We start from the raw sequence: 57,671 nt of genomic DNA, 5'->3' as shown, positions 1-57,671 counted from the left end.
TATGAAATACGTAATTTGCGGCGGCAGCGGCTTTATCGGAAGAGTGCTTACAGAATACTGGCTGCAGGCCGGACATCAAATCATCATTGTCGGACGCAAGCTGCCCAAAACCCAAATGATACATCCGGGACTCAGTTACCTTACCTGGGACAGCCTTTCAAAGAATCCGGGTTCTGCTGAAGGTGCAGATGCACTAGTCAATCTGGCCGGAGCTTCGCTCAGCCAGCGCTGGAGTCCAAGCGGAAAGAAAGTTATTATGGAGTCCCGTCTTGAAACCGTTGCCGCAGCCGCCAAGCTGCTGAATTCGCTGCAGCATAAGCCCCCGGTAGTGATCCAGTCTTCCGCTGTTGCCATTTACGGAACATCGCTGGCCGATACTTTTGACGAAGCCTCACCGGCCCATGTAATGGACTTTCCGTCTGAGGTTGTCAAGACCTGGGAAGCAGCAGCGGATGAAGCTTATACAGGGGTTAGACTGGTGAAACTGCGGACCGGGGTTGTGCTCGGCAACGAGAGCGGAGCATTTCCCAAAATGAAGCTGCCCTATGCTCTGGGCTTCGGGGGCAGAATGGGCAGCGGTAAGCAGTGGCTGTCCTGGATTCACCTTGCCGATATGTCCCGGCTGATCGATTTCTGCATCCAGACTCCCGGAATAGAAGGCCCTGTCAACGCGACTGCCCCGAATCCCGTTACAAATGAGGCTTTCGGCAAAATGATCGGCAAAGTATATCATCGTCCGCATTGGTTCCCGCTTCCCGCGTTTCTATTAAAAGCAGCTGTAGGTGAACTGTCGGAAATTTTGCTGGAAGGCCAGCGCGTGCTCCCTGCCAAAGCCATTCAGCATGGTTTCACGTTTACTTATCCGACCTTGCAGCCGGCTCTGGAACAGTTGAGATCAGAATAGATTATAGATCTGCTATCGGCCCGTTTCTCCAAGGTTAGAGCGAATGAAACGTATAAGACCCTTTTACAATGGTAAAAACAGATCCTTCGTTCAGCGGGTACTCCTTATAAGGAATCATGGCTTCTCCCTGATAAAGGGTGCCGTTCCTGGAGTCCAGATCCTTCAGGATGTACCCCTCAGCACTCTTGGAGATTTCAGCATGCACTCTCGATGCGCCTTCTGATTTCTCTACATACTGGGCTACCTCCGGCGAACGGCCGATAATGAAGCTGGCGCGGTTCAGTTCAATGATTTCTGCCGGTCCGCTTTCATCCTCACCGCATCTTTCCAGATAAGGAGAAGCAGATAGCGGCTTTACCTCCGGCCTCATCTCTGAATGATTTTCCCGGGAGAGTAGTGCCGTCGCGGCTACAGCCACCGGCGGCTTAATCCTGCTACGCTCCTCCATCTCCACTTCAGTTCTTTGTATGCCCGCAGGAACACCAGCATTTGCAGCTGTAAACAGCTGCGGACTAGCTCTGACAGGAGCTTCAGTACGGACTGGAGTTACCGGATTTCTGCCAAAATCCCATTCCAGTTCCCGCTTGGACCTCCAGCTTTTGTCCGCAGCATCTTCTTCGCCCTCTTCCTCCTCCTCTGGTTTGCTCCCTCCGAGCACAAGCCTTTCACTCCAGACCAACCAGCAAAATCCACCCAATACTAACGTTGCTATTGCGCAAACTGCCAACCATAACGGCTTGGGACTATTTAAATAGAGGAACTTCCATAACAACGCGTCGGCCAAAACACCGCCGAGTACAACATAGGTTCTGTTAGCAGAGGACTGGGAAGAAAGACGATGCTCACTGCCCGCTTTATCCGGCTTTGTCTCCTCCTCCTCGTCCTTCCGCTTAAGTTTTGGCAAGTCATTGTTCCATGGAGGCTCATACTGCTGGGTATTGTCTGCAGGTTGTGCATTCTCGGTTACCCCATATACCGAACGCCTTGGCAGAGCGGACAGTTTACCTGCTTCACGTGCACTTGCCTTCTCCTGAATATGTCTCTCTGCACCCGGCGGCACTGCTGCCTGAGATATTTGGATTTCTGGCGGCAGCTCTGTATTATTCAAAGGTCTAATGACAGGTTCCGCAGCGGTCAGCAGCTCCGAGAGCAAATCCCTTAAGCCTGCCGGAGTAAAATCCTCTCCTCCACAATATTGCAGCAGTCTCTGCACACCGCTTCCGGCAAGCTCTGTTACCGAAGCCATCATCACCATAATCAAAGACCTCAGACATTCTCCCGGCTTCGTGGTTGCTGCAAGCTGCTGCAAAGGAATGCAGGTCAAGTAGACTCTTCCTCCGTTCAGCGGACCTTCTACAAAAATGTAATCCTCATGCAGCGCATATTGCTCCGCCCGCAGCATGTACAGCCGGCCTTCCTCCATTCCCTGGGCAATTTGCAGCAGCAGCCCGAAGAAATCGTTCATGCTGAGCCTGTCGCTTTTCAGCAAATGACTGAGCATTTTGCGGCGGGACAGGGAATATTCCAAGGTCACCTGCAAATCAATTTCTCTGAGCAGTAGCCGCAGGTGATACGGAATGCCGCTGTTCATCAGCATCCGGGCCTGAACCATATTAAGCTCGCCCGCAGACAATCCATCCGGCTTGCCGAGCAGCATAGAGATACCGTCCTGCTGCACAAAATCGCGGCTCAATCCGAACATCAAGCTTCACCTCCAATCTATAAGTAGAGATATGTACAAATGAACCCCGGAACTACAGCCAGCATAAAGGGAAACCTGAGCATTTCCTTGCCGTTCCCAGCCTTTAATATTTTCGGATTACGCAGCAGCAGAAATCCGGCAGTCCTGCTGACAATACCGCGAATCCGCCTTCCTGCCTCCCGTCTGCACAAGACAATCATCCAGCCGATTACAGCACCGAATAGGATAGAATACATCATGACCTGCAGCATGAACAGCACACCCGTCCATGCACCTATTCCTGCAAAAAGCTTAACGTCTCCAGCGCCGACAGCGCCCATAACATACAGGATCAGCAGCAATGTAAATCCAACCCCCGCACCGCAGGCAGCGAACAGCAATCCGTGCCAGCCGTTCATTATGCCTTGCACAAGGAGGCCTGTCGTCAGTGCAGAGACTGAAATCCAGTTCGGTATTCTCATCCACCGGATATCGGTTATTAACGCCGCCGTTAGAAACGGCAGACAACCCCAAAATGCCCATTCCGTCATACATAACATCCTTCTTCCGCCATGTTCATTTCACAACCGTAAATGCCGCCTCTAGGAATGTACCGTCATCCAGACGGACTACAAAAGGCCAGGAACCCGGTGTTGTATTCACGCCGATTTTCCATTCCCATTCGATATACCCGCCTTCATCAGCTTGCTTCCAGCCCAGATATTTGGCCGTACTCTGGCCGCTTTTATAAAATATCGACAAGTTTGCCGAAGCATTTGGCGGAACTTTAACCCGGATCTTGCCCTGATGATTTGCCACCCCCGGATTCGGCTTCGCCAGGACTACAATGGAATGCTGCTCTTCTCCGGCACCGCCGTCTCCCTCTGTCCCTGTTTCTCCGGTATCGCCAATCCACAGCCGCTCCACCGCACTTGCCTCCAATACAATGCTCCGGTTCAGAAAGGGGACCTTCATCGGCAGCTCGTAGCTGACGACCAGACCAAAATAAGGACGTGCGCCTCTCTTCAGCTCCGGAATAATGGCATTGGAGACATGAATCCGTTCATAATCCAGCCAGTCAGATGAGAGATAAGGCTTCATTATTGGCTTCAGCGCAAGATCCAGCACCGACTGCGACGCCTCAGCCTGAAGCTCCTGAAGCGGGCCTTCACCCCGCTGTATCGCAGCGTTGACCCACTCGTTCAAGGGTTCAGGAAGGTCTGCGGCGAAGCTTTCACCCCATTGCTCAAGCGACAGGCGCGGGATACTCCAAGTCCCGGATGATAACGGGGATGTGCCTCCTGCTACGCCAGCATTGATTGGCGCAGCTGTGTCAGCTTCCCTTCCTATGCTTCCACCAGTGCTTCCTGCTGCAGCCGGCTGACCTGCTGTTCCGCTATCTGCTCCTTGTTCTTCCCCCCACTTCTGCGCAGCCAGTGCCGCCGGATACATGTGGGCCGATATCACCTTGACCGTATCCGAAGCTGTGCTCTGCAAGGCTGTAGAGTACAAGGTCATCTGCACGATAAAAATCAGGAACAGGACAAACAGCAGAAACATGGGGAGAACCATAGCCGCCTCAACAACCATGCTGCCTTCATCCCGCTGTCTGGTTAGGCTCTGCCATTGCTTCATTCTGCAACCTCCCGCTAATATGAAAAATCAGCCTTTACCCCTCTGTAATACAATCTGCCCTGAACATCCCCGGGAAGACCGGCGCTGTAGTCCACCAGCTTCACTACGCCTGGCAAAAACCAAAGCGGCATCGCCATCTTAATCTCCGCCGAGGCATAGGTGAATTTCTCGGCCGGATTAATTCCGGTGTTCAGCCGGATCAAGGCGAGCATGCGGGAGAGCTGCACATCGCCCCCTCCATGCAGGAGCATGAACAACCGCAAATAATCACGGTAGGACAGCTTTGCAGGCATGTATTTGGACAACGGGATTTCCCCTGCCCTGCATAGCAGCAGCATATCCTGAACAGCCTGCTCGATTCCGTACAGCAGCGCTGCAGCTAGAATCGCCAGCGGATTGCCGAGACGCGAACTTTCAATAAAGCCCTCCATGGTGCGGATGGCCAGCCGCAGCGCAAAGATTTCACCGTACGCTGCCGCCACATTACCCGCTGGGTTATGGAAGCCGTAGAGAATATATTCAAGCTCCTGGGTATGGGGATCAAGCTGGTCCGCAAGCGGCGCTGCGGCGGCACCTGCGGAGCCGGAAGCTACCGGAGTCAACTTTGAAAGATCGAAATGCGGAAAATACATTGCAGAATATTCTGTTCGGAACAGCCGGTCTCTGGCACCCTCCATAATGCTGCCCATTGCGGCATAAATATCGTCTGTCTTTGCCATCGAAGAACTTCCAGCTGCATAAGGATCCGATGTGTTCTGCGCATTCGAGGCTTCCTGGTCCGATCCACTGTTCAGCTGAATGTTGTCCTGAAAATATTGGCTCAGCGTCTGATAACGTTCCCTCGCTGCTCCGGCGCTGTCGCCAAGCTGACGAATCTGATCCAACAGCTTCATCGCATCGTTCAGCTTGGCTTTTGCCTGCCGTTCGATTTGCTTGCGCTCTCTGTCCGAAGTTCGGTGGGCTTCAATCTTCCCGGCTTCAGCAGCAATGATATCTCCATGTTCACCATAGTGCTGGAGGTAACTGGTGACGGCCTGTAAAGCGTTCAAAACTGCCATATTCATGCTGCCAAAATCCGCATCCAGCCCCGTGGCTCCATTCAATGCGCCCGGCAATCCGGAAGCTGCCTGCTCCGCTGTCTGAGAGGCAGTTTCCTGAACATTTAAGTCATGCTCCATGGCGCTGATCTCTGCCGGTGCGAGAATAAGCGAATCCTCCTGCTCCCGCATTTTTTTTAGCGGCTCTGCGCTCAGTTCACCGGCACTTCCCGGTATTTCCCAATTCCGCGCACTATCTTCGGCACTCCCCGCCCCGTTAGTTCTGGACTGTTCAAGTATGTACCTCATCTCTTCATTCAGCTCCCTGACTCTTTGCAGCGCATACCCGGCATCAGCGATAAGCCGGGTATGCTCCGTACGAAAAAGAGTCAGTGCTGACGGAATCCTCGGAAGAAACTCCGTAGTTTGTCTTAAATACTCGCTGATCTGACTGCTGTATCTGGAATATTCATCCTCTTCACGGTAAAAATCCGCATAGTATTTGCCGACATAGTCGTCATACATCGCTGCAATGTCAGCCGCAGAAGTGATCTCCCCCAGAAAACGGTACTCAATATGGTCTCCCGGCGGATTCATAATCAGTTCTTGAAGGGATCTTACGCTTTCCGCAGCCTGCTTTCGCCGCTCCATCATAAGATCCAGTGCAGCCTCGCGTTCATCATACAAGGGCTGCAGCTTGCTGAATAATTTGGTTGAGCGTGAAGCCTCACCCATAGCCGCCGAGAGCGGCTTAAACTTTCCGGCCAGCTCCAGGGCAAAATCGACCGGTGCTTTATACTTCATCTCCTCAGCAATCTGCCTTTGAAAAACATCGTAGCTTCCAAGAGGGCGACTCCAATTCAAGACCGAAGAATCCAGTCCTAAGGGCAATAAATTAAAAGCATCTCCCCGCCCGCTCTCGTATAGATTGTCGTTCAGCACCCCGGACAGCAGCTGATTGCCGTCACTGCCGCCAAAGGCGAACAGGCCATAGCTCTCGCGCAGCTGAATATCATAAGAAGACATTACCGAACGGACTGCGGCTCTCGCCAAACGTTCCTGCTGCACATTAACGGCGGCAATCCGTGCATAATCTATCAGCACAGCGGTGAACAGGAACACGAAGGCCAGTATCATAATCAGGAAAATAGAAACCGATCCCTCTGTTCCTTTCTTTCGCCACGAATTGAACGCTTTTCTTGGACTGCAGGCAGTACCTTTTCTACTCCTCATCTGTGCCCCCTCCCTTAGCCTCTTTTGGGTTCTGAAGTTCACAAACCGGATTAGCGCAGCTTCTTCAGCATCTGGGACGCATCTTTCTTTTCCATGCTTGTTCCGGTATTGCCACTCTCCGTGCCTCCTTTGAACTTCGCACCATAATAACGCATCAGATCTACTGTTCGGATAAACTCAACAGGCTCAGAAACAACGGACTGGGCTTTCACTTGAGGGTTGGCCTCGTCCTCCAGCATCTCATCCAGCACAGGCAGATTCAGCATTTGCTTCAATTCCGCACTGATCTTCCGGCCGGTTAAACTGTAGGCATAATTCATCTGGCCACTCAAATTTGCCGGAACTATGCCGGAAGATTGCTGAAGCTTAATTACAGGCAAGGTGCCAGTACCCTCGGCAGCATTCGGCAGTGTAACAGAAGCCCCGCCGTTCCCGGCACTAAGCCCGAATAAAGAAGCTAGCAGTCCATCCTCGCCGATCCGCCAATACAGGGAGTCATACTCGCCAATAACAAATGATCCTTCCGTCTCTTTATGGCTATTGTCCCAATTGTAGGCCGCACGTTCAGTAGCAGCGGAAGCGACCTGCAGCAGCATCGACTTCTGGTAACTGTACAGGCAGAAGAATAGCAGCAGCATCGTAATACACATGATGATAGGCAGCAAAAGTGAAGCTTCGATAGTAAAGCTGCCTTCGTCATCCTCCAGCTTCATGATTCGAATACTTCCTGGCTCTTGCTTCCTGCAGTGCTGATCAAGTCTTCTACCACTTTGACAATCTCCTTGCGGAACACCAAAACTACAGCAATCAGTACAGCGATAATCAGGATCATCTCCAGCGTGCCCAGCCCTTCCTCGTCCTTCCACAAGTTCTTAGCGCCTTCTGTTATGAATGTCATCATTCGTCTCATCCTCCTACATTTTCATCATCATAAATGCCGGTGTGCCCACCAGAATGATTACAATTAAAAAGATAACCACCATCGGGAACACCAGCTTCGAAGAAGCCTGCTCCCCCCGCGTCCGGCTGATCGCCTTCCGCTTCTCCCAGAGCATCCGCGAAAGATCGCGCAGGGACAAGACAAAGTCGGCTCCGCCTCTGCGGTAATTCAGCAGCACCGTGGTTGTAAATAGCGATACCTCCTGTACCGCGCAGCGTTTGCTGAAATTCTCAAACGCCTGCTGAAAGGAGTAGCCGCTCTCCCACTCCCCAGTCATAATCGACAGCTCTTTATAGAGCGGATGGCTGTAATCTCCCTTCCGGCTCTCCACGCAGCGGATAATCGCCCGCTGCACATTCTCCCCGGCGCCGACCAGCAGGACAATACTGTTCAGCAGCTCGGGCAGCTCCAGCATAATATTCTGCTCCCGCAGCCTTACCTTCTTGTGCAGATCACTGACCAGTGCAACGGGCAGAATAACTGCCAGACCAGCCCCCAGGAGAATTCCCGCCTTCTCGCCGCTGAACAGTGTCAGCGCGCTTCCACCGATAAGCAGCAGCCAGCTGTAGCTGAACATTTCTCCCATAAAGAGCAGCGTCCGTTCTGCGCTGTAACGCATGCCGTAACTGCGCTGCAAGGATCGCTGAATACGGAACATCACCGAAGGAATATGACTGCCAATTCCCCACTGCTCAATCAGCAGCAGGAAGGGCTCGCCCAATCCGCGCAGCCGCAGTCCATCCATAGGCAGACCGCGAAGCCCGGCATAACGGCTGCCGCATTTCAGGCGGAGGAATATCCATCCCAGCCCTAACATCAGAACGACCGAACCGCACAGCCAAATCATTCTTTCACCTCCTTTACAGCGGGATATCCATAATTTTGGAGGTCCAGAGATAACACAGAAACAGCCCGCCCAGCGCCAGTGTGGAAATTGCAATTCCGGCACCTGTATACATTGGCTCCATATAATCTCCGGCGGTCAGGCTCATGAACAGCACCATGGCAAGCGGGGAGGCCAGCAGCGCCTTCGCCTCGAATTTCTTCTGGGCGATGCTGACGGCAATGTCCTGCTGGATATCCAGCTTCTCCCCGATGATTGTGGAGGTGCGGCGCACAATCTCCACAAGGTCGCCCCCTGTCCGCTTGCAGACAGAGAATACATCAGCGAACCGTTCCACATCCTCCATGCCTGCCCGTCTGCTGAAATCCTGCAGCGCTTCTTCCACAGGCTGGCCATACTCCATCCGGGCACATATAATATTCAGCTCAAAGATCATATCGCTGCCCCCTTCCGGGTCAAGCATCCGCAGATCCTGCACGGCCTCGCGAAACGCATTCTCTACGGAACGTCCGGCGGACAGCGAAGAAGAGAGCGAAAATAAGGTCTGCTTGAATTGCAGGTTAAGCGCAGACCGGCGGCGTTGCCGCAGGTAATCACGCAACAGCCGCGGTGCATAAGCTCCCCCCGGCACAAGCAGCAAAGACAGCAACAGGTTATGGTAGAACAGGTACCCGATGCCGAACAGCAGGAGCCCGCCTGCCAGCATAGCCAGCATTCTAGACAAAGGCGTCAATACATAGACGGTATAATCCGGCAGCTGCGGATTGCCCCCGGCCTCAGCCTCCGCAGACGTCCCTCCCTTTTCTGCGGAGGACCCCCTCCGCTTGCCCGGCGAAGAGACCGGCTTCTTCCCCAAATGAATCAGAAGACCACCTCCTTCTCAGTTCCCCTACTGTATTGCGATAACGGATAACTTTGTACCCCGGCCATCTTCAGCTTGCTGGAATGCATTAGAGGATTCCCGCAAGGAACCAGGCCTCCCTCCACTCTGCCCTCACGTTCCCCCGTTTCTTGAAACGCATATAACGGATTCAGCGCCACCTCCCCATCCCGCAGCCCGATGACCTCGGAGATTTCCATCACCCGCCGCGAGCGGTCCCGCAGCCTGGAGAGATGGACAAAGATATCAATCGCAGAGCCGATTTGCTGGCGGACCACTGATACCGGCAAATCAGCTGCACTGAGCACCATCGTCTCCAGACGGCTGACCATATCCTGTGCACTGTTGGAATGCCCTGTCGATAAGCTCCCAGAGTGGCCCGTGTTCATCGCCTGCAGCATATCCAGACACTCGGCCCCCCGCACCTCGCCGACCACGATACGGTTCGGGCGCATCCGCAGGGAGGAGCGGATCAGGTCGCGGATCGTGATCTCCCCGCGGCCTTCTGTGTTGGCGTTGCGGGTCTCCAGCGAGACCAGATTCGGCACGGTGACAATCTGCAGCTCGGCGGAGTCTTCAATCGTGATCACCCGCTCCTGCGGCGGAATAAATTGAGACAAAGCATTCAGAAAGGTGGTTTTGCCGGAGCCTGTTCCGCCGCTTATAAAGATGTTGTATCCGGCAGCGACCAGAATCTGCAGCAGCTCCGCCGCTTCTCCGCTCAGCGCCCCACGATGCACCAGCTCGCTCATCGACATCGGCGTTTCCGGAAATTTGCGGATCGTCATCGCCGGCCCCTTCAAGGCCACTGGCGGCAGTACGATATTGACGCGGGAACCATCCTTCAGCCGCGCATCCACAATCGGGGTGGAATCGTTAACCACCCGGTTCACACCGGAAACTACGGTCTGGATAATATCCTCCAGTCTGCTCCTGGATTCGAAAGCCAGCGGCAGGCGGCGTATCTGCCCTTCCTCTTCAATAAATATCTCCTCATGACTGTTGATCATAATCTCGGTGATTTTCGGGTTATCCACCAGCGGCTGCAGCACATCCAGCCCCCGGAAGGAATCGAACAGCTTTTTGACCAGTTCATGCTTTTCCTGGGCAGTTAAATAACGCAGGCTGTCCATCTCCAGAATGGTTCGTTCAATATAGCTGTTAAGCTCACGGTTTCCGACAGCCGAAGTGACATCAAGCCCTGCGCGTATGTCGCCGCGCAGCTTCCTGAACATGGCTTCATTCATGTAAGCCCCCGGTGAATACCCGCGGCAGCGCCGGCTCAATGATATCAGTGCAGAGCTGCTGCACCCCAGCCGTAAACTGCGGAGAATTCAAGCAGAGCTCCACATGATGCTGCAGTGCCCAGGAAGGGATAAAAGGAAGCACACCATCTATTCTGATTTCTTCCCGCCCTGGCCAGCCCGCGGCTGAATCCCCGGCAAAATTCATCACAAACCTGCTCTTGCCCGGCACCTCCGGCGGCAGACCGGAATGCGGATCTCCGCAATGCTCCAGCCACCTGAGCGTCTTATACATACTTGCCTCGTCACTGTTCAGCGCCCATAGCAGAATGCCGCACCGCTGCAGCACTGCCTGGGCCCGCTCTTCCTCAATGCTGCCTGTATCTACAATCACAACATCATAGCCAGCATCGCCGGCCAGAAGCTCCAATAAATCCAGCGTATCCTGCCGGGTCATCTGCAGCATTTCCTTGAAATTACCGATCGGTCTGAAGGCGTCACAGCGGAGGCTGTCATGCCTTACGGCGTATCTCCCGAGTTCAGGCTTGCCTGCATTCCCCTTGCTTCCTTCGCTGCCGCTTGCTTTAAGCTCATACAGCAGAAGTTCCAGCCCGGAAGCGTTGCCCTGGGGCATCCGCAGGAACAACCCGCTGCTGTCCACACTTTCCAGGTTTAGATAGAAAACAGACAGCCCGATCCCGCCAAGCTGCTTGGCCATATTGAGCGCAATCGTTGTTTTGCCGCTGCTGCCGCTGGCTGAAACTACCCCGAGCAGCAGCGTCTCCTCCTTGGCAGCCGAAGCTGTCCTCATGCGTTTCACATCGCCTATCCGGAGGATGGACTCCAGAAGTGAGGGCAGCGACTGATATTTCTCAATCACCATACCCCCGGCCAGACTCCCCGCATTACTGCTGGAATACTTCCCGGCCTCGCTTAGAACACCCCAAGGAACAGTATTTCTGCCTTCCACCAGCCAGGCCTCAACGAAAATGGGATCGCCTACAACGGCGTCCGGCAGCTCATCTCCCTTCATGAATTCCATAAATGTATCCAGCCGGCTGAAAGCTGTGATCCGCAGCATCTCCCCGTACTCACTGTGATGCAGGTAATGCAGCAACGGCTCAATGTATTGACTCTCACGAACTGCCAGTACGATCCTCGCCGCCATGAAACCACTCTCCTTCCTGTAATGCTTACCTTTCAAAAAAGACAACAAAAAAGACAGCAAAAAAAGCACCGCCAATAACCGTGGTATACGGTCATTGAACGGTGCTTCCGTTACTATCCTTTAATTTACAGCTATAGTAGCATATATGCAGTAGAGCGGCAATATCTTTTTTACGAATACCTCTTCTATACTCCAATTCCTGAGCCCGCACCATATCCTGAGTTGGATATTTACCGGATCATTCCACTCCCCTATACTATTATTCAGTCAGCTTTCAGCACGGCCAGATTACAACTAAAGGAGATCATTCAACATGAAATTAGTGCCCAGTTTACTCGCAGCCCTCGTCTTATCCGGATCCATCAGCTTGTCAGCAGCCGCAGCAACCAAACCTATCACTGTACTCGTTGACCAGCAGAAGCTTAATTTGACCACCGCCGCCCCGATTCAGGAGGGCAATTCCGTGCTCATCCCTATGCGGCCCATTTTTGAAAAGCTCGGCATGAAGCTGGTCTGGGATGCCAAGAGTAACACGATCACAGCCACCAAGGAAGGTCTCAGCATCAAGCTGCAGACCGGAAGCAAAAAAGCAACTATAAACGGAACCGTTAAACAGCTGGCCTCCGCACCCAAAACAATTGACAAAGTCACTTATGTTCCCCTGCGCTTTGTAAGCGAAGCCACCGGAAACAGTGTGGAGTGGAAAGCAGCTTCCAGAACTGTTGCAATTACAAGCAAGGAGAACACCGCTGATGTCAAGGGAATCTCCGCATTATTTGATAAATATGTGACGTATTCCAATACAGAGAACTATGACGGGTTCATGAGCCTTATTGATCCGGAATCCCCACTGGCAGGGATCGGCCCAGGAATCAAAGAGCAGTACGAGATCTTTGATGCCAAGACTACCGTCCTCCAGATGGAAATTATTGATTCCAAAGGGAATGAAGCAACCGTACACACGATTGAAACCTCCGAGAAAGTAAGCGGTCCCTTCATGCTGGATAGCCAAGCGGAGTATGTATACTCCCTCACCAGAAAAGCCGGCGGTTCTGCTTGGCAAATCAGCGGTATCCAAATCGCTGCGCTACAGTACATTCTTCCGGCAGATGTGCTGGAGTCTAAGGTCACTGTACCCAAAACGGATGAAGATCAAATTAAAGCTGTTGTTCAGGCCAATGTGGATTACTCCAACAAAGAGGATCTGGATGGTGCTTTATCCACCATTGACGAAACTTCCCCTGCATACGAGCAAAGCAAAGAACTTTATATGCAAATGTTTAAAGCCTATGATTTAGCCATTACGCTTGACTCTTCTAAAATTATTGATTATACCGGGGACACTGCTGCGGTATACACAGTGCAGACGTCCAAGAAAGTAAAAGGTCCGGAGTTTCAGGACAGCCGGGCCGTATCGGTCAATATACTGAAAAAAACGGCAGACGGCAAATGGAAACTTACGCAAACCTATATCCTCACAACGACAGCTCTTAATCAATAAATCCTCTATTTCCAAACCGAATAGGGGTTTAAGCCAGCCCAAAAAGCAGCAAGGTGACATAGCCACCTGCTGCTTTTTTGGGTTATGCACATCGGCTGTGCACCTTACAGAAATCTCTTGCGGATTTCCGGTGTGGGAAGCAGACATTCCTCATCACGCCCAAACCAGCGGTACCGGTTCCTTGCCACAAGCCTGTACAGGGCATCTCTCAGAGGCCGCGGCACAAGTATGAAGATATATGCGGCAGGCCACGGAAAACGCAAACCACGGGCGATCCGCAGCACTGCAGCCGACTCTGTATAGCAGGTCCCGTTCTCCACCAGCACGACCGTATTCAGCTGGTCTGATCCAAGCCCGCCTGCACTCAGCATTCCGCCCGCTGTCTCACTCTGCAAGGGGGCGAACAGAAATCTGGACTTGGGATCGCGCGGAATAATAAACCGCACCAGCCCCTGACAAAGATGGCATACGCCGTCGATCAGCACAATAGACTTACCGCCCGTCTTGTATTGCTCTTCCTCCATCTTGCCGCACCCCCTCTTCATAGTATCTCCCCGGAAATAAACAAAAACGCGGGATAGCTCCCGCGCCTCATCATCCGTCCATTTAATTATTCAGCAATAGCCTTGTCGATCCACTCGTCGCCGAGCATTTGCCCTTCGAAATCAGCAGTGAAGGATTCCATACATTTGCAGATGAAATCTTTGCGGCAAACCGGACATGGTGTCTTAAGCAGGCGGCTGATGTTCGTCATTTTCCATTCCGGAAACCGATGATAGAACGCGCGGCACTCCGTTCCGTCAGCAAGCTTGATAATGAACTCGTACAATCCTTCCTTATCATTGCTGCTGGCTTTGGTCACATTCGTAATATGCGGTCTGTAAGACATCTTCATCACCCATTATTTATATTTTTGGTACTTAGTAGCACACGTGCATAACAGATACTTAGACATATTAAAGAATTTTAGGGGTGATGTCAACCAAAGCCGCCCTTTAGACCGCTATTCCCGGCTGTTTCCTGCCTCACCGTCTCTATTTAGCCATTATTTCCAGAAATCCTTCTAAATACCGGCTGCTCGTTACAACACATTCAGTTCAACTTCGATGTTGCCCCGCGTTGCCTTGGAATACGGACAGAACGCATGAGCCTTCTCCGCCAAATCCTCCGCCTGCGCACGGTCGATGCCAGGCAGCTTCACATCCATTCTTACAGCCAGTCTGAAGCCGCCGTCGCTGTCATCCTTACCGATGGATACATTGGCGGTGACCTCCACATCCTGCAGCTTAACGCCTTCTTTACGGGCGATATTGGCCAACGCACTTTCATAGCAGGCACCGTAGCCTGCCGCGAACAGCTGCTCAGGATTTGTGCCGGAACCCCCGGGGCCGCCAAGCTCCTTTGGCATTTTCAAATCATGTTCAAGTACACCATCCGAGGACTTCACAGAACCTTCCCGTCCACCGTGAACCGTTGCTGTAGCCGTATATAATGCTTTCATCTGTATCTGCTCCTTTATCAAAATGTATTTGTACCGTCGCATACCCTACATTTAAACAACAGAGATATTTTGAAACGAATATACAATGTTGTCACAATTCTGACGGGTTGCTTCTTACGATAAATAGTGTAAAATTAAATTGTGATAAATTAAAATTCGGGAGGCGTTATTCATGAGTATTTATGATTTCGAGGCCAACACGCTGCGCGGGGAAGAAGAATCCCTGTCCAAGTACAAAGGTAAGGTGCTGCTTGTCGTGAACACAGCCAGCAAATGCGGATTCACCCCACAATATAAGGGTCTCCAGGAAGTGTACGATAAATTCAAGGACCGTGGTTTTGAGGTGCTTGGTTTTCCGAGCAACCAGTTTGCCGGACAGGAACCGGGTGAAAGCGAAGACATCGCCGAATTCTGCGAAATCAATTACGGAGTAAGCTTCCCGATGTACGAGAAGGTTGACGTGAAGGGCGACGAAGCGCATCCGTTATTCAAATACCTGTCCAAGGAAGCACCGGGCGTCCTGGGCTCAAAGAGCGTCAAGTGGAATTTCACCAAGTTCCTGGTCGATCAGGAAGGCCGTGTCCTAAAGCGGTTCGCACCGCAAACTACTCCGGACCAGATCGAAGCCGATATTGCCAAACTGCTGGACTAATCCTCCCCTATAATATGAAAAGATACTCTTCACAAAAGCCCGCGGCTCCTGTGAAGAGTATCTTTGTGTTCGCAATACCACAATGATTATGCTAATTGTCATTTCCTTCCTCCCTAATTATGGTATACAGAGAATATAGCACTCGAGGTTTGAAACGCATCACCGTTTAATTCCCCGGAAAGCAGGTTGGCTATGAAGCAGGATGTTTTGAAGCGGGTTTTCGATTATATCGAAGATCATCTGAATGAGGAGATCAGCCTCGACAACCTCGCCCGGACGGGATATGTTTCTTTGATGCAGCTGTACCGGGAATTCTATTGCGTATCCGGCCATTCCATTAAAGACTATATCCGCAAAAGAAGGATCAGCAACGCATGCGCCCAGATCAAGAACTCCGGGTTATCCATTACCGAAATTGCGCTGGGCAACGGTTTTGACTCCCTGCCTTCCTTCTCCAAGGTCTTTAAAAAAATAGTCGGACTTACACCAATGGAATACAAACGGAGCAGCGTGTTCTATACCTTCCTCCCCGGGCAGTTCCCCCTCCACTTGGCGGAGACAGCCATTAAGATCCAGTCCGGGCAACCGCTGCATGGCCTGACCGCCGTTTACCTCGCCGCAGGAGACACAGACATCGAACAGCAAGCCATCAACGCACTGAAACAAGCGGTCTTCACAACCAAGCGTACGGGCATGAGTTTTAGACTCTTCGGATTAACCCCTGTGCAGGTTGGGCGGTCCAGACAATCGTACAACATATTCATAGATACCCGGAATCATGACTACTGGATTTCCGCCCTGGGGGAGGCCGGTTATCACTCCATAGAGCCAGCTACGTTTTGCGGCGGTGAGTTTGCCGTCTTATCCGTACCTTTTACCGGAAGCATCAACCAGGCCTGGGACTACCTTTACAGCCATTGGCTGGCTAAAAGCGTGTTCACCCTGGCAGGTGATCATTGCCGTGAGGAATTTATCATTCAAAAGACAGGGACCATCAAAGAGCTTCGTCTATCTCTGCCCATTATCCGCAAGCAAAGCAGCTACATCATTGAAGTAACCCCATTTGCGCAGCAGCACTATATCGTCGCCCATGCCGTGGGTAGTCATGCGGAGGATGAAGCTTCGGCCAAGCTTTTATCGCAGATCAATCAACGCGGATTCCTTCCATCGGCGTTTTATGTGGAGATTACCAGCAATGGATACTTGTGCGGTGTCGAGCAGACAGAAACGGGCGAATTATCAGCCGAAGACGGTCTGAGTCTTGTTACCCTAAAAGCAGGGCTTTATGCAGTGTTAACCGCAGACAGTTACGGGGATTTCACCGGACTTGCGGATATTATGACCCGCTGGCTGGAGGAAAACTGCTGCTATAGGCGGGCCGGCAGCCCTTTTGCCCTCTATACCGTAAATGAAACCTATGAAGAGGTCTCCATGAAGGTGTGTATTGCTATTGCCGGACATTCTGTTATAAACGGACAATCCATCGCTTCAGATCCCATTTATAATGAAGACGAAGAACAAATGAACTAGGAGGAATCATACATGACAGAGCCGTTACGACGGAGCAGCTATGATGGAACTACCGAGGGATACGCCCCTAAATTCAAACCGCGGGTAATCGAACTGATCCGCCAGCAGCTGGAAAAAGAAGCCCCTCAGCGCACCGACTCCATTGGCGGAGAAAAGCCTTATGTGCTAGATTTACCGGAGCTTCAAGTCATTGGCTGGCAGAACCTCAATCAAGCAGGCGAGCCTTATGCCGATATTTGGGGACATGTCTTCGGGGAATTCGATATCGACAGCAAATTTGATTCCATTCCGTCAAAAGTCCAGAGCAGCGGCTGTTACCTGGGCATCTTCGAAGGCCGCGATTCGGTTCCCAAGCTGTGGGAGCAATCCGCCTGGGATACCGGCTATTTTTTAGGCGTTGAGGTAGGAGATCCCGGTACAGTTCCGGAAGGACTTGTGCATAAGGATTACCCCGCATCCAAATATGCCATTTTTATCGCCAAGGGTGTGCCGGCAGCTGCGTTTCAAAACACATGGGATTATATCCATCAGGAATGGCTGCCATCAGGTGAATTCAAGTTCAACGAAGACGGTGTTTTCTTCATCAACTATACAGAGAAGTCAGGACCTGATGACGAAAGATTCGAGGCCCATCTGTGCGTACCTGTGGTGGAAAAATAGCGGCGATCTCACTTGTCTATAAAACAAAAGAAACCTGAAATCCCTTGAGCAACAAGGAATTTCAGGTTTTTTCATGGTATGCGTTAAGTTTAATGGAAGATCTTCGTAAGCCTGATGCAAGAAAGGTTTTATAGATTTATCCGCCTCGTCTGTATGTCATGCGTTGTCATTTATTAATTACTTGGAAGCTTGGTATTTGGTCAGGAATTCTTTAACCTTAGCCGGATCGGCCTTCAGCTCATTCCCGGTATCGACCAGCGGGCTTACTGTGGAGACCGCTTTGAGCTTGTTATTTTTGTAAAAGGCCAGAATTTCGTCCTGATTGATGGAGTAGAGTATAGCTTTGCGGAGATCTGCACTGCTCGCTACATCACGGTTCTTAGTGTTGAACAACAGGTAGCTCACGCCATTGCTCGGGATGCTCTTAAGCTGCAGCTTGCTGTCGCCTTCGACTACTTCATATTTGGTCTCCGGCACACCGTAATACACATAAATTTCGCCGCTGCGCAGGGCAGACAATGTGCTGTCAGCATCTGCAATAAAGCGTACATTTACCTGGTTGATAAGTGCCTCGTTATCTGTTCCTTTTTGATAGCCCGGATTCTTCAGGAAGACCCCTTCATAGTCATTCTTGTAAGACAAGATGTAAGGACCGCTGGCATACAAAGTATTGTTGTATTTGTCCCCCTCCGTTACCGTGTTCTGGTCACCGTAAGGAATATCCTTGTTGACGTCGAACTTAGCTACATCATAAGTATTAATGCTCTCTACTTGCTTCTTGGAGACGATGCCGGCAGATTGATGCGCCAGATAGTTCAGCACTTGCGGAAAGGGCTCAGTAGTTGTCAGCTTTATGACTTGATATTTGCCTTGCTTGTTGTCCGCTTGCTTCTTGTCTGCTACGAGCTCAGCGATTGGCGCTTCAAGACCTTGTTCCAGGGCTTCCTTAACGGTACCCTTTCCGCCTGCCTGCTGGATGGAACCCAGTGCATTCAGGTCGGTGAACACCTGGGCGGTCTTGATGTGCTCATGCAGGCTGTAGGTGCGGTGATCCGGCACAGAATCCTTGTTCTTAGCACGGTCCAGAGAAAATACGACATCATCGCCGCCTACGCGTTCCCCGGTATCTACTGCCTTTTTATTCTCAATTTTTGCAAAATTGATATCGTCCCGGAGAATGAAATAATAGTCTTGGTTGCCGTCGGCAATGCTGTAATTGCGGGACAGCGAAGCTTCGGAAGTGATTTTGTCATCATCGGTCAGGTTGACCAGGCGCACATACATATTCGTATTGAGCTGGTTGATTGAACCGTCATTGCCTTTAATCGGGTCCAGGGAGGTCAGGTTGGAAGCCGCCTGGGCCAGGATCAACGGCTGAGTGGCGCGTTTGGAGGTGTCATTGAAATCAATGTCTTCCCAGGCGAGCGCCCGCGATTTGGACAATCTTACAGAATCCGGCTTCAGAATCTCTTTGTTGAGAGCTTGGCTCTTCAAGGAGATATACAAGGGGGCAATCCTGGCCTCATCGAACACCAGGCGTTGCTCCAAAGCCTTGTAGGTCTGTACATACTCTGCCGGAGTTTGCGTAGCCGCTTTGTCAATCAGCGCATCCAGCTCAGGATCTGACTGGATACTATAGTCGCCTCCGGTCTTGAACAGCGATCTGACCGCGTAATCGGGGTTGCCGGTAACCGTTGTCCATCCGGACATGGACACATCATAGTTGCCTGCATCCTCCTGGGCTTTGAAGCTTGCGTAGTCAGGCTGGATATTCAGCTTCACGTTGAAGCCGTTCTTAGTCAGCTGGTCTCTGACAATGTTCAGATCAGACTCATTGCTGCTCTGGCCGAGTACTTCAATCTCAACCGGCTCAGCAGCAGCAGTTTCTGTAGCCGGCGTTTCGGAAGAAACCGGTTCGGTGGTACTGCCGGCTGTATTGGATTTGGTTGCTACAGAGCATCCGCTAAGGATAAGCACCAGAGTCAGCAGCAGAGCCAGTGTAGATCTTGTTTTCATTACAATTTCCTCCCCAGAATATAAATAGTTTCTTTATGAAAAACGTCAGCAAGGACGCAATTTCCGGTAGATCCGTTAATCCATCTTGGGATCAAGCGCATCGCGCAGCCCATCGCCCAGGAAGTTGAACGATAGGACGAGTGCAATAATCGCCAGCCCCGGGAAAATCGCCAGATAGGAGTTCGTCTCCAGGTAGGTGCTGCCCAGCTTGAGAATATTGCCCCATTCCGGGATATGTGGTTCGATGCCCAACCCCAGAAAACTGAGACTGCTGGTGGAGATGACCGCACCGCCAATGGTCAGGGTGGACTTGACGATCATCGGAGCCAGTGAATTCGGAACAATATGCTTGAAAATAACGGCTGCATTGCTGGAACCGAAGGCCCGCGCGGCATCCACGTATTCATAAGTGGACACTTGCAGCACACTGGCCCGCATGGTCCGCGCGTAGGTCGGGATGGCCCCGACGCTGAGTGCGAGAATCAGATTGACCGTATTGGCGCCAAAGGCGGCAATAATCGCAATGGCCAGCAGGATGCCGGGAATAGCATACAGAACATCGAGCACGCGCATGATGATGTTGTCGGTATAGCGGCCATAGTAGCCGGAAATCGCCCCGAGTGCACCCCCTAGAAAAAGGGGTAGAATGGTGGACATCACACCGACAATCAGGGAAATTCGAGCTCCGAAGATAATACGTGTGAACAGGCAGCGTCCGAAATTGTCGGTGCCCAGCGGATACGCCAGTGACGGCGGCTGCAGAATCAGTGAGTAGTTGTTATCCACAGCCATGCCGTAATCAAAGGTGACGTAACTGCAGACAGAGATGGAGAATAAAAAGACAATGAACAGCATCCCCAGCATCGCAGTTGTGTTGCGGGTCAGCCGTTCCAGCACATCCTCCCAACCGGCTACCGCAGGATTGTCTCTGTTACGGATACGGATCAGCAGGATGATGCCCAGCGCCAGCGCGAATAAATTACCGGTCAGCGAGGTCAGCAGCAGCGGATAGGCCACCCAGACCAGCCGGCGGGGAACTTGGCGCCGCCGCACGAATTTAGCTGTGAGTACGACAACGAGCAGATGAAAAACGGTTACTGCCAGAAGGATAAACATTCCTGTCAGGAAGGTATCTGCTACGTAAGGCTTGTACAGGTTAATTGCAGACACAGCAATAACAGCTATCTGTGTCAGCAGCGTATACACCGCTAGAGTATACTCCGGTGACTTGTGCTGCCGGATCAGCTGAAAAGCTGCCGGAACGAGGAAGATATTACCTGAGATCAGGCTTAATATCTGGACGTAGCCCAAAGCGCGGGTTACGCTATGGATTTCTCCCCGGACCATAATATCTTTGCGAATCAGCAGGGTGAGCAGAACTTGCAGCAAGGTAAAGATGCCATAGATGGCGCAGGCCATCCATACATAAGGCTTAATGGCTTGAGTCTCCCAATCGTAGCTGCCCAGCAACAAGACGAGTGTTACGATGAGGGAACCGACCGAGGCAAAACCTGCCTGGCGGTACTCCTGGGAGGTTTTGAGCTTTAGCTGTGTTTCGCGCCTTGCGGCGCTTGCGTTGACCATGAATGTTCACCTGCTATCAGTATTGTTTCATTTTTGAACGGATACGCGGGTCCACAAAGGCGTACAGAATGTCAATAGTGGCGTTGATCAAGGAAATGGTGATCGCCGTATAGACTACGCCGCCCATAATGGCCGGAATGTCGGGAATGAACTGCTTATCCACGATATAGCTGCCCAGCCCGCTGATGTTGAATACCTTCTCCGTAACGGCTGCCCCGCCCAGCATGCCTCCGAACTGGAGGCCAATGACGGTTACGATTGGAATGAGCGCATTGCGTACGGCGTGCTTCAGCAGCACCTTCCGTTTACTGAGACCTTTGGCGGTTGCCGTAATTATGTAATCTTCATGAATGACCTCAAGCGTGGAAGCCCGGGTCATTCGGGCAATCGCGGCAGTCAGTCCTGTTCCCAGTACCACCACCGGCATAATCAAGGTCATCCAGTTGTTTGGGCTAAAGGTAGCCGGAAGCCTCTGCAGCTTAATGGAGAAGCCCAGGATAAAGACCAGCCCCTGCCAGAAGCTCGGGATCGACAAACCGATCAGCGCGATGAGCATGAAGGTATAGTCGAACCAGGAGTTTGGTTTGGTGGCAGAGATGATTCCGATGGGGATGGCAATAACGATCGCCATCAGCATAGACAGCAATGTCAGTTCCAGCGTAACTGGAAATTTGCGGCCAATCGCCGTTACAATGTCTTCGTTCCCCGCGAAGGATTTTCCCAGATCGAACATAGCAATCCCTTTAACATTGTCCCATAGCTGCATAAGGTACGGCTGATCCAGTCCGTATACCCGGTTGAACTCAGTGATCTGCGCATCGGTGGCCGTCTGGCCGAGGATATTGACCGCAGGATCAAACGGTGAAATATACAAAATTGTAAATACAAGGACTGCAACTCCGAAAATAACGAATACCGTCATTACCAGTCTTTCAAATATGTATTTGAGATAAGGGCTGCTATACAAAAAGATTAATAGATATAAAGGAAAGCCTGGAATAATAGATAACAATAAAAACCACGGATGCCGCAGCAACGCCTGAAAGGTGCTGATAAACGTTGACCTGGCGAGTCCCTTCTCCCTCAACCTGCTGTCTAAACGTTCGGCAGCAATCTTCTCAAAGCGTTCTGCCGCCAGCTGCCCCGCTTGGCTGTCAAGCTCAGCAACACTTGCTTGCTGCCCGAAGAACCTCACTTTACTGTGCAATTGTTCAGCGAACTCGCTCTGGAGCTGCTCCTGAAGCCCTGAGGTCAGCAGTTCCTGCCGCGTCTCCCTTTGAACGGAAGTATAAATATCCCCGGCTTTACGAACACGATGAACGAGAAGCGTGAACAGATTGACGGGTGCGCCCAGCACAAGGGCGAAATACCGGTACGAGGAGTTCTGCAGCAGTTTGCCGTAAGTGTCACCAATTGCTTCGCTGAAGTTTGTCCCCCTACTTTTTGCCAACTCCATATTTCGTGTTCCTCCTAAATTTTTCATTTTGCCTTTTTAAATTGTACTATTCCGATAGATAAGGTATATTTTATTATAGATTTAAATAATGTCAAGAAGTGCTATTTTAAATTTTGGAAAACTGGCAGGTGAACAAATGGACCCGATTTTAAAAGTGAATAATTTACATGTCTCTTTTCAGAGCCATGACGAAGAGCGTTCTGCCATACGCGGCGTAAGCTTTGAAGTTTATAAAGGGGAGACGCTGGGGATTGTCGGAGAGTCGGGCAGCGGCAAAAGTGTCACCGCCCGTTCCATTATGAGATTGCTGCCTTCCCCGCCCGCACATCTGAAAGAAGGAGAGATTATCTTTCTGGGAGATAACCTGGCGGCCAAGTCAGAGAAGCAGATGGAGCACATCCGGGGTCGGGAGATCGGGATGATTTTCCAGGACCCGATGAGCTCGCTTAATCCGACGATCCGGGTTGGAGAACAGATCAGTGAAAGTCTGGTTAAGCACCGCAAGCTGTCCCGAAAAGCAGCTAGGCAGGAGGCGCTGGAGATGCTGAAGCAGGCCGGCATCCGCGACAGTGAGATGCGGTACCAGCAGTATCCGCATGAATTCTCGGGCGGCATGCGGCAGCGGGTGATGATTGCGATAGCCCTGGTCTGTCAGCCGGCGCTGCTCATTGCCGACGAACCGACCACGGCGCTGGATGTAACCATTCAGGCCCAGATCCTCAACCTGATGAAGCATATGCAGAAGCGGCTCGGCACCTCCATTATTCTGATCACGCATGATCTGGGCGTTGTCGCCGGGATGTGCGACCGTGTAGTGGTAATGAAAGACGGCGAAATTGTGGAGACGGGCACAACCGAGGACATTTTTGCCCGCCCGCAACATCCTTATACGCAGCGGTTGCTGAATGCTTTGCCCCGTCTGGACGAAAAGAAGAAGCCCAAGGCACCCGGACTCCTTATCCAGGGAGCGGGTGAAGCGAAGCGTCCGCTGCTGGAGGTGAGATCGCTGAAGCAGCATTTTGACCTTGGTAAAGGCAGAGTACTGCGTGCAGTCAACGACATCAGCTTCCATATCCGCGAAGGGGAGACGCTGGGCATGGTCGGCGAATCCGGCAGCGGCAAGTCTACAACCGGCCGTTCTATTCTGCGCCTGCATGAACCCACTGGCGGGGATGTGCTCTTCCAGGGCATGGCGGTTAACCGGCTGAATGCCCATGAGATGAAGACGATGCGGCGCCATATGCAAATGATCTTCCAGGACCCATACGCATCGCTGAATCCGCGCTTCAAGGTGCTGGATATCATCGGGGAGGCACTGGATGTCCATAACATGGCCGGCAGTAAAAGCGAGCGGAAGAAACGTGTCGAAGAGTTGCTGGACCTGGTCGGGCTTGATCCGGCCTTTGCCATCCGTTATCCGCATGAATTCTCCGGCGGGCAGCGCCAGCGGATCGGCATCGCCCGCGCCCTCGCGGTCGAGCCCAAGTTCATCGTCTGCGATGAACCACTGTCTGCGCTGGACATGTCCATTCAGGCGCAGGTCGTTAAGCTGCTGGAAGAACTGCAGCAGCGTCTCGGCTTGACGTATCTGTTCATTGCCCATGACCTGTCCATGGTCAAGCATATCAGCGACCGGGTTGCAGTGATGTATATGGGCCGCATCGTCGAACTGGCTGAAAGCGAAGAGCTGTACACCAACCCGCAGCATGATTATACGAAATCGCTGCTGGCGGCCATCCCGGTGCCGGATCCGAAGATCGAGGCGCTCAAGAAAAGAGTTCTTCTGGAGGAACAGAGCGGCGGTGACAAATATAATCTGGAGCAATCGAGCCTGGTAGAGATCTCGGCAGGTCACTGGGTCGCTTTGCCGACTGGCTGAAGGTCGGAGGCAATCCCCTGCCCCGCTTTGCATAGCGTCCTGGGAAGGGATAGATACGGATATAACTAATAGAGCAGCGCTTCTCCCATTATATTGGAGGAGCGCTGCTCTACGCTTTTGGTCGCCAATCGCGGCACCGTTTATTTTCATGTACATTGCGTAAATAGCTTTACACGGTTTCTTCTCTATCGAATGCCAAAGACATACGTTGTCTATCGCGTATGTCCTTCCAGGAAGTAAGCTGAATCTTTTCGGTTTGCAGTAATCTGTGAATATCCTCATCCATAAATAACAGGTACTCGATCTCCCTTTTCTTCCAGTGTGGAGTAATTGCCCGCATTTCATAAGTATTCAGCGCAGGATGGATGACAATTTCCGTTATCCCTCCTCCCACACCTTTTATAGCTTCCATCATTTTAACCTTAGCAATGTCATAGTCCTCCCCCTGCTCCAAGTGATAGGGAAGATTAATCAAGTCATCAATTAACAAGATCCCTCTTTTCCGCGCCGATTCAATCCTCTCCGTCATTAATTCCCTCGTCTCTAAATCCAGAAATGATTGATTTACTATATTAACAGGCAGCTTAAAAGGCAGCCGGTACTCCTGGCACAGATCAAATACAATCTCCAGAAAATCCCGGCCTCTCGACAATCCCAATAAACTGCCCTCATGACTGTCCAAGTGTGTCGGTTCAATCCCCAGCGTTAGAGCCATCTCGATCTGACTTCGGATTTCAGTTCGGATGGCTTCAGCAGTAGCATGCTCTTCCACATGAGCTGCATGTTCCCAAAAATATCCCTCTGCAGTAATTAACGACTGTATCCTGGAACTCCTGGTAACCGGGCCCCACTTATAGGCCGGGAGACTCGAAGTAAGCGTAAGATGAATTCCCACATTAACATTGTGATGATTTTTGGCATACTCAGCAGCCTCTTTCGCCCAGGGCCCCGGCATCATAATCATGCTGGAATTAATTGCATCGGCTTGGTACAGGTTCATAATAGCCTCATTCATGGAATGGCACATTCCGAAATCGTCGGCGGTAACGATAAGAAACCGCTCATTAGAGTTGTGAATTTTATTCGGCACTCTTTTTCCCTCCATTGGGTCAGTCTATAAAACAAAACAAAAAAACCTGAAATCCCTTGAGCAACAAGGAATTTCAGGTTTCTTCATGTATGCGGTAGAGAGGACTCGAACCTCCACGGGTATACACCCACTACCCCCTCAAGATAGCGTGTCTGCCATTCCACCACTACCGCGCGGTGAGTAAAACGTTAAAGCATTGTTTGAGGCCAACATTCAATATTATAAATCCATTTCAGCAAAATGTAAAGATACCACTTTTAAGAATTTTCTTCGTTTTCTTTAAGCCTGCGGTATCGGGCAAACTCGATATATTCCTTAATAAATTCTTGCTCCTTCTGCAGCAATTCCTCACTTTGGCAATTCAGTTGCCGTATTTGGCCAGAAAAATAATCCTCCCCGCCTTCGCGAAGAATCTCAGTTGTAGTTTTGCCCAGAATCAGCCAATCCAGACTCACATGAAAAAAAGCACCGATCTCGATCAGCTTATGTGTTCCGGGCGTCGACTTGCCCCGCTTCCAATCCCCCATGTTGCCGGTACTGATATTCAGCTGTTCACAGAAGGACTTTTTTGTCAGTCCTTTTTGTTTGATCAAATATTCTATCCGCTCGTATATCGACGCCATCAGCAATCCGCCTTCCGCACTATTTAAATATACTTATTTACGTATTTTTTATTGTAAAATGACGTAAAAAAGTATATAATTAACTATTATTATTCCCATTCATTATATCACACGACTGGATAGTCGATAAGAGGTGAAGTCTTTTGAACAGCAAACGTCCTGTTACTCCTTTTGGCTGGGCAATCAAACAGCGGCTGACGGAAATGCACATGGATCAGAAGAAATTCTGCGAGCTGTACGGAATTCCGCCTTATCGCCTATCCAATCTGATTCACGGCACCCGCAGGGCCGAGCGCTACAGGCGCCAAGTCGCAGAGCTGCTTAACCTGCCTCCATCCTAGCTTTCCATCCTGCAAACTATCAAGGAGAGATAACCTTTGCCATTCAGCATATCCACTTCCCTCATCCGTTCCCTTAATGCTCTGCCGCATAATGCACTGGTTATCGACAGCCAGGGGATCATCCTGTTCACCAACGACTCCTGGAAGGAATACAACAACCATTATGGCCTATCCCCGCATGCCGATTGGACTGGCGCTGATGCTCTGGAGTTATTCGGACAGGTGATGTCGAACCCTTCCCAGATCACTGCACTTAAGGAGGCGCTGCAACACATCCTTCGCGGCGAGTCTTTAATATCCAGTTCCGAGTTTATTCTACAGACTGCGGCCAAAGGCAACAGAAGATTCCGTGTAGATGCCTTTCCGCTTATCCATGAGCATCCGGCAGCAAACCAGGCTATCATTCTCTCTCTGCAGGATGTTGGTCCTGTTATCATAAGTCAGCCTGTTCAGTCTGTCCGAACGATCCAGCCGTTGCGTTTGCACCAGAAGAATCCTCAACCTCTTGTTCCTATCTGCGCCTCCTGCAAATCCATCCGCAACAGCAGCGAGGAGTGGGTGACCATTGAACGTTTCCTGCTGCAGCAGCTGTCTTTGCAATTCACCCATGATATCTGCCCGGACTGCATCCGTGAGTTGTACCCGAAATACGCCGCAGCTCTGAAGTGGTGAATGATATTAGGGAGACCTTGTTAGATAATTAACTCTCCATCCCATTCAGGAATAAACAGCCGGTTGTTATAATAGTCGAGGCTACATACTTTGGACAGCCGCAGATCAGCTGTCATTACGAATATTGTAGCATTAAAGCTCGTCAATTGTTCAGATCACTATCTCCTTCTTCTTGATAGCCAGCACGCTGCCCATATAAAATATAAGGATATACATAGCTATATTTACTAATCCGCTGATTACATTTACCGCTTGGAATTTTCCTGCAAAGCTCTGATACAAATTCATTTGATGGACAATAGAAAAGCTGTGCAATTCCTGTACATTTTCAAGAGCGGTCAGTACAAACATGATTCCCAAAGATATTCCAATAGTGCCGCCCATAGTGTGTGACAAGATGGATACAAGTACAATAATCATGCCGAACCCTAAACAAGGCAGTGCGGTGATTATATAAGACTGTAGTGTAAGCAGTATTCCTTGAGCTGCCGGGAAAACAGTATCATTGAACATCATTTGATCCCCCCACCCCAATAACGCCGCGCCTATAACATAGCTTCCTGTCATTACAAATAGCAGCAGCATTAAGACAGAAATAATCATAGCGGCAATCTTTGCATTCAGGAGTTCAACCCTATGCACCGGGCGCAAAAGAAACAGTTTAAGCGTGCCGTTACGATATTCATCAGAGATAATTTCAGCAAATAGAAGAGCCATAAAAAATATAAACAATGGCATAATGCGGCTTAGCATGAACATTGGGAACGACTGGCCGTTGATATTGCCGGAAGGACTGGATAATACGGTTACTCCTTGGATAATCAGAAGCCCTATGGCCATCACCATAAAATAAAACAGCTTATTCAGCTTAAACACCTTATACATTTCATTCTTCAGAAGCTTCATCCTCTTTGCCCCCTGTTTTGAATTTCAAAGAAAAATTTCTCCAGCGTGTCGTTTTGCGGGACAATAGCCTCCACTGGTATCTGCTGTGCAACCATCACCTGATTTAGACTGGATGCATAGCCATTACGCAGCTCTACAAGGATGCCTTGGGGTATGCTCTGTGCCGATTGGACGTACTGCATTACCGATACCGCTTTTAATGCCCGTTCAGCTTCCCCTGTATGAATTACTAATGTTTCATGGTCAGATTTCAAAAGCTGTTTGACATTACCTTCCACAAGGAGATTCCCTTCTTTGATAATTCCTACCTTTGTGCATATTTGCTCAACTTCAACTAACAAGTGGCTTGATATCAGGAATGAGATTCCTTTCTCCTTCGCAAGATGTACAATCAATTCCCTGATTTCCACCATCCCCTGCGGATCAAGTCCATTGGTAGGCTCATCAAGAATAATAAGCTTAGGATTATTTAAAAGAGCGCTGGCAATTCCAAGCCGCTGTTTCATTCCGAGCGAGTAAGTTTTCACCTTGTCTTCCGCTCTCTCCATCATTCCCACGATATCAAGAACCTCTTTGATATTGCTGTTATTCATTCCGGGAATCAGGTTTGCAATCAGCCTGAGATTGTCATATCCGGACAGATAAGTATAGAAAGCGGGGTCGATCATTGCCCCAATCGCAGAAATGGATTTTTTAAAATCAGTCCGCAGACTCACCCCGTCTATCTTCACTTCTCCCGAATCAGGACTTATCAACCCGAGAAGTATTCTGATTGTTGTCGTTTTCCCTGCTCCGTTTGGGCCAAGAAAGCCATAAATATCTCCAGTCTCAATCGAAAGATTTAAATTGTTAACCACTTTTCTGCTCCCGAAGGTCTTATTTATTCCGCGGGCTTCCAGTAACAATTTGCTTCCCATAATCTTTGTCTCCTTAAGTAGATTGATTCTATTGCCTATTCAAACTAACTAAACGTCCGATTAGCTAAAACATCAAAAAAATTACGGTCATTCAGACCATAATTTTACTGTGAAGTCCACAATCTTTTCGATATATCCATCATAACCATCTACTACGAACTCTTTCCCAAAAATACTGATGGTTGTGAAATTATAGATAAATTGCATAATAGCCAATCTGAGATCCATCTCTCTGATTTGACTTTTAATAGGTTCATTCGATAAAAATCCAATCATTGAGTCAATCAGCTGCTGAGTAATATTCGTTAAGAATTTGTACTGCTCCGGCTCCAGTAAATTTTTTTCGCGAATCACTAGTTGAGTGATTTCATCATTGCTTAGAAAAATTTCCGAAACCTTCTGTCCAACGAGCAGCAGCCCATCCCTAAGGGACAGATCACTTTTTAAGGATTTCACGAAATTATTGATATCCTGAATACGTTGTTCGTGCCCCTCCCGGATAATGGTATTAAATATCTCCAGCTTTCCTTCCGGAAAGTAATGATAAGTTAATGCATCCGACATTCCAACCTTTTTATTGATGGCACGCATCGAAGCTGCATGGTATCCTTCCTGTACAAATAATTGTCTGGCTGCGTTTAGAATTTGTTCTCTCCGTTCGCTGGCCTGGAGATCTCTGCTTGTCATGCTCTTTATTTCTTTATGCATAAGCCCACCCATTTCAAATTCAATTCACTAAACGTACGTTGAATTAACTATAGCACAGGGATTTTCATTTTTCAATTCGCCAACAAATCATACTCAACATAAAGAAAGCAAAAAGAACCTTGAATGATCAAGGCTCTTTTTGCTAATTATGTATGCGGTAGAGAGGACTCGAACCTCCACGGGTATACACCCACTACCCCCTCAAGATAGCGTGTCTGCCATTCCACCACTACCGCATATATGACCCGTATGGGATTCGAACCCATGTTACCTCCGTGAAAGGGAGGTGTCTTAACCCCTTGACCAACGGGCCATGTTTGATAAGTTGTCTTTGTCACAACAAAAATGAGTATATCAAACCCAGGGAGATTTGACAAGAACTATTCTCAAAAAAATAACGGACACTCATAGATCACGAAAAGAAAGGCCCAATGTTGAGCCTTTCTCTTCACAGCTAAGGTGATTCAGGGCGTACTGGACTCCCCGATGATAAACAAATTTGATTGCGGTTCTTAATCTCTTACGGATTTACCTTTGTTTCGAAAGTTTGTGTGCCGTCAACGAATTTCAGAACGACAGCTGCTTTAACTGGGTCATGTGTTTCGTTGAGCGTGATTTTACCGGTAGCCAGCTGCAGATCTTTGGTTGCTGCCAAAGCATCTTTAATCTTGGCAGGATCGGCCTCACCTGCACGGGTAATGGCGTCAGCAACCAGCTTCAGGGAATCATAACCAAGAGCGGCCATCCCGTCCGGTACTGCGCCCCCATTGGCAGCTTTGTAGGCATCAACAAAGGATGTAACTTCAGGAGCGGTATCTTCCGGTGAGTAGTGGTTGGACATATAAGTGTTGTCCAGAGCCGCTTTGCCGGCGATTTCAGCGAGTTGCGGAGAATCCCAGCCGTCGCCGCCAAGGAATGGAACTGTAATGCCCATCTCGCGGGCTTGCTTTATGATTTTGCCAACTTCTTCATAGTAGCCCGGCAGATAGATTACATCCGGATTTTGCTCTTTGATCCGTGTCAGCACGGCTTTGAAGTCGGAGTCTTTTTGCTGATAGGATTCCTGGCTCAGCACCTCTCCGCCTTTTGCCTTGAAGGTTTCTTCAAAGAACTTTTGCAGACCCTTGGAGTAGTCACTCGACGTATCTGTGTAAATTACAGCTGTTTTGGCTTTCAGCGAATCTACAGCAAAGTTAGCCATAACTTCTCCTTGGAAAGGATCGATAAAGGCTGTGCGGAACACCCATTCGTTCACATTGCCACTGCGCTCATCCACCGTCACTTTAGGGTTGGTGGCACCTACGGATAGCAGCGGTATTTTCTTCTCGGTAGCCACCGGGACGATCCCCAGCGTGTTGGTCGAAGTCGAAGCGCCGATAATCGTAACAACCTTATCACTGGTAATCAGTTTTTGCGCGACTTGCGTGGCTTCCTCGGATTTCGAGGCGTTATCGGCCACGATTAATTCCAGTTTCTTACCGAGTACGCCGCCTGCGTCATTGATCTGCTGTACTGCCAGCTTCGCGCCCTTGGATACCGAATCACCGAAAGAGGCCTGGCCGCCTGTGAGCTCAAGGTTCGCGCCGATTTTGATAGTGCCCCCGCCAGAATTGCCGCCGCTTGCAGAGTTTCCGCTGTTCTCTGTGTTGTCGTTGCCGCAGCCCGATGCCAATACTGCAGTCAGTACTGTTGACAAAATAATGGCCCCAATTTTCTTCATAGTTTCTCCCAGCCTCCCGGATAATAGAATTGTATATATGTTGTTTCTATGATGCCCTTAGTGAGGCTAACCTCTTAGTGCCCGAGATAAGCCATTTTGATTTCTTCGGAATCCGCCAATTCCTTGGCATCCCCTTCAAGAACAACCCTGCCCGTTTCCAGCACGTAGGCGCGGTGGGCGATTTTGAGCGCCTGATGCGCATTTTGCTCCACCAGCAGCACAGTAGTTCCGGCTTCGTTCACATCTTTAATAATCTTGAAAATATCCTGTACCAGCAGCGGTGCAAGCCCCATGGATGGCTCATCCAGCAGCAGCAGCTGGGGATGCCCCATAATGGCCCGCCCCATGGCAAGCATCTGCTGTTCGCCACCGGACAAAGTACCTGCCTGCTGCTTCTTGCGTTCCCGGAGCCTCGGAAAGATGTCGTACACCTTCTCGAAATCAGCCGCCAGACTTCCGGATTCCTGCAGGTAAGCGCCAAGCTCAAGGTTCTCTTCAACAGACATATTGGCGAACACGCGGCGTCCTTCAGGACAATGGATCAAGCCCTGCTTGACGATCGCCTGAACACTCTGGCTGGTTATTGATTTATCCAGAAATTCAATGCTGCCTGTCTTGGGTTTAAGCAGACCTGACAGAGTCTTCAGGAGCGTTGATTTGCCTGCACCATTGGCTCCGATCAGTGTTACAATTTCCCCTTGCTCGACATGGATGCTAAGGTCCTTCAGAGCATGAATGGCTCCATAATAAACATTGATCCCCTGTACTTTAAGCATTGCCATTACGCCTCCTGTCCCAAATACGCTTCGATAACCTTGGGATTATTCCGAATCTCCGCCGGAGTTCCATCAGCAATCAGTATCCCGCGATCCAAGACATAAATCCGGTTGCAGACGCCCATAACAAGCGACATATCATGCTCGATCAACAGAATGGTGAGGTCAAATTCCTCGCGTATCCAGGCGATCAGATTCATTAAGTCCCGCGTCTCGTTCGGGTTCATGCCCGCCGCCGGTTCATCCAGCAGCAGCAGCTTCGGCCCTGCCGCCAGCGCCCGTGCAATTTCCAGACGCCGCTGGTTACCATAGCTGAGATTGCTGGCAACCTCTTCACTCTGGTCCGCGAGATTGAATATTTTGAGAATATCCATCGCCTTCCGTGTAATTTCGTCCTCTCCCTTGAAATGCTTCGGCAGCCGCAGCATGGAGGTGAACAAGGAATGTCTGGCATGCTGGTGAAAGGCGATTTTGACATTCTCCAATACTGTCATGGCCGTAAACAGCCGGATATTCTGGAAGGTGCGCGCAGCGCCCTTATGGTTGATCTTATAGGGCTTCATCCCGCCAATGGACTCATTGTTAAGAAGAATGCTGCCTGTAGAGGGCGGGTATACGCCGGTTAACAGGTTGAAAAGCGTCGTTTTGCCGGCACCATTCGGCCCAATCAGACCGATCAGTTCACCTTTGTTAATGTGAAGAGAAACTTCGCTGAGCGCCTTAAGCCCTCCAAAAGAACGGCTGGCCTCTTTAACGTCAAGAAGCACTGCTGCCTGTGATGCTGTCATCTGCCTTCACCTCCTTTTTGCCAAGCTTGCCGAATGAAAATTTCGTTGTACCCAGCAGCCCGCTTGGACGGAATATCATCATCAGGATCAGAACGATCGAATAAATAATCATCCGCCATTCCGGGAATTCACGCAGATAGGTGTAGAGCAAGGTTACAAAGACAGCACCCACAATGGAGCCGGCTGTACTGCCGAGTCCCCCGAGAACAACCATAACGATAATCTCGAACGATTTCAGAAAGTTAAAGCTGCCCGGAGTAATCACGTAGAACGTATGCGCAGACAATCCACCCGCTATACCGGCGAACAATGCACCGATTGTAAAGGCAATAATCTTATAGCGCGTCGTGTTAATCCCCATCGCCTCTGCGGCGATTTCATTCTCACGGATGGCAAGGCAGGCCCGGCCATGTGTGGATCTTATAAAGTTATTGATCACAACCACTGTAATTAAGGTAAAGAGAAATAGCAGGGTCCAGGTCGTTTTGGCAGGGATGCCGCTGAGCCCGGAGGCGCCGCCGACGAATTCCGTGTTCAGCATGATGATCCGGATAATCTCGCCGAACCCCAGTGTGGCGATGGCCAGATAGTCACCATTCAGCCGGAGTGTAGGCATTCCGATCAGGACCCCAAACACAGCAGCGAGCAAACCGCCGGCAATAATCGCCGGAACGAATGGAACGTTATAATCCAGTGTCAGAATCGCCGAAGTGTACGCACCTACAGACATAAAGCCTGCATGACCGATGGAGAATTGTCCGGTAATCCCGGTAATGAGGTTAAGCGATACCGCCAGCATGATGTTGACACCGATCAAGAGAAGCATCGACCTTGTGACATCACTGAATATTCCCGTTGTTAGAAGAACTTGGACGACTCCATAAAACGCCAGGGCAACAATAATGCCCATCCAGAACTTTTTGCTTATCATCTTCACGCCGGTTCCCTCCTACACTTTCTCCCGGACATTCTTGCCGAACAGCCCGGATGGTTTAAAGATAAGGATCAGGATCAATACTGCAAAAGCCACTCCATCACGCCAGGAGGAAAATCCGAGCGAAGAAATCTCCGTCTCTACCGTTCCCAGCAGCAATCCGCCAACAAGCGCCCCGGGAATACTTCCAATGCCTCCAAGCACTGCGGCTACAAAAGCTTTAAGCCCCGGCATAACGCCCATCAGCGGATCGACGGAGTTGTAAGTCATGCCGAAAATCACTCCGGCAGCAGCGGCCAGCGCCGAACCGATAGCAAAAGTTGCCGAGATGGTGCGGTCTACGTTGATCCCCATCAAACGGGCCGCCTCCACATCGAACGATACCGCCCGCATCGCTTTACCGGTTTTGGTGTAACGTACGATATATTGCAAGAGAATCATAAGAATTATGGTTGTTAGAAGAATCATGACTTGATTGGATTCCACTTGAATGGATGTGCCGAACAACTGGTACTGTTTCTTGTCCATTATGTCCGGGAAGCCTTTCGCCTGAGGCCCGAGAATAAGCACTCCAGTGTATTCCAGCAGGAACGATACGCCAATGGCCGTAATAAGTGCGGCTATCCGGGTCGATTTGCGCAGCGGCTTGTAGGCGAAGCGTTCAATCGTGATGCCCAGCAGTGCGCTGATGGTCATCGAAATTATAAGCGACAAGATCAACACAAGCACAGGAGGGAGCCCTGCGTTCGCCAAATATTTTGCGCTGTAGAGTCCGATAAACGAACCGACCATAAACACATCCCCATGCGCAAAATTGATCAGCTTAATAATTCCGTACACCATGGTGTAACCAAGGGCGATTAGAGCGTAAATACTGCCTACGGAAATACCGTTAATTAACTGCTGAACGAAGTACTCCATCGCCATCCCCTTCTCTCCATAATAATCAAAAATCCCCTTTCTACGCCTTACAATCTGTTCATTCCCTCAAGATGTCATTTATATTAACATACAGTTATTTCTCCGTCACTAATATATGAGCGGTTTTAATATAAAATTCGAAATTATACGTTAGGTTTATTTACATTACGAGTGAATTACATGGAGTGTTTTGTGTATTATCCGCAAAAATCGATGAAAACCGGAGTAAAGAAGAGGATTTTAAAGGTCGTTTGTTTTTGTATTTATTTCCTTTTCTGTTACAATGCTTTGTTTTTCTGTAAATAATATAACATTTGTCTCTTTACAGCTTCAATCCTTCAATTTATTAAAGAGGTAACGGGTTGCACTGGTAGTCCGGCTGGAAAAGCATGAGTATACAGCACAAAAAAAAGAGCCCCGTTCGGGAGCTCTTACTGTCTGAAAGTATCGATACGGAGAGAGAGGGATTCGAACCCTCGCACCGCTTACGCAGTCTAACCCCTTAGCAGAGGGTCCCCTTATAGCCACTTGGGTATCTCTCCAAGTAAATGGCTCCCCGAACAGGACTCGAACCTGTGACAACTCGATTAACAGTCGAGTGCTCTACCAACTGAGCTATCAGGGAACATTACATGAACAAGGAATAATTTATCATGATTTCGTGATCTAGTCAAGCGGACAAAAGCCACTCTGAGATCGTTTACAATCAACTCATGTATCTGACGGGCCCAACACTATACACGAAGCTTAGATTTAGGCATCGACCTGAATCCATTCTCCATCCAGCGGAAGGGCAACACGGTCCAGTAGCCCCTCCTGCTGCAAACGTACTTTAAGCAAGTCACGTGTAACCAGACAATGATTAATGGCATCCATATGGACGGCGATGACGGATGTTTCAGGGGTATAATGGCATAAATCAACGACATCCTGATCATTCATTGTAATATGCCCTCCCGCTATGAACTGCGCGCCTCCGGCATTGACAATGACCGCTTCCGGACTATACTCGTCCAAGGCTTGTTTGACCTCCGCGCACCAGATGGTGTCTCCGGCCAAATACAGCACAGGCTCACCTTCAGCCTGAAAGATAAAACCGGATACCTTGCCCATCCGCTCTCCGATCTCTCCTGTTCCATGCCGGCCTGCGGTTCGTGTCAGGGTCACCCCACGGAATGATAATGCAGCATTGTCTTGTACCACGGTGATATTACCGAACCCTTGGGCAGCGATAGTCTCCTGATCCCCATCCTGGCATAACAGCGGGATCTCATGCGGCAAAAGTGACACCGCCGCCGCATCCCAGTGATCCTGATGCAGATGTGTAACCAGCACAGCATCCGGTGAAAGCCACTGCTGAACCGGCCCCGGCAAAGGAACGAGCGGATTTCTGCGGTCATTCTCCGTATTCACAATCGGCGGATTGGCTCCCTGCTCGCTGAGCATCGGGTCGATCAGGAAGGTAACACCGCCGTATTCCAGCCATAAGGCCGCATTGCGGATCAATTGAATTTTCATCCTAAACACCTCTTCTTTCCAGCTGTCTTCTGCTACAATTAATTATAAATGGACCTGCATGCGGAATACATTGTGCCGTGAAAGAGATTGGCCTGTTCTATTTTCATCTGGAAAGGAATTTAACTTATGACCCCCTACCTCATCGACGATACAGATTACCGCATCCTTCAATATCTTATAGAAGACTCCACGCTCAGCCACAAGGACATCGGAGAATATGTTCATATGACGGGGCAGGCGGTAGGCGCACGAATCCGCAGAATGCGGGAATTGGAGATTATCGAAGGTTATACCGTCCGCTGGAACCCGCTCAAAATCGGACAGAGCATCCACGCCTTTATCACCGTGTTCTTAAGCTCCAACGCCGCACATCCTCCCTTTCAAAAGTTTGCCCTAAACCACAGCAGCGTAGTGGAACTGCACCGGGTCAGCGGGGAAGGCTGCTACTGGATGCGCGTGCGTACCGGGGATCAGGCGGAGCTGAATGGCTTTCTCGACGAACTGCTGGATTATGGCAATTATCGGATTAATCTGGGCATGAAACAGCTCAAATAAACCGTAGTCATCACCAGATGGACAGCAGAATAGGTGAATAGCAGAATAGATGAATAGCAGAATAGATGAATAGCAGAATAGATGAATAGCAGAATAGATGAATAGCAAAAACAGCTGATTGGCAATAACGCCAAACAGCTTGTTTTTGCTGCATATTTTTCGAAATACCAGCCGCCCTCCGCTGAACATCAATAGAGTGACTCTGTGAAAGGTCTCTACCTCTACCTCTACCCCTACCTCTACCTGCTGCATTCTATACAATAGATTTGCCTCTCAGCCGTCTGAATCGGCGTTCTGCTGTATTCTGTGCAATAGAATTTGGCCAGTGCCCCTGATTTCCGGAGAAGTGACGGATTCTGCTGCACGAAATACAATAGATTGCTATTTGCAGGCCAAAAGTAAGAAATCTGCTATATCTTTTGCAGTAGAAAGCCTTTAGGTTCCCGTTATGCTTGGGCTATTATCACTGTTCTAAGCTAGCCTCCAGCAGACTACCGGAGCATTGACAAAATACCTGCCGCGCAGGATAGTTAACTCATTCACCCGCTGCTTCGGCGACGGAACCACTCATTATCATTATTGGAGGCTAGCATGAACCATAAAATTGATCCGCCCAAAATCGCCGACCCGCTCTCTCTGCCAGTGCAGCAAGTGTTCTCCCTGGAGTCCAAAGAGGAGTTCAGCCTCTGCGCCATCAGCGATACCTTCATTGAATATCAGGAAGCGTCCAAGGTATCCTTCGATAAAGTACTGTTCAAAAATGTCACGATTACCGAGTCCACACTCCGTGCTGTCGAGCTGACGGATGTGATCTTTGAAAACTGCGATCTGTCCAACGTGGATTTCAGCGAAGCCTTCATTCACCGGACAGAGTTCAAGCTGTGCAAAATGATCGGAACTGACTTTACCAGAGCAAGATTCCAGAATGTCCGTGTGACGGACTGCATAGGGGACTTCGCGAGCTTCCGGTTCGGAAACTTCAAACAAACGGCCTTCGAGAACAGTTCGCTGAACAGCGCCGACTTCTATCAATCGGCTTTCAATAAAATGTCGTTCTCAGTCTGCAAGATTGACCAGGCGGTAATGGCAGGCTCCAAATTAAGAGATATCGACTTAAGTGACTGCGAATTCAGCGGCCTGAATGTGGATATTGAAGATCTGCCGGGCTGTATTATTTCCGCAGATCAGGCGGCTTCTTTTGCCGGGCTGCTGGGCCTCGTCATTAAGTAGACTGGCCATTCCCTAGTTCAAGTGCTACCAGCTTCAGCTTGCCGGCACATTTGCCGCAGCGGTAGCGCTTCGGGTCAGCCTTGCGCTTGCGCGGATATTCCATGGCACAATCGGTGCACACAAGCTTATACCGGTAAGGCTGCGGCTTGCGGGCCTTGGCCCCCGGCAGCGCTCCGCAGTAACGGCTTCCGCCGACCTGGGCCAGCAGGCTTTTGAAATCGGCATCCCGGTGCATATATCCCCGCTTCGCCAGATGCAGATGGTAGTGGCAGAGCTCGTGTTTGATGATCTTCTCCGTCTCATCACGCCCATACATCGCCAGCTGCTGCGGGTTAATCTCTATATTATGGCTTTTGGTAAAATATCGTCCGCCTGTAGTCGTAAGTCTGTTGTTAAAGCTTGCTTTGTGCCGGAATGGCACGCCAAAGCTGCCCAGCGACACCTGCTCGATCCACAGCTGCAGCTCTTCGTTACTCATAGTCGTCATAGCGTTTCTCACAGGTCCTCTCCACAGGAAATAAGATCTCTACTTGAATTGTAACTTGCCCATAGGCTAAACTGTCAAGAAGGAAGACAAGTCCGGAGGGAGAATGACGTATGCCGAAAATGCGGTATGTAATTTTGCAGCAGAAACAGGAATTGCAGTTTGTGGAAATGCCGGAGGAATATGCGTACCAGCTGAGTGCGCTTAATCTCCGCCTCAATAAAGAGATCGACAAGCTGACGGCGGACAATGTGCCAAACCTGCCGCTGGCCATCGCGGAATGTGATTCGCTGGATCTTCTGCGCGAGGGGTATACGCTGGAGTCGGGGCTTGCGTACATCAACCGGCTGGAGAGCGCTTTTTCCTCTATTCAGGAGAATAATTATCCGCTGATCTCGCTGCTGACGGAAATCCGTGCGCTGCAGGCACAGCTGGAACAGTGGTACGAAGAGGAAGAAGAAGGTATTCATTAAATTGTAGCCTTCGCCGCACCTTTGGGCACTCCTTCCCATATGCTGTACATAGGAAGCATGCCAGAGGAGGGGTACACTTGCCACAGTGGCTCTGCCATCAGCTCATGAAGGCTTATTTCAAAAAGGACCGCCGTCAGATCAAGCTGCTGAACGAATGCTGGTTTTTTTACCGCAATTCCGCCGAATCCCGTGATTCTGTACCTAGAGAAGTATAGAGTTATATTGCAATTCAGGTGTGTGTGAAGATCAAAAGCCACGATTACCGTCAGGGTAGCCGTGGCTTTTGGTTTGTGAAGATCCTCAGGCGCTTACATTTGCCGCAAGCACGCTGCCTCGTCGTCTATGATTTTAGAACATCGGGAAAACGTACCGCACCAGGAAGAACAGGATTCCGAATATGATAATAATATACGCCGCGTATTTAATAAAGGTGGATGCGACAACGCTGGAATCCGATTTCTTGTGTATAGCACCCATTAACCCCGCCTTTTCCTGCTTGAAACAAATAGCCGCATCCCCACAAAGCCAGGATATACCCGGTCAGCGGAGATGCGGCTTCATTATTGTATGTTAAATAATCAGTTAAAACTGCGGTGGGAAGGCCAGGAGCCTTGCAGCTTGCGGACCAGCACAATCTGTCCGGTGTGGTAGGAATCATGCAGAATCAGGCTCATCACTTCTTCACCCGGAGCATGGCCCGAGCCGCCCCAGTCGTAGATGCCTTCCTCCAGCGCCTCAATCACTTCCCGCAGTGAAGCATGGATGGTCTTCAGCTTGGCAACCGCCTGTTCCCACGCTTCTTCCCCACTTGCTGTTACGGCAAAAGTGGCGTCGTTGCTCTCTGCATCCGGCAGCTGCGGCAGACCTTTGAGCTTATTCAGCAAACGTTCCTTGTAATAGGTCAGATGGTTGACCGTCTCCCAGATGGAGTTGCCCGCTTCCCCCGGCTTCCAGCTGGCCTGAATGCTATCCACACCCTGCAGCGCATCACTAAGCGGCGGCGCCCAATCCTCGACATCCATGGCATAATCCCAGTTTTGCAGCAAAACATCGCTAATCTTATTCTGCATGTTTTACCTCCTCAAAGTATTGTGAGCAATGTAACCACTCAAAGCTCCGATAACCGTTACACAAGAAATGTAGCATATTCAAGCGGAGGATTCAAGTAACTAGCAAACATGTTTTTTAACTGTTACAATCAAGAGAAAGAGAAGGCTGCGGAAGGATGGATGAACCGTGCTGTGGGAGGATTTCATTAACAGCTATTGGCGGGATTGGCGGACAGGCGACCGCAGCAAGGACCGGGACAGGCTGGAGGATCAGGAATGGCTGGAGAAGTGGCTGGAGCAGCAATCGTTGCAGGTAACATCGCCGCCGGAGCCTGATGAACTGGAGCAATTGAAGCAGCTGCGCGGCCTGTTGTGGGGCGAAGTGCAGAAGCTCGTGCAAGGCAATAGCGCAGATCCTAAGCTGCTGGAGCAACTGAATATGTATATGGGCAAAGGGCCAGCGATTAGACAAGTAGTCTGGAAGCCGGACGGCCGGGCGGATCTCTCTCTTCTGCCGCAACGCAACGACTGGGAACAGGTTATGGCCGAGATTGCCGCTTCTTTTGCTGCTGCCCTGCTGGAGAAGGAAACCGCCCGTTTCCGCATCTGCGACAATCCTGACTGCCTCTGGGTCTACTACGACGATACCCGCAACCGTTCCAAGCGCTACTGCGACGACAAGCTCTGCGGCAATCTGATGAAGGTGCGCCGCTTCCGGGCACGAAAAAAAGCAGAAGATGCCGGGGATGCCGGGGATTATGTTAACTGATATGGGATGGTCACCAGATCGAATCCGCTCCAATCATACTTAAGCCAATAATTCCATGATAGAGAATAAAGAAAGTAGCCGCCTGAAAAGGCACACATAAACAAGGTTAAATCTAACCTAAAAAGTTTGCTGAAGTGACCATGCGTATAGGGGGCAACGCGCTATTTGGGCAAACCGTGTTGGCGTATTTGGATTTCGATTTACGCTTCCCGTAGGGAGCGAATAATGCGCGCGTGGTTATCTTCCATCCAAACGTGTTTCAATCAACGTTCCCGCACGGGGAGCGACACTGCCAAATAATGTGAGACTGCCTGTCACGTCTATGTTTCAATCCACGCTCCCGCGTGGGGAGCGACTCACTTGGCAAACTTGGCAGTTCTGATCCCGCGGCGTTTCAATCCACGCTCCCGCGTGGGGAGCGACATGGCTTAACCGTGAGGATCGCCCGCTCATAAGGACTGGTTTCAATCCACGCTCCCGCGCAGGGAGCGACGTTAATTAAAGACCTTTATTACTGCGACAGGGTCGTTTCAATCCACGCTCCCTCACGGGGAGCGACCTGGACGTTATCGTGGTTGAGATCGGAGAGATCCAGTTTCAATCCACGCTCCCGCACGGGGAGCGACCAAATCCTCACGTTCAGACGAATCATAATAAGAGAGTTTCAATCCACACTCCCGCACAGGGAGCGACATGCTGATTTTCATGTGATCGCCTCCAAAAATAAGTTTCAATCCACACTCCTGCACGGGGAGCGACGGGATAATAAGCCCGCACCGGTAGGCATAGGCACGTTTCAATCCACACTACCGCACGGGGAGCGACAAGTGAAGCAGAAAAAAATGCCGCCAGGGTGGGCATTTTCAATCCACGCTCCCGCACGGGGAGCGACGCGAGAGATTGAACGTACACGGCAGATGCTTCATGTTTCAATCCACGCTACCGCACGGGGAGCGACCATCATGACGCTCATCATAAATCATTATGATCCGTTTCAATCCACGCTCCCGCACGAGGAGCGACTATTGGCTTGATCCAGCTTATCCTTATAATGATAGTTTCAATCCACGCTCCCGCACGGGGAGCGACCATGTCTGCGTCGACTATTACGATCCACAATACGGGTTTCAATCCACGCTCCCGCACGGGGAGCGACGTCATTTGCCTGGTCTAACTTGTCTTTGTAATGGTAGTTTCAATCCACGCTCCCGCACGGGGAGCGACCTCGCAAACATGAGCGTTACGACAGATATTGACCGTGTTTCAATCCACGCTCCCGCACGGGGAGCGACACTCTAATAGATTTATCAACTCCCCATATAATTGTTTCAATCCACACTCCCGCACGGGGAGCGACAATTAAAGATGGACATGTCACTTATGATATTTATGTTTCAATCCACGCTCCCGCACGGGGAGCGACTGAAAAAGACCGTAGTCAAAGCACAGCGACCCAAGTTTCAATCCACGCTCCCGCACGGGGAGCGACCTCCGGTACGCTGAGGAGACAGCAGCCCGTAATGATGTTTCAATCCACGCTCCCGAACGGGGAGCGACGCGACGAATTGAAACGTTATGCACACGAACTATTCGGTTTCAATCCACGCTCCCGCACGGGGAGCGACAATCCTGAACTGCTCAGGGGAGAGGCGGCAAAGGCATGTTTCAATCCACGCTCCCGCACGGGGAGCGACTGTCACGATATCTTTTTTATGGGCAAGCAATTCGTGTTTCAATCCACGCTCCCGCACGGGGAGCGACCCAACCGTTAAGCAGTCCGTAGACGAGGCGGCGGAGTTTCAATCCACGCTCCCGCACGGGGAGCGACAACCTGTACCATTTCGCATTCTTGTGTGCCTTCGTGGTTTCAATCCACGCTCCCGCACGGGGAACGACGACATAATCAAAGCCCTCTCTCAATTGATCATTAGTTGTTTCAATCCACGCTCCCGCACGGGGAGCGACCAGACTATACGCGATAAAGCACGACCTAGGCGCGTTGTTTCAATCCACGCTCCCGCACGGGGAGCGACAACTGGAAGAAGCGCTGACCCGCATCCAGGACAAGTTTCAATCCACGCTCCCGCACGGGGAGCGACGCCAGGTGCGCAGCTCCCTGGTTGTCGTATACACGCCGTTTCAATCCACGCTCCCGCACGGGGAGCGACGAGACCAAAACGGGCGTTGTTGAGATTGATGAAAACGTTTCAATCCACGCTCCCGCACGGGGAGCGACTTTAACCTGCGTTTTCAATATCCACTTTGGAAATGGTTTCAATCCACGCTCCCGCACGGGGAGCGACGATTAACACCATCCCAAGTAATATCCGCAAAGGCCGTTTCAATCCACGCTCCCGCACGGGGAGCGACGGGTCAACAAGTTTGAAGAGTTTGCGGACTGGGCAGAGTTTCAATCCACGCTCCCGCACGGGGAGCGACATCAAATGTGCTACTAACTACGCTACTGACTGCGAGTTTCAATCCACGCTCCCGCACGGGGAGCGACTCAGCGAGGATTTCAAACTGATGCCTGAAAGAGTAAGTTTCAATCCACGCTCCCGCACGGGGAGCGACGAGGGTGAAAACCATGAGTAAACCATTAAACCTTGTTTCAATCCACGCTCCCGCACGGGGAGCGACTTTTATACGCCAGTGCCGCCTCAGTCAACGATAGGTTTCAATCCACGCTCCCGCACGGGGAGCGACGTAGGCATCATCCCGGCCGGTATCCGGTTCATTGTTTCAATCCACGCTCCCGCACGGGGAGCGACGAGTCTCTACGAGTGGCACCAGAGTTACCAGCGAATGTTTCAATCCACGCTCCCGCACGGGGAGCGACTCTATCCAAGTACCGCTTTGACTGCGGCTAGATAGTTTCAATCCACGCTCCCGCACGGGGAGCGACAGGTACCCAAAAATCCCTTGCTACGTAAAGGATCAGGGTTCCATAAGTGCGAACCTCTTTTATACGCATTTTTTCACTTATACAATAAAGCAAAAATAGCACAAAGCGCTTGTCCCACAAGATGTGCGAACCTCTCAGGGTTTTTATGTGCACTTGTGGTTCGCACATTTACTTGTCCACTAGAGTAAGAGGAATCCTTCGGGATCATAGCTCTCTTTGGCACCAATATGTTCTACTTTTCTTTTCCAATTGGCTCCGAGCGCGTAATAGCGAATACTATCCTTGCTCTTATCCATTTCCGATTCTAATTTTTGCTTGAGCTGTTTATATTGAACTGGATCTACAACACATTCAAACACGGAGTTCTGTACTCGTTGGCCGTAATTCTGACAGTGCTTAGCGATTCGGCGCAGCCTTCTGCGCCCTTCTGGAGTCGTAGTTTCCACATCGTAAGTAATTAATACCATCATCCGGTGAGCTCCCCTTCCTACTTAAATAAAAATGGAGGGTAATCGCTAAGATCACCTCTGATATACCTCGCTAGGAGTAAAGATTGAGCGTAGGGAAGCAACCCCAAGGAAATATTTTCATTCAGATACGGGTGTCTGATTTCATCCTGCTTTCTTTTCTGCCAGGCGGCAAGAACTTCCTTTCGCCCATCCTCTGATAGCAGAACCGCACCGTTCTCTTTAATTATGAAAGCTTTCGACGTTATTTGTTTACGATTGATCAGTGACAAAGCTAGACGGTCCGCCATATACGCCCGTAGTTCCTCCATCAAATCAAGGGCTAATCCGGGGCGCCCAGGACGGTCACGATGAAGAAAACCTACAGCAGGATCTAACCCCACAGTCTCCAGAGCCGATTGTACATCAACACGTAACAATGTATATAGGAATGAGAGGAGCGCATTAATTCTGTCCCGGGGAGGACGGCGATTGCGTGTAGCCATATGAAATGCTTTTTTCTCAACCAAAATCAATTCATTCATGGCGCTAAAATACAGTTTGGCCGCTTCCCCTTCCACACCTCGGAGTTGATCACCGTTACTAACCCTAGAGGTACCTGCCGCCAATCGTTTCAGCTTAGCTGAAATACTCATTAGTAATTCGTTGTCCACCTTTTCTCCGTGATCCCTAAGCGCCCGGTTGATGACACTTCTGGAATTGATGATCTTTGCCTGAATGAATCGTTTGGCCACATGAACAGCTTCCTGTCCGTCGGCATAACGATACTGCTTGCGGCGGAGCAGCACATTTCCAGAGGTTTTCCCCTGAATTCGAGCTTTGAATCCCCCATGTTCATTTAAAAAGGATAGCGCAACACCCCGCTCTGCGCATAAATGAAGCAGCCCCGGGCTGGCTCCGGTATAACCGAAAGTCACAATTCCCTCAAGGTTATGAACAGGAATACGAAACTTCTCTTTCTGACTGGTTTGAACCACCACATTTTCTCCGTCCCTGGCTAGGTAACTATCAGGAGAAGTGATATATAGCGTATTCAACAGTTTTCTCACTGTATCACCTACTCCTCAAGAAACGTATCCATGTAACGTTCAACATTGGTTTTTTTCATCTTTGGTAAGCAAATGTCATAAAGCGAACAGGATAAACAAGCTTTGGAATATTGGGGTGCCGGAGTGATGCCTTTAGCAAAACAGGCTCGCATTTCCCTGAGATAAAATTCCACGCGTTCCCTCAACTGCACGGTGAAAACAACTTCCTGTCTTCTTTCCTGTTGACCATAAAAAAGAGAGCCCTCTTCAACTTCAACCTCCAACATCTCTTCAAGACACATCGCTTGTGCACATAATTGCACCTCATCCCAATCATCACTCTTAGGTTTACCACGTTTATATTCCACTGGATAAGGTCTCCATCGACCTTTTCTTCCAGATAGATTAGTCACAAGCTCCGGACGGTCCATATCTTCCTCGGCATGAAACTCAACAACGTCTGATATGCCGCTAATTCCAAGATGATGAGATACCAGAGGCATTGCTCGTGAGATCAGAATCTTCCCTCTGGTTTCACGAATCGCCGGATTATCTGCTTTGCGATGTAAAAGGTCCCCCTCATAAGTGCGCACATTGTCCAGCCACTGCTGCTCCATATGGATAAGTGCCCACTGACGCGGACAAAAGGCAAAATGCTGGATACCAGACAACATTAAATACTCATCTTCATGATAAGGACTCAGCGCCGTCTCCATTATTTCTCAGTCAAGGTCACACCTTCGGGCAACTGGGCTCCGTCTATCGTAATATGGTAGTCTGTATATTCCCTCGCAGGTACACCAGGTACACTCTCTACATGAATACGTTCAAATAGTTTATGAGCAGGGGCATTTCCAAGAACCGAATTGTGCTCAAAAACAATCAGTTTACGGAGAGCCATCTGTCCCCGTGAAGCGGAGCGATCATACTCGAACATATTCTCAATGGCAGTCCACAATAATTCTAGGTCGTCTGATGTGAAATTTGTTTGCTGAGCCAAATGACCCGACACATAACCATCCATACGATAAAGCGCATAGGGAATAATGTGCTTACGCCCCATTTCCCGATCCTTATCCGCCCCCTCTTGAGTAACGGCTTGACGTGTGATTGTTAACTCCTGGGAGAATACAGGATCGATACTGCGTGCAAAAGTAAACTGAACGGGTCCACGAACTTGTCCGCAATTGATTTTGGTAGTCATAACAGCTCCAAATGTCCGCACATCGAAAAAGTTATCGCACATCCAGCGGGTCAGCTTATAACTTTCTGCTTTATCTGCAGGTTTCAGCTCTTTGAGCTTATCCGTATCTTCCTCACGCAGAGCTCGATAAGCCTGACGATGCTGTTCATTCAATACAGCCCCTTCGGATACATAAATATGATGGCCTTCCTGTCCGCCTTTTGCCACCTCTACGTAATTACGGATCTTGCGCTTCAGGCATACGTCCGTAACAATTCCATGGCCTGTCTCCGGGTCTATTCTTGGCATATTTCCAGCATCCGGATCTCCATTGGGATTACCATTCTTCACATCAAAAAAGATCGTAAATTCACAGCGGTTAATAGGCGTACTCATTATTCATCCTCACCCTTCTCTTTCTGAATTGGCGTGCTTACGGAATCCATCTCAGAACTCCCTTGTCTAGCGCTGACGGTATGCTGTGCCTGATGATAATAGCCAAGAATAAACAACCCTTGTTCCTGGAGATTTAAATGAGTTGGAAAAACCGGAACCCCGGATAGCACCTCAGCGATCTCCCGATCTCTATACTTACCGTATTTAGCTTTAGGATTAGAAATATGTGCTTGAGCCAAACGGATTAAATTGGGGAATACCGCCAATGGGGTGGTGGAAGCCGAAGAAAAGTAACGGTCTTTTATAGTCGTATTTAATTTACCATATCCGCCTGAAGCTTCGATCTGTGCGCGTTCGAGTACAGCAAATAATCTTCCAAGCCGATAAGCTACGGGCTGTGCCTCTTCATTCTCATTGAGTTCCATCGTCAATGCTCCCTTCAAAGATTCATTGTTATTAATTCGCGCATAGCGCAGTAAGTACGCTTTAATGACTGAAGCACGAATCCAGGCACTCCCTGCACTTTCACCGTAAGGAGATATTCTCCCGTCAACCCGGACTCGTCCTATAATTGCCGCATAAACAGAGTAAGGATACGCACTACCTTGGAGCACAGAACGGAACCAAGCTCCAGCCATTGCTGCAGTGGCTGTTTTCATTTTGGAAGAATCCATATTAGCATGAACCGTCTCCCGCATTACTCTGAATAGACTCGGCAAAGCCGGTAGCTTGTCTCCTGGGCGGCTCATAGCCATGTCCGCAGTATGTTGAGCCAATTGAATGAATAGCGAACCGAAGCTGCCCTGCCAATAATAGCGGACCGCTAATCTGGCCACATTTGGCGAGAGCCCAAGTACCGTGAACGGCGTTTGCGCTGCAGGCAGCATCTCCTCCGTTACTGTCATTCCGCTGCGGACGCGCAGCAGTAGATCCTGAATTTGCTGGGTCACCCCGGTATCTTCCTTATCTTGATCGCTTGGAGCATCGTCAAAGAAGTCACCGAACATCCCCTCCTGTACTGCCCATTCCGAATCCTGCCCCAGCTTGCGATCCGCCCAGAAAACAACTGTCATATCCCCTACCCCCCGCAAACGGTTCTCCCGGGAAGCAAGAAGGTGGTTCAACGCCTTGGCATATCCCGCAGAAGCTTCCTCGCTCACTGGCGCATTAAAACTTTGCTCTTTGCCATACGATAGAAGAGCTGGAAAGTTAAAAGAAACCAGATTAGCTCCGACGGACTGTGCATCGGCTACACCTTTGATTTTGATCTCATGTGTACGGGCAATCGGGCGATTGGCTTCACCGGAGATCAGACAAGTTCCATAGACAGCACCTTCCTTGTCTTCTCTTCGGGAATCAGCCCATATACGCATGACCTCTTCTGACTGATGTACATTGTTTGAGCTTCCCTGTAGTTTGAATACGAAATTATTATCTGTACCGGATAGTACATTGTTGAGCATGACCTGAAAGGATTCATCTCCTTCAGGCTCTTCGGGATTCCAGCGTTCAAAAAAGCGGAGTACCGCCTTACCATCTGGCGTTTCACAGTTTTGCAGCAGTGCTCGGTGCAACTCGCGACTGGCATCAAATTTCTTCAGCGATAATGTACGTATACCACTTTTATCTATAAGGCCAAGTACATATTCAGCCTTATCGGACAGAAAGTAAGGTTTTACCCCACTGGATCGCGCTCCATGCTCAGGAACGTTCATCGGTAGAGGCACAGGCCGTTTTCCTGTCGTATCACGGATGTCCAGAATACGTAGAGGTTGTCCATCTTTGGAAAGCTCCAGCACAAAAGATATCTTATCAGTACTATATCCAGGTGGAGCTATTCCTGAAGTGGGGTCTTGGGAGAGCTTTAAATAGCGCTCGTAAAGCGATTGAGTAATCAACTCATTGTCCTCCCTTACATAAATCCGGCACTTCAATAACTCCACCGTTCATTATGGCACGGAAAAACTTTGCCTCCATGTTGGCCCTGTAATCCATATCCCAGAGCATCCACTGTAAATCGCGTTCCCCCGTCATTGTATAATCAGAAGGCGGCAACGCTTCACCACTATCAATCAGCTTAAAGTGTGCTGGAAACTCCCGACAACCAAAATAAGGTTGCTGAAACATCTGTCCTAAACGGGCTCTCCGAAGAAAAATATTGTAGTGCTTCTCAGGGGAATCTGCAGCACCTGCTTCCGAAGACATCTCAAAATGGGCTTCAATAATATAACCGACATTTTTCAGCATTAAAGTCATACGTTGCTGCCGCTCCTCCGTGACAATCTGGCGTACATTGCTGGTCTTACCAGCCATAGCCGATTTCACAGTTCCCACAGATAATTTAGACTCCGTCTCATTCCGGCGGATGGATTCGAATTTAATTTCATTCAGCACATGGATTCGATCCACCACCCAGCGAATAGCCGGCTTCCAGTGGATAGATTCCAGAATACCTCGTGCCGCAGAAGGCGTAATAACATCATAACTGACCCTTTCCGCCTTCATTTCCGGACGCGTAAAACACGCATAATCCCCCCAGACATGCAGCTTCACACCATAACCCATAAACTCCACACCTCCTTGCTTTTATTAAAGAATATAAATTTCCTTCGCGGCATGCTCAGCAGAATAAGGCTTGATCCCCGTTTGCGGACTATACCAAGTTCCGGGACGTTCCAGCACTCTGATCCCCTCGCGAATCTCTCTCAGTTCTCCGGCACGTTGAAAAGCCGAGTACTCATAATTGTGGAGTTGCACCGTATAGGGCTGAAGTTGCCGTAATAGCTCTCTGCTCAATTGTGGAGCATAACGTATACGCTCAAGAAGGACCGAGAACGCTATTTTATCCTCCTCCACTCCATTGTCCTGTTCCTCGTCAGTCTTATAAGGAACTATGACCGGCTCCATCTGCTGATCAATCATTCGAAACTCCCGGCCAATCTCGGCAAAAGGAAAGGCAAGCTTCCTGCCCTCTTTTTCAATCTTGGCTATAATGTCCTTACTATCAGTGGAATCTGCGCTGCTGATGTGCTGGTAATACGACAGTTCAGCAAAGTAATTCTCAACTGCGGTTAAGGATAACGGATCAATTCCTTTTTCCAAACTGCTCGTCAGGATGGTCCTTGCCAGAGTACCTGTTAAGCTCATCCAACCGGGAGGTAAACCTCTTTCCGACTCAAACACATGCACCATCCCGCGCCCCAATCTTCCATTTCGATTACAGCGCCCAGCAGCTTGAGCAATCGAATCGAGTCCGGCTAATTCGCGGTAGACTTCAGGGAAATCCACATCTACTCCCGCTTCAATTAATTGCGTGCTGACAAGCAGACAAGACATATTTGATTCAAGACGTTTGCGGACTACCTTCAAAATATCCATTCTATGTCTTGGACACATTCTCGCGCTTAGATGGTACAGCCCTTCCGTGGAATCCCCCGATGAATGATTTTTTGATTGCTTCAGCACCTCGAACAGATCACGAGCTGTTTTCCGAGTATTCACAATACATAATGCCTGAGACAGCCCACTCATTTCTCCGGCCAGCATTTCGAGACTCATGATCCCTCGGGTAGACACTTCTACTCGCTCAAACTGCTTAAAGCGCAATTCTGGTTGAGTCACAATCTCACGAATGGAAACTTTCGGTGTAGCTTGTCTTGCATTAAGTATCGTTGCGGCTGGGGGTTGTGTTGCAGTACACATGACCACAGTGCAACCATAATTTCGCACTAACTCCTCAAGCGCGTACATGCAAGGCCCGAAAAAACCACCATTCATCATCTGCGCCTCGTCCAAAACGATTATGCTGTTCGTGAGATTATGTATCTTTCTGGTCTTGGAGCGTTTGTTGGAGAAAAGCGATTCAAAAAATTGAACGTTGGTTGTCACAATGACTGGCATATCCCAATTTTCTTCAGACAGTCTTCTCAAGTCAGAGAGCTTACGCAACTTCTTCGCATTGTCTATCTCTTCCTCTGACTCTTCCACCTCCTGCTGTACATTAGAATGATGCTCAAGGACAACCTCTTCTCCTAAAACCTCACGAAAAATCTCAGCATTTTGTTCTATTATTGAAGTATAGGGGATTACATACACAATACGCTGGAGTGTTTTATGCTGAACCGCATGTTCCAAAGCAAATCCAAGTGAGACTAAAGTCTTGCCGCTGCCAGTAGGTAGAGTAAGTGAGAATAGACCTTTTGGGAGTCCTGCCCTTTCCATACACTCCCTAAAAATTTCTGCGCGATTATAATCTACTGGCTCACGAGGTGAAGAGAATCTCGCCTTCATATGAGCATGATAACGTTGAAGAAGCACAGGGAAGTCGGCGTTCACACCTCTCAAACTCGCTTGACTAGGGTTAGAAAAGACCTCAGTATTTAGCGAATCTGCATCCACCAAGCATGAAAAAAGCATACGTGTAAGAAAGGATCTTTGAAAAGATGGAGAAATGCCAGTCTGTAACGAGAACTGTACAGGAATTTCCGGTATCTTTATCTCTTTGAAAGCAGCATTATAATCCAAGGGTTCTTTGTTCAGCCTGCGTGTGAGACAAGAATCCGCCCCAGAGTACGTACCGTAATCAGGCAACCCGCTATGATGTCCGGCAATAACATATGCAAGAATAGTAGCCATTGGATGTTTAGGCCATGACTTCATAATTTCTCTGGCACCTGCTGTAGCATGATCAACACGTTTCGTCGAACCTTCCAATCGGCGCTGAAACTCCTCTGCGTATTTCCCAAGATCATGCATAAACCCTGCAATGTAGCCCCATTCCCCCATTCCGAATTGCGAGGAGAACGCCTCCGTTAATTTAGCTACCTCTTCTAAGTGCGTCAATAATAACTGCCAATCCTTCTTATCCGCAGACTCTGTGCTATGCGCGTAGTACATTACTCACTCCTTTCTAAGTACGAAGAACTACTCTCTCTATAAATACTCCAATATTCTCCAATATCCTTGATTTATTCCCCAAAAATATAATCATTTTGTTGAACATTTGTAAAATGGTGTCTATAAGATTGCAGGCGCTCCAATTCTTCAACCTACCTGAGGTAAAGGGCCTGTCCTCTTACGAGCAAGTGCCTCAATCATATAAATTGCTAGTTTCTCATAATGCACATTTAGATGTTCGTGAATAAAGGCGCAGACTGCACTTATCAACTGAGTTTTCATGAGCTAAATTTTAGGATCTTTCAAGGTATAACCTTCTTCCTTCCTTTATATTTCTTCTTATGTTATAAAATTAAAAATGAGTTTATAATAGTAACAATAGCTCTTAGAAGAGCTAGGAAGTATTAATAAAATCACAATAAAGGTATTTTTTGTATTTTTTAATTCGCACTAGCTTTTCTTGCAACCTCCCAGCTCTGCGTACTATTATTAGATAAGAGACATTAGTCGCTCCTTATAAGGAAGCGTGGATTGAAATTTATGATTTAATATTGGCAATAAAAGAAGCTGTCCTTTAGGTTCATAACCTTTAGGACAGCTTCTTTATTTTAAACTCTAATATCACATCTAGATATGAAGATCCAAACATTCCGGATCCAAGCTCTTACACATGGATTGACAGAGCATCATTCAATTATTCAATATCCATCTTAAATACGTTTCAGCAAACATCCCATACGGGCGTTGACATAGTTAAATGACTTTCGACTGAACATGTTGTCATAGTCTGTATTCTTCGCGGTGTTTCAATCCACACTCCCGTACGGGGAGCGACTTTCCACCCTATACCCAGATACCCCAGCACCCAAGGTTTCAATCCACACTCCCGCACGAGGAGCGACGTTATAAACATAATCGTTTAGATTGGAGCCCCCTTGATTCAATCCACGCTCCCGCACGGGGAGCGACCAATCCCAATAACTACACTGTCAGCATCGAGCATGTTTCAATCCACGCTCCCGCACGGGGAGCGACGTTAGTAACGGCCCTACCTACGCTCCGGGCTGGCGGTTTCAATCCACGCTCCCGCACGGGGAGAGACGGCTCCCCGGCCTGTTGCAAAGTGAGTATTGCAGTGTTTCAATCCACGCTCCCGCACGGGGAGAGACGGCAGGCTGCCGAAGTTCATATGCTCACCTTTCAGGTTTCAATCCACGCTCCCGCACGGGGAGCGACCTCGCTTCGATCTGGATCAGCGCCGCCTGGTAACAGTTTCAATCCACGCTCCCGCACGGGGAGCGACTTACCGTAAACGACGTATCGCCCGGCAACAACGTCGGTTTCAATCCACGCTCCCGCACGGGGAGCGACCCGGCCCATAGGCGCGGCGCAAGCTCCAAATCGGTGTTTCAATCCACGCTCCCGCACGGGGAGCGACAATCGATGTGCGTCAATTCTTCTGGCATGGCAATGTTTCAATCCACGCTCCCGCACGGGGAGCGACGACACGCAGGATCAAGGATATGATATGGCAAAGGTTGTTTCAATCCACGCTCCCGCACGGGGAGCGACTCGTGGATGCTTCAAAACCTTGATACTCGCAACGTGTTTCAATCCACGCTCCCGCACGGGGAGCGACACTGGCTGCCCGGTTTGTGGAGGTGCTGCGTGGATGTTTCAATCCACGCTCCCGCACGGGGAGCGACGCTGACCGTTCATTCATGATTGGGCCATTAACAGATGTTTCAATCCACGCTCCCGCACGGGGAGCGACCCAACGACGATTGATGCCAAGACCGCGGCGAAAATGTTTCAATCCACGCTCCCGCACGGGGAGCGACAGCGTCGCGTAGCTTTTGGATCGCATCAATCCGCGTTTCAATCCACGCTCCCGCACGGGGAGCGACGCTTCTTTCGCATGGCTTATGCTCCTTTCTGGTATGTTTCAATCCACGCTCCCGCACGGGGAGCGACATGATAGCGGTTGGAGTGCCATCCAGCCCCATCAAGTTTCAATCCACGCTCCCGCACGGGGAGCGACACGTTGATTCGAACACTGACCGGATAACGCTGAGGTTTCAATCCACGCTCCCGCACGGGGAGCGACATCTTATCAACGTCCAGCACGTATAAGTCAGGTATGTTTCAATCCACGCTCCCGCACGGGGAGCGACTTAGTCGCCTGCGTAAATCGAGCCTGTGTTCCGGTGTTTCAATCCACGCTCCCGCACGGGGAGCGACAGTTCACCCGAAAACCCTTACTACGTAAGGGTTCAAACAGCTAAAAGTGCGAACCACTCAAAATATAGATACTTCATCACAAGTATATTCTGCAAAATTTACGAATTACCTTCTACCATCAAGGGTGCGAATCTCCCAGAGATTCCATGTGCGCTTCAGGTTCGCACTTTTCAGACTATCAGAGAAGAATTGATTTAAGAAGAGGACCATGCTAAGACAGGAACTGGATTGTACGAGGGTACAAAACGAAGACATACAAAAAAATGACGCTTCATTCTTCAATTTCTATAATTCCTTTTTCTTTTTCGAACTGTTCTATTTGTTGTTCGATTAGATACTCTATCTGCATAGCAATGGACCGCTTGTTTCGGTCTGCGATATATTTGATTTTACTGAAATTTTCATCCTTTAACCGTAAAGTAAACACTCTTTTATCCGTAGCCATATATTTATTACTCCCTAAAAGTGATGTCATTATTGTATCATTGTGAAATTCGCACTCATACATTCACATTGACACCTAAGTGATGTCACTATATAATTAAATATATACATTCCATTTCATTTTTTTGTCGGAGGAACAATCATGGCTGATATAGAGCACGCTTTTAATCAATTTCTATCCATACGTATGGACTACATCGATAAGTCAATTTTGTCTCAGTCCGATGAATATAAGCACCTAATTGGTGATTGCAACCGGATTTTTTTAGATTTACTAACCAAGTTGCCTGAAGATTGTAAAGATACTCTTCAAAATTATGATACAGCCACCACCCTCCTTCAAGGGATTGCAGAAGTATTAATGTACAAACAAGGATTACATGATGGCATTAGTCTTAATCGACTTTCAGCCGATACCTAGTTTTATAGAGTGTTATTTTCTTTTTCAAGATACCACAGTACATAATATCAATCCTGCATGGGGAGATACACTCCTCCTAATAATTCATATAAAAGCACTCAGTTTTCATCAGTTTTCTTGTCTAATCTTTATCTGTGTCCTTTATTCTTACCTTATCCATTTCCTCGTCCTAATGCTCTTCCTTCACTCTGTCCTGCTCCAGCTCCGCCTCAATCTCCTGATCGCTGACATAATCATCGCCGGCTGTAAGGCCAAGCTTCTCCTTGATTTTCTGCATGTCGTCATGAATTTCTTTCGTTCTGACATGTATGCTGAGCAATAATCCAAACCCTACTGCAAACAATACCAGTATCCCGTATGGGCCCAAAAAAGTGGTTAATACCACAGCAGCCAAAATCGCGAGTATCGTTCCAACTATCATCATGTTCAGCTATCCCCTTCAGGTTCATTTCGGCTCTGCCTGTTTTCCGCTTCAACCTCCCGTTCAATCATATTTATTCACCCTGAACCTTGTTTATTTATGGGAATTTTAACATTGGTTTCTCAACCTCAGCAACGCAGATTTTCCTATACTCAAAAAACATCAGCTATTGCGTCAATAATCAAAACAGCCGCCCTTCACTTGCAAGGGCGGCTCATTTATTTGCAATATTACGACTCTTGAACCACCGTCTCCGGTTGCTCCTCTAGCTTCAGCTTCTCCACCTGAATGGTGGTCGAGAAGAAGGTAGCACCGCGGCCCATGTCGCTGAGCCGGTCCGGTGTCAGAACATTGACCCGCTGCGGGCCGTCTTCCCCTTCCCACCAGAGGCCTTGGCTGATCGCCGTGCCGGGCAGCATTTTGTCGGTCACAACGGCCTTCAGCACGATTTCGCCCCGGCCGTTATAAACCTTCACTCTGTCCCCGTCACGGATGGAGCGGGCTTCGGCATCCAGCGGGTGGATCTGCAGCATCGGCCCCTTCTCCATCCGCTGATGTTTCTCCACATTGGCAAAGGTGCCGTTCAGGAAATTGTGGTTCGGCGGCGAGATGAAGTTCAGCGGATACGGATCGTCTGCACGGGGACGACGTACACCGTCATATCCTTCCTTCAGCGGTTCGTAAACGGGCAGGGGCGAGAGGCCCTCCGCCTTAAGTGTGGAAGAATACAGCTCGATTTTGCCTGATGGCGTGGGCAGCTTATCCAGGAAGTTCTCGCGCGCTGTCAGATCCAGCTTCACATGGCGCTCGGCCTGCAGCCGCTCCAGCGTGACACCGTTCAGGTACGGATTAGCCGGATTGTCCAGCGCTTCGCGGATCATTTCGTTCTCGCTCTGACTGAAGGCCTCCTCGTCAAACCCCATCGCCCGGCCCAGCAGCGAAAACAGCTCAAAGTTGCTTTTGCACTCTCCCGGTGCCTCAATAACTGGCTCCTGGAGCTGCATATAGTGATGCCAGTAGGAGGCATACAGATCGGTATTCTCGAACGAAGCTGTTGACGGCAGCACGATATCGGCATACTTCGCGGTGTCGGTCATGAACAGCTCATGCACCACGGTGAACAGATCCTCCCGCTGCATGCCGGCGCGCACCCGGTCCGCTTCCGGCGCCACAACCACAGGGTTGCTGCAGAACACAAACAACGCCTTCACCGGCTGCTCGGTCATCTCCAGCGCCTGGGCCAGCCGGTTCATGTTGATGCTCCGCGCCCGCGGATTAGGGCGCACCTTCGGCCGTTCCAGCGCCCGGGCATTAAGTGCGTTATAGGCGCCGTTGTACTTCAGCGCGCCGCCGCCTTTTTTCAGCCATTGGCCGGTCAGGGCGGGCAGGCAGCTGATGCTGCGCACGTTCATCCCGCCGTTGTCATGATGCTGCAGGCCGTTGCCGATCCGGATGTAAGACACATTGGCTTCGCCGTACATCCGTGCAAGCTGCTCCAGGTCGTCCACAGGGACGCCGGTAATATCCGAGACAGTCTGCGGAGGATACAGCTGCGCCTGCTGGCGCAGTTCCTCATGCCCAAACGTATAACGGACCAGAAAATCTTCATCCACCAGCTTGTCACGGAACAGAATGTGCATAATCCCCAGCGCCAGCGCACTGTCCGTTCCCGGATGGAGCTGGATAAACCAGTCGCCCCACTGGGCCGTACGGTTGCGGTGAACATCAATAACAATGACCTTCGCCCCGCGCTTGCGCGCTTGTTCCGCCAGCACCACCTGGTGCATATTCGTACTGACGATGTTAGCCCCCCAGATAATAATCAGGTCGGCGTTCACCGTATCCTCCGGATTTAATCCGCCCTTGAAGCCCATCGTATGTTTCCAGCCTTCATTTCCGGCGGATGCACATATGGTCAGCTCCAACCGGCTCGCGCCAAGCGCATTAAAGAAACGGCGGTTCATCCCCTCCACACTGAGGAAGCCCATATTGCCGTAAAAGTTATAAGGGAGGATGCTCTCGGAGCCGAACTCTTCACTCACCGAGCGAAGCTTCCGGGCAATTTCAGCAATGGCCTCATCCCAGCTGATCGGCACAAAAGCTCCCTCCCCTTTAGGGCCAACCCGCTTCAGCGGCTGTGTCAGCCGGTCCGGATGCTGCGTCCATTCGCCTGCATGCCGCACCTTGTTGCAAATCGCTCCTTTGGTCACCGGATGCTCCGGGTTGCCCTCTATCTTGACGAGCTTTCCGTCCTTTTTGTGCAGCAGCAGCCCGCAGGTATCCGGACAATCGAGCGGGCATACCGCGGGAAAGACTCCGTCCTGTATGTTCTTCATGTCAGCTCTCTCCCATCGCTTATAGCAAACGTTAAGATTATAGCTTAATCATACACTAGGGCTCTGGGCGTGAACAGAGTACCGAAGTAAATCCCCATTGGAAAAATGAGCTTT

53 protein-coding genes, 5 tRNA genes and 2 CRISPR repeat arrays are annotated in these 57,671 nt (G+C 49.8%); of the genes, 14 read left to right on the top strand and 44 right to left on the bottom strand.

Annotation, left to right across the window (positions count from 1 at the left end):
• The first annotated feature begins 1 nt into the window (after nt 1).
• Nucleotides 2-904: a TIGR01777 family oxidoreductase gene (locus tag MHI45_RS25530; RefSeq protein ID WP_341119625.1), complete on the top strand. Its 903-nt coding sequence runs from the start codon at nt 2-4 to the stop codon at nt 902-904.
• Between the two features lie 34 nt (nt 905-938).
• On the opposite strand, the gene MHI45_RS25525 is transcribed toward MHI45_RS25530, so the two are convergent.
• The 10 genes from MHI45_RS25525 to MHI45_RS25480 all read right to left on the bottom strand — a co-directional run bounded on the left by MHI45_RS25525 (nt 939) and on the right by MHI45_RS25480 (nt 11,566).
• Nucleotides 939-2,606 carry a DUF6382 domain-containing protein gene (locus tag MHI45_RS25525; protein ID WP_341119624.1) on the bottom strand — a complete coding sequence of 556 codons (1,668 nt, stop codon included), beginning with the start codon at nt 2,604-2,606 and terminating at the stop codon, nt 939-941.
• Between the two features lie 17 nt (nt 2,607-2,623).
• Nucleotides 2,624-3,136, bottom strand: coding sequence for an A24 family peptidase (locus MHI45_RS25520; RefSeq protein ID WP_341119623.1), 513 nt, complete (start codon nt 3,134-3,136; stop codon nt 2,624-2,626).
• A gap of 25 nt (nt 3,137-3,161) precedes the next feature.
• Nucleotides 3,162-4,220, bottom strand: a complete 1,059-nt coding sequence (locus MHI45_RS25515; protein ID WP_341119622.1) for a TadE/TadG family type IV pilus assembly protein — start codon at nt 4,218-4,220, stop codon at nt 3,162-3,164.
• A 14-nt stretch (nt 4,221-4,234) separates the two neighbouring features.
• The gene (locus MHI45_RS25510; RefSeq protein ID WP_341119621.1) at nt 4,235-6,490 is read right to left on the bottom strand and encodes a hypothetical protein; all 2,256 of its coding nucleotides are present in this window, start codon (nt 6,488-6,490) and stop codon (nt 4,235-4,237) included.
• Between the two features lie 50 nt (nt 6,491-6,540).
• Nucleotides 6,541-7,203 (bottom strand): TadE/TadG family type IV pilus assembly protein, encoded by a 663-nt coding sequence (locus tag MHI45_RS25505; protein WP_341119620.1) that lies wholly within the window; start codon nt 7,201-7,203, stop codon nt 6,541-6,543.
• Nucleotides 7,200-7,391 carry a Flp1 family type IVb pilin gene (locus tag MHI45_RS25500; RefSeq protein WP_038587051.1) on the bottom strand — a complete coding sequence of 64 codons (192 nt, stop codon included), beginning with the start codon at nt 7,389-7,391 and terminating at the stop codon, nt 7,200-7,202. Before MHI45_RS25500 ends, MHI45_RS25505 begins: the two co-directional genes overlap by 4 nt.
• A 13-nt stretch (nt 7,392-7,404) precedes the next feature.
• A complete protein-coding gene (locus MHI45_RS25495) occupies nt 7,405-8,277 on the bottom strand; it encodes a type II secretion system F family protein (RefSeq protein WP_341119619.1) in 873 nt (290 codons plus the stop codon).
• A 13-nt stretch (nt 8,278-8,290) separates the two neighbouring features.
• Nucleotides 8,291-9,031: a type II secretion system F family protein gene (locus MHI45_RS25490; protein ID WP_052092462.1), complete on the bottom strand. Its 741-nt coding sequence runs from the start codon at nt 9,029-9,031 to the stop codon at nt 8,291-8,293.
• Nucleotides 9,032-9,135: 104 nt separating this feature from the next.
• Nucleotides 9,136-10,401: a CpaF family protein gene (locus MHI45_RS25485; RefSeq protein WP_341119618.1), complete on the bottom strand. Its 1,266-nt coding sequence runs from the start codon at nt 10,399-10,401 to the stop codon at nt 9,136-9,138.
• Entirely contained in the window at nt 10,394-11,566 is a 1,173-nt protein-coding gene (locus MHI45_RS25480) for a hypothetical protein (RefSeq protein WP_341119617.1), read from the bottom strand. The genes MHI45_RS25485 and MHI45_RS25480 overlap by 8 nt, the downstream gene beginning before the upstream one ends.
• 313 nt (nt 11,567-11,879) lie before the next feature.
• On the opposite strand from MHI45_RS25480, the gene MHI45_RS25475 reads away from it, so the two are divergent.
• Nucleotides 11,880-13,067 carry a copper amine oxidase N-terminal domain-containing protein gene (locus tag MHI45_RS25475; protein WP_341119616.1) on the top strand — a complete coding sequence of 396 codons (1,188 nt, stop codon included), beginning with the start codon at nt 11,880-11,882 and terminating at the stop codon, nt 13,065-13,067.
• Between the two features lie 104 nt (nt 13,068-13,171).
• On the opposite strand, the gene MHI45_RS25470 is transcribed toward MHI45_RS25475, so the two are convergent.
• The 3 genes from MHI45_RS25470 to MHI45_RS25460 form a co-directional block, all read right to left on the bottom strand.
• A complete protein-coding gene (locus MHI45_RS25470) occupies nt 13,172-13,591 on the bottom strand; it encodes a thiol-disulfide oxidoreductase DCC family protein (protein ID WP_341119615.1) in 420 nt (139 codons plus the stop codon).
• A gap of 86 nt (nt 13,592-13,677) precedes the next feature.
• Nucleotides 13,678-13,956, bottom strand: coding sequence for a hypothetical protein (locus MHI45_RS25465; RefSeq protein WP_038587032.1), 279 nt, complete (start codon nt 13,954-13,956; stop codon nt 13,678-13,680).
• A gap of 192 nt (nt 13,957-14,148) precedes the next feature.
• Nucleotides 14,149-14,568: an organic hydroperoxide resistance protein gene (locus tag MHI45_RS25460; protein WP_038587029.1), complete on the bottom strand. Its 420-nt coding sequence runs from the start codon at nt 14,566-14,568 to the stop codon at nt 14,149-14,151.
• A 172-nt stretch (nt 14,569-14,740) separates the two neighbouring features.
• Between MHI45_RS25460 and MHI45_RS25455 the strand changes: the two genes are divergently transcribed.
• The 3 genes from MHI45_RS25455 to MHI45_RS25445 all read left to right on the top strand — a co-directional run bounded on the left by MHI45_RS25455 (nt 14,741) and on the right by MHI45_RS25445 (nt 17,410).
• Nucleotides 14,741-15,220 (top strand): glutathione peroxidase, encoded by a 480-nt coding sequence (locus tag MHI45_RS25455; protein WP_076111203.1) that lies wholly within the window; start codon nt 14,741-14,743, stop codon nt 15,218-15,220.
• A 192-nt stretch (nt 15,221-15,412) separates the two neighbouring features.
• A complete protein-coding gene (locus MHI45_RS25450; RefSeq protein WP_341119614.1) occupies nt 15,413-16,750 on the top strand; it encodes a helix-turn-helix domain-containing protein in 1,338 nt (445 codons plus the stop codon).
• Nucleotides 16,751-16,762: 12 nt separating this feature from the next.
• Entirely contained in the window at nt 16,763-17,410 is a 648-nt protein-coding gene (locus tag MHI45_RS25445) for a GyrI-like domain-containing protein (RefSeq protein WP_341119613.1), read from the top strand.
• A gap of 177 nt (nt 17,411-17,587) precedes the next feature.
• On the opposite strand, the gene MHI45_RS25440 is transcribed toward MHI45_RS25445, so the two are convergent.
• The 3 genes from MHI45_RS25440 to MHI45_RS25430 all read right to left on the bottom strand — a co-directional run bounded on the left by MHI45_RS25440 (nt 17,588) and on the right by MHI45_RS25430 (nt 22,466).
• Entirely contained in the window at nt 17,588-19,426 is a 1,839-nt protein-coding gene (locus MHI45_RS25440) for an ABC transporter substrate-binding protein (RefSeq protein WP_341119612.1), read from the bottom strand.
• A gap of 75 nt (nt 19,427-19,501) precedes the next feature.
• Nucleotides 19,502-21,010 (bottom strand): ABC transporter permease, encoded by a 1,509-nt coding sequence (locus tag MHI45_RS25435; RefSeq protein ID WP_341119611.1) that lies wholly within the window; start codon nt 21,008-21,010, stop codon nt 19,502-19,504.
• Between the two features lie 16 nt (nt 21,011-21,026).
• Nucleotides 21,027-22,466 (bottom strand): ABC transporter permease, encoded by a 1,440-nt coding sequence (locus MHI45_RS25430; RefSeq protein ID WP_341119610.1) that lies wholly within the window; start codon nt 22,464-22,466, stop codon nt 21,027-21,029.
• Between the two features lie 136 nt (nt 22,467-22,602).
• Here MHI45_RS25430 and MHI45_RS25425 point away from each other — a divergent pair, with 136 nt between their 5' ends.
• Nucleotides 22,603-24,345 (top strand): ABC transporter ATP-binding protein, encoded by a 1,743-nt coding sequence (locus tag MHI45_RS25425; RefSeq protein WP_341119609.1) that lies wholly within the window; start codon nt 22,603-22,605, stop codon nt 24,343-24,345.
• Nucleotides 24,346-24,514: 169 nt separating this feature from the next.
• On the opposite strand, the gene MHI45_RS25420 is transcribed toward MHI45_RS25425, so the two are convergent.
• The 3 genes from MHI45_RS25420 to MHI45_RS25410 all read right to left on the bottom strand — a co-directional run bounded on the left by MHI45_RS25420 (nt 24,515) and on the right by MHI45_RS25410 (nt 26,058).
• Entirely contained in the window at nt 24,515-25,435 is a 921-nt protein-coding gene (locus MHI45_RS25420; RefSeq protein ID WP_341119608.1) for a polysaccharide deacetylase family protein, read from the bottom strand.
• A 90-nt stretch (nt 25,436-25,525) separates the two neighbouring features.
• A tRNA-Leu gene (locus MHI45_RS25415) sits at nt 25,526-25,608 on the bottom strand.
• Nucleotides 25,609-25,692: 84 nt separating this feature from the next.
• Entirely contained in the window at nt 25,693-26,058 is a 366-nt protein-coding gene (locus tag MHI45_RS25410) for a helix-turn-helix domain-containing protein (RefSeq protein WP_076111211.1), read from the bottom strand.
• Between the two features lie 143 nt (nt 26,059-26,201).
• Here MHI45_RS25410 and MHI45_RS25405 point away from each other — a divergent pair, with 143 nt between their 5' ends.
• Together MHI45_RS25405 and MHI45_RS25400 are read left to right on the top strand one after the other, a co-directional pair.
• Nucleotides 26,202-26,399: a transcriptional regulator gene (locus MHI45_RS25405; RefSeq protein WP_038587016.1), complete on the top strand. Its 198-nt coding sequence runs from the start codon at nt 26,202-26,204 to the stop codon at nt 26,397-26,399.
• Between the two features lie 36 nt (nt 26,400-26,435).
• Nucleotides 26,436-27,071, top strand: coding sequence for a PAS domain-containing protein (locus MHI45_RS25400; protein ID WP_341119607.1), 636 nt, complete (start codon nt 26,436-26,438; stop codon nt 27,069-27,071).
• Nucleotides 27,072-27,221: 150 nt separating this feature from the next.
• On the opposite strand, the gene MHI45_RS25395 is transcribed toward MHI45_RS25400, so the two are convergent.
• From MHI45_RS25395 to MHI45_RS25335, 13 genes are all read right to left on the bottom strand, one after another.
• The gene (locus MHI45_RS25395) at nt 27,222-27,977 is read right to left on the bottom strand and encodes an ABC transporter permease (protein ID WP_341119606.1); all 756 of its coding nucleotides are present in this window, start codon (nt 27,975-27,977) and stop codon (nt 27,222-27,224) included.
• Complete coding sequence (locus MHI45_RS25390) at nt 27,974-28,894, bottom strand: ABC transporter ATP-binding protein (protein WP_341119605.1); 921 nt, start codon at nt 28,892-28,894, stop codon at nt 27,974-27,976. The genes MHI45_RS25395 and MHI45_RS25390 overlap by 4 nt, the downstream gene beginning before the upstream one ends.
• 87 nt (nt 28,895-28,981) lie before the next feature.
• On the bottom strand, nt 28,982-29,602 hold the full coding sequence (locus tag MHI45_RS25385) for a TetR/AcrR family transcriptional regulator (protein WP_341119604.1): 621 nt from the start codon (nt 29,600-29,602) through the stop codon (nt 28,982-28,984).
• Nucleotides 29,603-29,755: 153 nt separating this feature from the next.
• Nucleotides 29,756-29,838 (bottom strand) — tRNA-Leu (locus MHI45_RS25380).
• Nucleotides 29,839-29,843: 5 nt separating this feature from the next.
• Nucleotides 29,844-29,915 (bottom strand) — tRNA-Glu (locus MHI45_RS25375).
• A 207-nt stretch (nt 29,916-30,122) separates the two neighbouring features.
• The gene (locus MHI45_RS25370; RefSeq protein WP_076111216.1) at nt 30,123-31,322 is read right to left on the bottom strand and encodes an ABC transporter substrate-binding protein; all 1,200 of its coding nucleotides are present in this window, start codon (nt 31,320-31,322) and stop codon (nt 30,123-30,125) included.
• A gap of 74 nt (nt 31,323-31,396) precedes the next feature.
• Nucleotides 31,397-32,098: an ABC transporter ATP-binding protein gene (locus tag MHI45_RS25365; RefSeq protein WP_038598786.1), complete on the bottom strand. Its 702-nt coding sequence runs from the start codon at nt 32,096-32,098 to the stop codon at nt 31,397-31,399.
• A 5-nt stretch (nt 32,099-32,103) separates the two neighbouring features.
• Entirely contained in the window at nt 32,104-32,886 is a 783-nt protein-coding gene (locus MHI45_RS25360; RefSeq protein WP_038587007.1) for an ABC transporter ATP-binding protein, read from the bottom strand.
• Nucleotides 32,855-33,817, bottom strand: a complete 963-nt coding sequence (locus tag MHI45_RS25355; protein WP_341119839.1) for a branched-chain amino acid ABC transporter permease — start codon at nt 33,815-33,817, stop codon at nt 32,855-32,857. Before MHI45_RS25355 ends, MHI45_RS25360 begins: the two co-directional genes overlap by 32 nt.
• Before the next feature lie 18 nt (nt 33,818-33,835).
• Nucleotides 33,836-34,741 carry a branched-chain amino acid ABC transporter permease gene (locus MHI45_RS25350; RefSeq protein WP_341119838.1) on the bottom strand — a complete coding sequence of 302 codons (906 nt, stop codon included), beginning with the start codon at nt 34,739-34,741 and terminating at the stop codon, nt 33,836-33,838.
• Nucleotides 34,742-35,194: 453 nt separating this feature from the next.
• Nucleotides 35,195-35,283, bottom strand: a tRNA-Ser gene (locus tag MHI45_RS25345).
• Between the two features lie 7 nt (nt 35,284-35,290).
• A tRNA-Asn gene (locus tag MHI45_RS25340) sits at nt 35,291-35,366 on the bottom strand.
• Between the two features lie 128 nt (nt 35,367-35,494).
• On the bottom strand, nt 35,495-36,259 hold the full coding sequence (locus MHI45_RS25335) for an MBL fold metallo-hydrolase (RefSeq protein WP_341119603.1): 765 nt from the start codon (nt 36,257-36,259) through the stop codon (nt 35,495-35,497).
• A 126-nt stretch (nt 36,260-36,385) separates the two neighbouring features.
• Between MHI45_RS25335 and MHI45_RS25330 the strand changes: the two genes are divergently transcribed.
• Complete coding sequence (locus MHI45_RS25330; protein ID WP_341119602.1) at nt 36,386-36,814, top strand: Lrp/AsnC family transcriptional regulator; 429 nt, start codon at nt 36,386-36,388, stop codon at nt 36,812-36,814.
• A gap of 591 nt (nt 36,815-37,405) precedes the next feature.
• Nucleotides 37,406-38,044, top strand: coding sequence for a pentapeptide repeat-containing protein (locus tag MHI45_RS25325; RefSeq protein ID WP_341119601.1), 639 nt, complete (start codon nt 37,406-37,408; stop codon nt 38,042-38,044).
• On the opposite strand, the gene MHI45_RS25320 is transcribed toward MHI45_RS25325, so the two are convergent.
• The gene (locus tag MHI45_RS25320) at nt 38,037-38,522 is read right to left on the bottom strand and encodes a SprT family protein (protein ID WP_341119837.1); all 486 of its coding nucleotides are present in this window, start codon (nt 38,520-38,522) and stop codon (nt 38,037-38,039) included. The genes MHI45_RS25325 and MHI45_RS25320 overlap by 8 nt on opposite strands.
• A gap of 119 nt (nt 38,523-38,641) precedes the next feature.
• Here MHI45_RS25320 and MHI45_RS25315 point away from each other — a divergent pair, with 119 nt between their 5' ends.
• Both MHI45_RS25315 and cmpA read left to right on the top strand, forming a co-directional pair.
• Nucleotides 38,642-39,001 carry a hypothetical protein gene (locus MHI45_RS25315; RefSeq protein WP_038586996.1) on the top strand — a complete coding sequence of 120 codons (360 nt, stop codon included), beginning with the start codon at nt 38,642-38,644 and terminating at the stop codon, nt 38,999-39,001.
• Nucleotides 39,002-39,078: 77 nt separating this feature from the next.
• Nucleotides 39,079-39,216, top strand: a complete 138-nt coding sequence (gene cmpA / locus MHI45_RS25310; protein ID WP_144024341.1) for a cortex morphogenetic protein CmpA — start codon at nt 39,079-39,081, stop codon at nt 39,214-39,216.
• Between the two features lie 363 nt (nt 39,217-39,579).
• Here the strand turns inward: cmpA and MHI45_RS25305 are convergent, their stop codons facing one another.
• Complete coding sequence (locus MHI45_RS25305) at nt 39,580-40,071, bottom strand: DinB family protein (RefSeq protein WP_038586993.1); 492 nt, start codon at nt 40,069-40,071, stop codon at nt 39,580-39,582.
• Between the two features lie 166 nt (nt 40,072-40,237).
• Between MHI45_RS25305 and MHI45_RS25300 the strand changes: the two genes are divergently transcribed.
• Complete coding sequence (locus tag MHI45_RS25300) at nt 40,238-40,819, top strand: CGNR zinc finger domain-containing protein (protein WP_341119600.1); 582 nt, start codon at nt 40,238-40,240, stop codon at nt 40,817-40,819.
• A gap of 256 nt (nt 40,820-41,075) precedes the next feature.
• Nucleotides 41,076-43,724: a CRISPR direct-repeat array (repeat unit 32 nt; unit sequence GTTTCAATCCACGCTCCCGCACGGGGAGCGAC).
• A gap of 179 nt (nt 43,725-43,903) precedes the next feature.
• Here the strand turns inward: MHI45_RS25300 and cas2 are convergent.
• From cas2 to MHI45_RS25260, 8 genes are all read right to left on the bottom strand, one after another.
• Nucleotides 43,904-44,194: a CRISPR-associated endonuclease Cas2 gene (gene cas2, locus MHI45_RS25295; RefSeq protein ID WP_341119599.1), complete on the bottom strand. Its 291-nt coding sequence runs from the start codon at nt 44,192-44,194 to the stop codon at nt 43,904-43,906.
• 17 nt (nt 44,195-44,211) lie between these two features.
• The gene (gene cas1c, locus MHI45_RS25290; RefSeq protein ID WP_341119598.1) at nt 44,212-45,240 is read right to left on the bottom strand and encodes a type I-C CRISPR-associated endonuclease Cas1c; all 1,029 of its coding nucleotides are present in this window, start codon (nt 45,238-45,240) and stop codon (nt 44,212-44,214) included.
• A gap of 8 nt (nt 45,241-45,248) precedes the next feature.
• Nucleotides 45,249-45,935: a CRISPR-associated protein Cas4 gene (gene cas4 / locus MHI45_RS25285; protein ID WP_341119597.1), complete on the bottom strand. Its 687-nt coding sequence runs from the start codon at nt 45,933-45,935 to the stop codon at nt 45,249-45,251.
• Nucleotides 45,935-46,798 (bottom strand): type I-C CRISPR-associated protein Cas7/Csd2, encoded by an 864-nt coding sequence (gene cas7c / locus MHI45_RS25280; RefSeq protein WP_341119596.1) that lies wholly within the window; start codon nt 46,796-46,798, stop codon nt 45,935-45,937. Before cas7c ends, cas4 begins: the two co-directional genes overlap by 1 nt.
• On the bottom strand, nt 46,798-48,696 hold the full coding sequence (gene cas8c, locus MHI45_RS25275; protein ID WP_341119595.1) for a type I-C CRISPR-associated protein Cas8c/Csd1: 1,899 nt from the start codon (nt 48,694-48,696) through the stop codon (nt 46,798-46,800). The genes cas7c and cas8c overlap by 1 nt, the downstream gene beginning before the upstream one ends.
• Nucleotide 48,697: 1 nt before the next feature.
• Nucleotides 48,698-49,363 (bottom strand): type I-C CRISPR-associated protein Cas5c, encoded by a 666-nt coding sequence (cas5c, locus tag MHI45_RS25270; protein WP_341119594.1) that lies wholly within the window; start codon nt 49,361-49,363, stop codon nt 48,698-48,700.
• A 24-nt stretch (nt 49,364-49,387) separates the two neighbouring features.
• Complete coding sequence (gene cas3 / locus MHI45_RS25265; RefSeq protein WP_341119593.1) at nt 49,388-51,694, bottom strand: CRISPR-associated helicase Cas3'; 2,307 nt, start codon at nt 51,692-51,694, stop codon at nt 49,388-49,390.
• A gap of 803 nt (nt 51,695-52,497) precedes the next feature.
• Nucleotides 52,498-53,935: a CRISPR direct-repeat array (repeat unit 32 nt; unit sequence GTTTCAATCCACGCTCCCGCACGGGGAGCGAC).
• A 271-nt stretch (nt 53,936-54,206) separates the two neighbouring features.
• The gene (locus tag MHI45_RS25260; RefSeq protein WP_038598778.1) at nt 54,207-54,380 is read right to left on the bottom strand and encodes a hypothetical protein; all 174 of its coding nucleotides are present in this window, start codon (nt 54,378-54,380) and stop codon (nt 54,207-54,209) included.
• 141 nt (nt 54,381-54,521) lie between these two features.
• On the opposite strand from MHI45_RS25260, the gene MHI45_RS25255 reads away from it, so the two are divergent.
• Nucleotides 54,522-54,800: a hypothetical protein gene (locus MHI45_RS25255; RefSeq protein ID WP_038586987.1), complete on the top strand. Its 279-nt coding sequence runs from the start codon at nt 54,522-54,524 to the stop codon at nt 54,798-54,800.
• A 169-nt stretch (nt 54,801-54,969) separates the two neighbouring features.
• Here MHI45_RS25255 and MHI45_RS25250 read toward each other — a convergent pair whose 3' ends face one another.
• Together MHI45_RS25250 and MHI45_RS25245 are read right to left on the bottom strand one after the other, a co-directional pair.
• Entirely contained in the window at nt 54,970-55,224 is a 255-nt protein-coding gene (locus MHI45_RS25250; RefSeq protein ID WP_341119591.1) for a hypothetical protein, read from the bottom strand.
• Nucleotides 55,225-55,451: 227 nt separating this feature from the next.
• The gene (locus MHI45_RS25245; protein WP_341119590.1) at nt 55,452-57,557 is read right to left on the bottom strand and encodes a molybdopterin-containing oxidoreductase family protein; all 2,106 of its coding nucleotides are present in this window, start codon (nt 57,555-57,557) and stop codon (nt 55,452-55,454) included.
• Nucleotides 57,558-57,671: the final 114 nt, after the last annotated feature.

The sequence above is a fragment of the Paenibacillus sp. FSL H3-0321 genome, from assembly GCF_038002865.1.
Taxonomy (GTDB): Bacteria; Bacillota; Bacilli; order Paenibacillales; family Paenibacillaceae; genus Paenibacillus_AQ.
The sequence above is the reverse complement of the archived record's forward strand: the minus strand, read 5'-3'. Positions and strand labels throughout refer to the sequence as shown.

Excerpts from the sequence above, each read along its gene's own strand:
- MHI45_RS25530 (WP_341119625.1), top strand. The coding sequence starts at position 2 with ATGAAATACGTAATTTGCGGCGGCAGCGGCTTTATCGGAAGAGTGCTT.
- MHI45_RS25525 (WP_341119624.1), bottom strand. The coding sequence starts at position 2,606 with ATGTTCGGATTGAGCCGCGATTTTGTGCAGCAGGACGGTATCTCTATG.
- MHI45_RS25520 (WP_341119623.1), bottom strand. The coding sequence starts at position 3,136 with ATGACGGAATGGGCATTTTGGGGTTGTCTGCCGTTTCTAACGGCGGCG.
- MHI45_RS25515 (WP_341119622.1), bottom strand. The coding sequence starts at position 4,220 with ATGAAGCAATGGCAGAGCCTAACCAGACAGCGGGATGAAGGCAGCATG.
- MHI45_RS25510 (WP_341119621.1), bottom strand. The coding sequence starts at position 6,490 with ATGAGGAGTAGAAAAGGTACTGCCTGCAGTCCAAGAAAAGCGTTCAAT.
- MHI45_RS25505 (WP_341119620.1), bottom strand. The coding sequence starts at position 7,203 with ATGAAGCTGGAGGATGACGAAGGCAGCTTTACTATCGAAGCTTCACTT.
- MHI45_RS25500 (WP_038587051.1), bottom strand. The coding sequence starts at position 7,391 with ATGATGACATTCATAACAGAAGGCGCTAAGAACTTGTGGAAGGACGAG.
- MHI45_RS25495 (WP_341119619.1), bottom strand. The coding sequence starts at position 8,277 with ATGATTTGGCTGTGCGGTTCGGTCGTTCTGATGTTAGGGCTGGGATGG.
- MHI45_RS25485 (WP_341119618.1), bottom strand. The coding sequence starts at position 10,401 with ATGAATGAAGCCATGTTCAGGAAGCTGCGCGGCGACATACGCGCAGGG.
- MHI45_RS25480 (WP_341119617.1), bottom strand. The coding sequence starts at position 11,566 with ATGGCGGCGAGGATCGTACTGGCAGTTCGTGAGAGTCAATACATTGAG.
- MHI45_RS25475 (WP_341119616.1), top strand. The coding sequence starts at position 11,880 with ATGAAATTAGTGCCCAGTTTACTCGCAGCCCTCGTCTTATCCGGATCC.
- MHI45_RS25470 (WP_341119615.1), bottom strand. The coding sequence starts at position 13,591 with ATGGAGGAAGAGCAATACAAGACGGGCGGTAAGTCTATTGTGCTGATC.
- MHI45_RS25465 (WP_038587032.1), bottom strand. The coding sequence starts at position 13,956 with ATGTCTTACAGACCGCATATTACGAATGTGACCAAAGCCAGCAGCAAT.
- MHI45_RS25460 (WP_038587029.1), bottom strand. The coding sequence starts at position 14,568 with ATGAAAGCATTATATACGGCTACAGCAACGGTTCACGGTGGACGGGAA.
- MHI45_RS25455 (WP_076111203.1), top strand. The coding sequence starts at position 14,741 with ATGAGTATTTATGATTTCGAGGCCAACACGCTGCGCGGGGAAGAAGAA.
- MHI45_RS25450 (WP_341119614.1), top strand. The coding sequence starts at position 15,413 with ATGAAGCAGGATGTTTTGAAGCGGGTTTTCGATTATATCGAAGATCAT.
- MHI45_RS25445 (WP_341119613.1), top strand. The coding sequence starts at position 16,763 with ATGACAGAGCCGTTACGACGGAGCAGCTATGATGGAACTACCGAGGGA.
- MHI45_RS25440 (WP_341119612.1), bottom strand. The coding sequence starts at position 19,426 with ATGAAAACAAGATCTACACTGGCTCTGCTGCTGACTCTGGTGCTTATC.
- MHI45_RS25435 (WP_341119611.1), bottom strand. The coding sequence starts at position 21,010 with ATGGTCAACGCAAGCGCCGCAAGGCGCGAAACACAGCTAAAGCTCAAA.
- MHI45_RS25430 (WP_341119610.1), bottom strand. The coding sequence starts at position 22,466 with ATGGAGTTGGCAAAAAGTAGGGGGACAAACTTCAGCGAAGCAATTGGT.
- MHI45_RS25425 (WP_341119609.1), top strand. The coding sequence starts at position 22,603 with ATGGACCCGATTTTAAAAGTGAATAATTTACATGTCTCTTTTCAGAGC.
- MHI45_RS25410 (WP_076111211.1), bottom strand. The coding sequence starts at position 26,058 with ATGGCGTCGATATACGAGCGGATAGAATATTTGATCAAACAAAAAGGA.
- MHI45_RS25395 (WP_341119606.1), bottom strand. The coding sequence starts at position 27,977 with ATGAAGCTTCTGAAGAATGAAATGTATAAGGTGTTTAAGCTGAATAAG.
- MHI45_RS25390 (WP_341119605.1), bottom strand. The coding sequence starts at position 28,894 with ATGGGAAGCAAATTGTTACTGGAAGCCCGCGGAATAAATAAGACCTTC.
- MHI45_RS25385 (WP_341119604.1), bottom strand. The coding sequence starts at position 29,602 with ATGCATAAAGAAATAAAGAGCATGACAAGCAGAGATCTCCAGGCCAGC.
- MHI45_RS25370 (WP_076111216.1), bottom strand. The coding sequence starts at position 31,322 with ATGAAGAAAATTGGGGCCATTATTTTGTCAACAGTACTGACTGCAGTA.
- MHI45_RS25365 (WP_038598786.1), bottom strand. The coding sequence starts at position 32,098 with ATGCTTAAAGTACAGGGGATCAATGTTTATTATGGAGCCATTCATGCT.
- MHI45_RS25360 (WP_038587007.1), bottom strand. The coding sequence starts at position 32,886 with ATGACAGCATCACAGGCAGCAGTGCTTCTTGACGTTAAAGAGGCCAGC.
- MHI45_RS25355 (WP_341119839.1), bottom strand. The coding sequence starts at position 33,817 with ATGATAAGCAAAAAGTTCTGGATGGGCATTATTGTTGCCCTGGCGTTT.
- MHI45_RS25350 (WP_341119838.1), bottom strand. The coding sequence starts at position 34,741 with ATGGAGTACTTCGTTCAGCAGTTAATTAACGGTATTTCCGTAGGCAGT.
- MHI45_RS25335 (WP_341119603.1), bottom strand. The coding sequence starts at position 36,259 with ATGAAAATTCAATTGATCCGCAATGCGGCCTTATGGCTGGAATACGGC.
- MHI45_RS25330 (WP_341119602.1), top strand. The coding sequence starts at position 36,386 with ATGACCCCCTACCTCATCGACGATACAGATTACCGCATCCTTCAATAT.
- MHI45_RS25325 (WP_341119601.1), top strand. The coding sequence starts at position 37,406 with ATGAACCATAAAATTGATCCGCCCAAAATCGCCGACCCGCTCTCTCTG.
- MHI45_RS25320 (WP_341119837.1), bottom strand. The coding sequence starts at position 38,522 with ATGAGTAACGAAGAGCTGCAGCTGTGGATCGAGCAGGTGTCGCTGGGC.
- MHI45_RS25315 (WP_038586996.1), top strand. The coding sequence starts at position 38,642 with ATGCCGAAAATGCGGTATGTAATTTTGCAGCAGAAACAGGAATTGCAG.
- MHI45_RS25305 (WP_038586993.1), bottom strand. The coding sequence starts at position 40,071 with ATGCAGAATAAGATTAGCGATGTTTTGCTGCAAAACTGGGATTATGCC.
- cas2 (WP_341119599.1), bottom strand. The coding sequence starts at position 44,194 with ATGATGGTATTAATTACTTACGATGTGGAAACTACGACTCCAGAAGGG.
- cas4 (WP_341119597.1), bottom strand. The coding sequence starts at position 45,935 with ATGGAGACGGCGCTGAGTCCTTATCATGAAGATGAGTATTTAATGTTG.
- cas7c (WP_341119596.1), bottom strand. The coding sequence starts at position 46,798 with ATGAGTACGCCTATTAACCGCTGTGAATTTACGATCTTTTTTGATGTG.
- cas5c (WP_341119594.1), bottom strand. The coding sequence starts at position 49,363 with ATGGGTTATGGTGTGAAGCTGCATGTCTGGGGGGATTATGCGTGTTTT.
- cas3 (WP_341119593.1), bottom strand. The coding sequence starts at position 51,694 with ATGTACTACGCGCATAGCACAGAGTCTGCGGATAAGAAGGATTGGCAG.
- MHI45_RS25260 (WP_038598778.1), bottom strand. The coding sequence starts at position 54,380 with ATGGCTACGGATAAAAGAGTGTTTACTTTACGGTTAAAGGATGAAAAT.
- MHI45_RS25255 (WP_038586987.1), top strand. The coding sequence starts at position 54,522 with ATGGCTGATATAGAGCACGCTTTTAATCAATTTCTATCCATACGTATG.
- MHI45_RS25250 (WP_341119591.1), bottom strand. The coding sequence starts at position 55,224 with ATGATGATAGTTGGAACGATACTCGCGATTTTGGCTGCTGTGGTATTA.
- MHI45_RS25245 (WP_341119590.1), bottom strand. The coding sequence starts at position 57,557 with ATGAAGAACATACAGGACGGAGTCTTTCCCGCGGTATGCCCGCTCGAT.